The sequence below is a fragment of the Streptomyces sp. NPDC053432 genome, assembly GCF_055585365.1.
In genome coordinates this window covers 1-56434 of sequence record NZ_JBVJKF010000036.1, presented here as the reverse complement: position 1 = coordinate 56434, position 56434 = coordinate 1, and the positions used below count along the sequence as shown (strand labels likewise).

Annotated in this window: 51 protein-coding genes; 16 read left to right on the top strand and 35 right to left on the bottom strand. The window is 72.3% G+C overall.

The features are described 5' to 3' along the window. Window positions 1-314: 314 nt before the first annotated feature. Together ACZ6Y1_RS35980 and ACZ6Y1_RS35975 are read right to left on the bottom strand one after the other, a co-directional pair. Complete coding sequence (locus ACZ6Y1_RS35980) at window positions 315-1589, bottom strand: maleylpyruvate isomerase N-terminal domain-containing protein (RefSeq protein WP_469640088.1); 1275 nt, start codon at window positions 1587-1589, stop codon at window positions 315-317. Next, the gene (locus ACZ6Y1_RS35975) at window positions 1586-2167 is read right to left on the bottom strand and encodes a sigma-70 family RNA polymerase sigma factor (protein WP_469640086.1); all 582 of its coding nucleotides are present in this window, start codon (window positions 2165-2167) and stop codon (window positions 1586-1588) included. Before ACZ6Y1_RS35975 ends, ACZ6Y1_RS35980 begins: the two co-directional genes overlap by 4 nt. Before the next feature lie 362 nt (window positions 2168-2529). Between ACZ6Y1_RS35975 and ACZ6Y1_RS35970 the strand changes: the two genes are divergently transcribed. Continuing rightward, complete coding sequence (locus ACZ6Y1_RS35970) at window positions 2530-3048, top strand: EF-hand domain-containing protein (protein ID WP_469640084.1); 519 nt, start codon at window positions 2530-2532, stop codon at window positions 3046-3048. A 179-nt stretch (window positions 3049-3227) separates the two neighbouring features. Here the strand turns inward: ACZ6Y1_RS35970 and purU are convergent, their stop codons facing one another. Continuing rightward, entirely contained in the window at window positions 3228-4112 is an 885-nt protein-coding gene (purU, locus tag ACZ6Y1_RS35965) for a formyltetrahydrofolate deformylase (protein ID WP_469640082.1), read from the bottom strand. Window positions 4113-4165: 53 nt separating this feature from the next. Next, a complete protein-coding gene (locus ACZ6Y1_RS35960) occupies window positions 4166-4612 on the bottom strand; it encodes an SCO4402 family protein (protein WP_469640095.1) in 447 nt (148 codons plus the stop codon). A 196-nt stretch (window positions 4613-4808) separates the two neighbouring features. Between ACZ6Y1_RS35960 and ACZ6Y1_RS35955 the strand changes: the two genes are divergently transcribed. Beyond that, a complete protein-coding gene (locus ACZ6Y1_RS35955) occupies window positions 4809-6116 on the top strand; it encodes an ABC transporter substrate-binding protein (protein ID WP_469640080.1) in 1308 nt (435 codons plus the stop codon). A gap of 12 nt (window positions 6117-6128) precedes the next feature. On the opposite strand, the gene ACZ6Y1_RS35950 is transcribed toward ACZ6Y1_RS35955, so the two are convergent. The 3 genes from ACZ6Y1_RS35950 to ACZ6Y1_RS35940 form a co-directional block, all read right to left on the bottom strand. Next, window positions 6129-7544, bottom strand: a complete 1416-nt coding sequence (locus tag ACZ6Y1_RS35950) for a hypothetical protein (protein ID WP_469640078.1) — start codon at window positions 7542-7544, stop codon at window positions 6129-6131. A gap of 111 nt (window positions 7545-7655) precedes the next feature. Then, entirely contained in the window at window positions 7656-8192 is a 537-nt protein-coding gene (locus ACZ6Y1_RS35945) for an NUDIX hydrolase family protein (protein WP_469640075.1), read from the bottom strand. A gap of 507 nt (window positions 8193-8699) precedes the next feature. Beyond that, window positions 8700-10085: a transcriptional regulator gene (locus tag ACZ6Y1_RS35940; RefSeq protein ID WP_469640073.1), complete on the bottom strand. Its 1386-nt coding sequence runs from the start codon at window positions 10083-10085 to the stop codon at window positions 8700-8702. Between the two features lie 214 nt (window positions 10086-10299). On the opposite strand from ACZ6Y1_RS35940, the gene ACZ6Y1_RS35935 reads away from it, so the two are divergent. The 3 genes from ACZ6Y1_RS35935 to ACZ6Y1_RS35925 all read left to right on the top strand — a co-directional run bounded on the left by ACZ6Y1_RS35935 (window position 10300) and on the right by ACZ6Y1_RS35925 (window position 13709). Then, on the top strand, window positions 10300-10983 hold the full coding sequence (locus tag ACZ6Y1_RS35935) for a bifunctional DNA primase/polymerase (RefSeq protein WP_469640071.1): 684 nt from the start codon (window positions 10300-10302) through the stop codon (window positions 10981-10983). A 174-nt stretch (window positions 10984-11157) separates the two neighbouring features. Further along, the gene (locus ACZ6Y1_RS35930; RefSeq protein WP_469640068.1) at window positions 11158-12060 is read left to right on the top strand and encodes an ABC transporter ATP-binding protein; all 903 of its coding nucleotides are present in this window, start codon (window positions 11158-11160) and stop codon (window positions 12058-12060) included. Further along, a complete protein-coding gene (locus tag ACZ6Y1_RS35925; RefSeq protein WP_469640066.1) occupies window positions 12057-13709 on the top strand; it encodes a transporter in 1653 nt (550 codons plus the stop codon). The genes ACZ6Y1_RS35930 and ACZ6Y1_RS35925 overlap by 4 nt, the downstream gene beginning before the upstream one ends. 83 nt (window positions 13710-13792) lie before the next feature. Here ACZ6Y1_RS35925 and ACZ6Y1_RS35920 read toward each other — a convergent pair whose 3' ends face one another. Then, complete coding sequence (locus tag ACZ6Y1_RS35920) at window positions 13793-14668, bottom strand: alpha/beta fold hydrolase (RefSeq protein WP_469640064.1); 876 nt, start codon at window positions 14666-14668, stop codon at window positions 13793-13795. A gap of 329 nt (window positions 14669-14997) precedes the next feature. Next, window positions 14998-15690, bottom strand: coding sequence for a metal-dependent transcriptional regulator (locus tag ACZ6Y1_RS35915; protein ID WP_384582497.1), 693 nt, complete (start codon window positions 15688-15690; stop codon window positions 14998-15000). A gap of 221 nt (window positions 15691-15911) precedes the next feature. Between ACZ6Y1_RS35915 and ACZ6Y1_RS35910 the strand changes: the two genes are divergently transcribed. Next, window positions 15912-16667 (top strand): SIS domain-containing protein, encoded by a 756-nt coding sequence (locus tag ACZ6Y1_RS35910; RefSeq protein WP_469640062.1) that lies wholly within the window; start codon window positions 15912-15914, stop codon window positions 16665-16667. 121 nt (window positions 16668-16788) lie between these two features. Continuing rightward, a complete protein-coding gene (locus ACZ6Y1_RS35905) occupies window positions 16789-17304 on the top strand; it encodes an RICIN domain-containing protein (protein ID WP_469640060.1) in 516 nt (171 codons plus the stop codon). 20 nt (window positions 17305-17324) lie between these two features. Here the strand turns inward: ACZ6Y1_RS35905 and ACZ6Y1_RS35900 are convergent, their stop codons facing one another. Further along, a complete protein-coding gene (locus ACZ6Y1_RS35900; RefSeq protein ID WP_469640058.1) occupies window positions 17325-18629 on the bottom strand; it encodes a PAS domain-containing protein in 1305 nt (434 codons plus the stop codon). A gap of 310 nt (window positions 18630-18939) precedes the next feature. Here ACZ6Y1_RS35900 and iscB point away from each other — a divergent pair, with 310 nt between their 5' ends. After that, window positions 18940-20616: an RNA-guided endonuclease IscB gene (gene iscB / locus ACZ6Y1_RS35895; protein WP_469640056.1), complete on the top strand. Its 1677-nt coding sequence runs from the start codon at window positions 18940-18942 to the stop codon at window positions 20614-20616. 422 nt (window positions 20617-21038) lie between these two features. Here iscB and pdxH read toward each other — a convergent pair whose 3' ends face one another. Continuing rightward, the gene (gene pdxH / locus ACZ6Y1_RS35890) at window positions 21039-21662 is read right to left on the bottom strand and encodes a pyridoxamine 5'-phosphate oxidase (RefSeq protein ID WP_469640093.1); all 624 of its coding nucleotides are present in this window, start codon (window positions 21660-21662) and stop codon (window positions 21039-21041) included. 237 nt (window positions 21663-21899) lie between these two features. Between pdxH and ACZ6Y1_RS35885 the strand changes: the two genes are divergently transcribed. Next, window positions 21900-23006 (top strand): citrate synthase 2, encoded by a 1107-nt coding sequence (locus ACZ6Y1_RS35885; RefSeq protein ID WP_376660498.1) that lies wholly within the window; start codon window positions 21900-21902, stop codon window positions 23004-23006. 75 nt (window positions 23007-23081) lie between these two features. Here ACZ6Y1_RS35885 and ACZ6Y1_RS35880 read toward each other — a convergent pair whose 3' ends face one another. From ACZ6Y1_RS35880 to ACZ6Y1_RS35850, 7 genes are all read right to left on the bottom strand, one after another. Further along, window positions 23082-23690: a TetR/AcrR family transcriptional regulator gene (locus tag ACZ6Y1_RS35880; protein ID WP_469640053.1), complete on the bottom strand. Its 609-nt coding sequence runs from the start codon at window positions 23688-23690 to the stop codon at window positions 23082-23084. Next, entirely contained in the window at window positions 23678-24415 is a 738-nt protein-coding gene (locus ACZ6Y1_RS35875; RefSeq protein WP_469640051.1) for an enoyl-CoA hydratase family protein, read from the bottom strand. Before ACZ6Y1_RS35875 ends, ACZ6Y1_RS35880 begins: the two co-directional genes overlap by 13 nt. Before the next feature lie 515 nt (window positions 24416-24930). Then, window positions 24931-26091 carry an acyl-CoA dehydrogenase family protein gene (locus tag ACZ6Y1_RS35870; protein ID WP_469640049.1) on the bottom strand — a complete coding sequence of 387 codons (1161 nt, stop codon included), beginning with the start codon at window positions 26089-26091 and terminating at the stop codon, window positions 24931-24933. Next, window positions 26088-28061: an acetyl/propionyl/methylcrotonyl-CoA carboxylase subunit alpha gene (locus ACZ6Y1_RS35865; protein WP_469640047.1), complete on the bottom strand. Its 1974-nt coding sequence runs from the start codon at window positions 28059-28061 to the stop codon at window positions 26088-26090. Before ACZ6Y1_RS35865 ends, ACZ6Y1_RS35870 begins: the two co-directional genes overlap by 4 nt. A gap of 8 nt (window positions 28062-28069) precedes the next feature. After that, window positions 28070-29668: an acyl-CoA carboxylase subunit beta gene (locus ACZ6Y1_RS35860; RefSeq protein ID WP_469640045.1), complete on the bottom strand. Its 1599-nt coding sequence runs from the start codon at window positions 29666-29668 to the stop codon at window positions 28070-28072. After that, window positions 29665-31593 (bottom strand): acyclic terpene utilization AtuA family protein, encoded by a 1929-nt coding sequence (locus tag ACZ6Y1_RS35855; protein ID WP_469640043.1) that lies wholly within the window; start codon window positions 31591-31593, stop codon window positions 29665-29667. Before ACZ6Y1_RS35855 ends, ACZ6Y1_RS35860 begins: the two co-directional genes overlap by 4 nt. Beyond that, window positions 31590-32402, bottom strand: coding sequence for a TIGR03084 family metal-binding protein (locus ACZ6Y1_RS35850; protein ID WP_469640040.1), 813 nt, complete (start codon window positions 32400-32402; stop codon window positions 31590-31592). Before ACZ6Y1_RS35850 ends, ACZ6Y1_RS35855 begins: the two co-directional genes overlap by 4 nt. 578 nt (window positions 32403-32980) lie before the next feature. Here ACZ6Y1_RS35850 and ACZ6Y1_RS35845 point away from each other — a divergent pair. Beyond that, window positions 32981-34510 (top strand): CocE/NonD family hydrolase, encoded by a 1530-nt coding sequence (locus ACZ6Y1_RS35845; protein WP_469640038.1) that lies wholly within the window; start codon window positions 32981-32983, stop codon window positions 34508-34510. Window positions 34511-35287: 777 nt separating this feature from the next. Here ACZ6Y1_RS35845 and hemB read toward each other — a convergent pair. Both hemB and ACZ6Y1_RS35835 read right to left on the bottom strand, forming a co-directional pair. After that, window positions 35288-36289 (bottom strand): porphobilinogen synthase, encoded by a 1002-nt coding sequence (gene hemB / locus ACZ6Y1_RS35840; protein WP_469640036.1) that lies wholly within the window; start codon window positions 36287-36289, stop codon window positions 35288-35290. Window positions 36290-36291: 2 nt separating this feature from the next. Beyond that, on the bottom strand, window positions 36292-36855 hold the full coding sequence (locus ACZ6Y1_RS35835) for an ATP-binding protein (protein WP_469640034.1): 564 nt from the start codon (window positions 36853-36855) through the stop codon (window positions 36292-36294). Between the two features lie 37 nt (window positions 36856-36892). On the opposite strand from ACZ6Y1_RS35835, the gene ACZ6Y1_RS35830 reads away from it, so the two are divergent. The 3 genes from ACZ6Y1_RS35830 to ACZ6Y1_RS35820 are packed head-to-tail and all read left to right on the top strand — an operon-like array spanning window position 36893 to window position 38437. Continuing rightward, window positions 36893-37678: a helix-turn-helix domain-containing protein gene (locus ACZ6Y1_RS35830; protein WP_469640032.1), complete on the top strand. Its 786-nt coding sequence runs from the start codon at window positions 36893-36895 to the stop codon at window positions 37676-37678. After that, window positions 37675-37917, top strand: a complete 243-nt coding sequence (locus ACZ6Y1_RS35825) for a DUF397 domain-containing protein (RefSeq protein WP_469640029.1) — start codon at window positions 37675-37677, stop codon at window positions 37915-37917. Before ACZ6Y1_RS35830 ends, ACZ6Y1_RS35825 begins: the two co-directional genes overlap by 4 nt. Before the next feature lies 1 nt (window position 37918). Beyond that, window positions 37919-38437, top strand: a complete 519-nt coding sequence (locus ACZ6Y1_RS35820; RefSeq protein ID WP_469640027.1) for an SMI1/KNR4 family protein — start codon at window positions 37919-37921, stop codon at window positions 38435-38437. Here the strand turns inward: ACZ6Y1_RS35820 and ACZ6Y1_RS35815 are convergent. The 7 genes from ACZ6Y1_RS35815 to ACZ6Y1_RS35785 form a co-directional block, all read right to left on the bottom strand. Continuing rightward, the gene (locus ACZ6Y1_RS35815) at window positions 38422-39342 is read right to left on the bottom strand and encodes an alpha/beta fold hydrolase (RefSeq protein ID WP_469640025.1); all 921 of its coding nucleotides are present in this window, start codon (window positions 39340-39342) and stop codon (window positions 38422-38424) included. The genes ACZ6Y1_RS35820 and ACZ6Y1_RS35815 overlap by 16 nt on opposite strands. 35 nt (window positions 39343-39377) lie before the next feature. After that, window positions 39378-39725, bottom strand: coding sequence for a hypothetical protein (locus tag ACZ6Y1_RS35810; RefSeq protein WP_469640022.1), 348 nt, complete (start codon window positions 39723-39725; stop codon window positions 39378-39380). Between the two features lie 117 nt (window positions 39726-39842). Continuing rightward, window positions 39843-41510 carry a bifunctional uroporphyrinogen-III C-methyltransferase/uroporphyrinogen-III synthase gene (locus ACZ6Y1_RS35805; protein WP_469640020.1) on the bottom strand — a complete coding sequence of 556 codons (1668 nt, stop codon included), beginning with the start codon at window positions 41508-41510 and terminating at the stop codon, window positions 39843-39845. After that, the gene (hemC, locus tag ACZ6Y1_RS35800) at window positions 41507-42472 is read right to left on the bottom strand and encodes a hydroxymethylbilane synthase (protein ID WP_469640018.1); all 966 of its coding nucleotides are present in this window, start codon (window positions 42470-42472) and stop codon (window positions 41507-41509) included. The genes ACZ6Y1_RS35805 and hemC overlap by 4 nt, the downstream gene beginning before the upstream one ends. Further along, complete coding sequence (locus ACZ6Y1_RS35795) at window positions 42469-44283, bottom strand: glutamyl-tRNA reductase (protein ID WP_469640015.1); 1815 nt, start codon at window positions 44281-44283, stop codon at window positions 42469-42471. The genes hemC and ACZ6Y1_RS35795 overlap by 4 nt, the downstream gene beginning before the upstream one ends. Then, window positions 44280-45089 (bottom strand): redox-sensing transcriptional repressor Rex, encoded by an 810-nt coding sequence (locus tag ACZ6Y1_RS35790; RefSeq protein WP_469640013.1) that lies wholly within the window; start codon window positions 45087-45089, stop codon window positions 44280-44282. Before ACZ6Y1_RS35790 ends, ACZ6Y1_RS35795 begins: the two co-directional genes overlap by 4 nt. A 272-nt stretch (window positions 45090-45361) precedes the next feature. After that, window positions 45362-45640 (bottom strand): glutaredoxin family protein, encoded by a 279-nt coding sequence (locus tag ACZ6Y1_RS35785; RefSeq protein ID WP_469640011.1) that lies wholly within the window; start codon window positions 45638-45640, stop codon window positions 45362-45364. A 92-nt stretch (window positions 45641-45732) separates the two neighbouring features. Here ACZ6Y1_RS35785 and ACZ6Y1_RS35780 point away from each other — a divergent pair, with 92 nt between their 5' ends. From ACZ6Y1_RS35780 to ACZ6Y1_RS35770, 3 genes are all read left to right on the top strand, one after another. Next, on the top strand, window positions 45733-46704 hold the full coding sequence (locus tag ACZ6Y1_RS35780) for an HAD family hydrolase (RefSeq protein ID WP_469640008.1): 972 nt from the start codon (window positions 45733-45735) through the stop codon (window positions 46702-46704). Between the two features lie 416 nt (window positions 46705-47120). Next, entirely contained in the window at window positions 47121-47942 is an 822-nt protein-coding gene (locus tag ACZ6Y1_RS35775) for an ECF subfamily RNA polymerase sigma factor, BldN family (RefSeq protein WP_469640007.1), read from the top strand. Between the two features lie 228 nt (window positions 47943-48170). Further along, window positions 48171-49370: a DUF5667 domain-containing protein gene (locus ACZ6Y1_RS35770; RefSeq protein WP_469640006.1), complete on the top strand. Its 1200-nt coding sequence runs from the start codon at window positions 48171-48173 to the stop codon at window positions 49368-49370. A 51-nt stretch (window positions 49371-49421) separates the two neighbouring features. Here the strand turns inward: ACZ6Y1_RS35770 and ACZ6Y1_RS35765 are convergent, their stop codons facing one another. The 8 genes from ACZ6Y1_RS35765 to ACZ6Y1_RS35730 all read right to left on the bottom strand — a co-directional run bounded on the left by ACZ6Y1_RS35765 (window position 49422) and on the right by ACZ6Y1_RS35730 (window position 56126). Continuing rightward, window positions 49422-50414, bottom strand: coding sequence for a lysophospholipid acyltransferase family protein (locus ACZ6Y1_RS35765; protein WP_469640003.1), 993 nt, complete (start codon window positions 50412-50414; stop codon window positions 49422-49424). Then, window positions 50414-51475, bottom strand: a complete 1062-nt coding sequence (locus tag ACZ6Y1_RS35760; RefSeq protein ID WP_469640001.1) for an NAD-dependent epimerase/dehydratase family protein — start codon at window positions 51473-51475, stop codon at window positions 50414-50416. The genes ACZ6Y1_RS35765 and ACZ6Y1_RS35760 overlap by 1 nt, the downstream gene beginning before the upstream one ends. A gap of 101 nt (window positions 51476-51576) precedes the next feature. Further along, on the bottom strand, window positions 51577-51675 hold the full coding sequence (locus ACZ6Y1_RS35755) for a 30S ribosomal protein bS22 (RefSeq protein WP_003948845.1): 99 nt from the start codon (window positions 51673-51675) through the stop codon (window positions 51577-51579). 145 nt (window positions 51676-51820) lie between these two features. Continuing rightward, window positions 51821-52030: a helix-turn-helix domain-containing protein gene (locus ACZ6Y1_RS35750; protein WP_008738568.1), complete on the bottom strand. Its 210-nt coding sequence runs from the start codon at window positions 52028-52030 to the stop codon at window positions 51821-51823. Between the two features lie 114 nt (window positions 52031-52144). Further along, window positions 52145-52975 (bottom strand): phosphatase, encoded by an 831-nt coding sequence (locus ACZ6Y1_RS35745; protein ID WP_469639999.1) that lies wholly within the window; start codon window positions 52973-52975, stop codon window positions 52145-52147. A gap of 98 nt (window positions 52976-53073) precedes the next feature. Next, a complete protein-coding gene (locus tag ACZ6Y1_RS35740) occupies window positions 53074-54222 on the bottom strand; it encodes an acetoin utilization protein AcuC (RefSeq protein WP_469640090.1) in 1149 nt (382 codons plus the stop codon). After that, window positions 54194-55429 (bottom strand): MFS transporter, encoded by a 1236-nt coding sequence (locus ACZ6Y1_RS35735; RefSeq protein ID WP_469639996.1) that lies wholly within the window; start codon window positions 55427-55429, stop codon window positions 54194-54196. The genes ACZ6Y1_RS35740 and ACZ6Y1_RS35735 overlap by 29 nt, the downstream gene beginning before the upstream one ends. A 43-nt stretch (window positions 55430-55472) precedes the next feature. After that, window positions 55473-56126, bottom strand: coding sequence for an HAD family hydrolase (locus ACZ6Y1_RS35730; RefSeq protein WP_469639994.1), 654 nt, complete (start codon window positions 56124-56126; stop codon window positions 55473-55475). Window positions 56127-56434 lie beyond the last annotated feature (308 nt).

Here is a 56434-nt window from a genome sequence, read left to right as displayed (position 1 = left end):
GCCCGACGCGGAAGGACTATGGGACTGACGGGAAACCCCCAACCCTTCCTCGCTCCCGACCGGCCGGGGCACCGCCAAACCCGCGCCCCCACCCCGACCCGCCTCTCCCTGCCCGGGATGCGCACTGCCGCCTACCGCCCGGCCCGAACCTCCGAAGCCTCCATCCCCCGACGGCGCCCGCCACACCCCACCCGCACACGAGGGGGCGGGTGGGCAGCCGCCGAGTCGGGGTGGGGGTCGAGGGGGGTGGGGCCCCGAGCACGGTTGACGGCGTACCGGCCCCCGCCCGCCCACCCGCCCGTGCCCGCGTACCCCTACAACCGGCTCAGCGAAGCCGCCGCGAAGAGGACGTCCCTGATGGCCTCGCGGTCGCCGTGCTGGCCTACCGCCGCCTCCTCCGGGGAGATGTGGCCGGCGGCCAGCTGGCAGAACTCCATGCCGTCCAGGGCGATCTCCGCCACCGTGCGCTCCGGCGACGGTTTCGCGGCCGGGGAGTCGAGCGCGATGTCCCAGCCGCCTCCGCCCGCGCCCTCGATCTCCAGGTGGAGCGTGCGGCCCGGCGCGCCCGCCGCGACCAGGCTGCGGGCCGGAGCGGCCAGGCCCGCGCGGCGGCGCTGGGCCAGGGCGGACGGGAGCAGGCGGGCCGCCAGGTCGATCATGCGGTGCATGTGGGGGCCGGACGGCGGCTCGTACGGGTAGTCCACCGCCTCCGCGATGTCCCACGCGTGCACCCAGCACTCGAAGGCGCGCTCCAGGAACGCGTCCCCGAGCGGGAGGGCGAAGGGCCCGTAGTCCACGGACAGTTCCGCCACGCCCGTCCCGGCGAAGGACACCGTGCGGACCAGGGTGTGCCCCTGGTCGCGCCACGGCTCGCGGACATGCCGCGTCGACGGGTACGACGAGGCGCTCCAGAAGTGCTCGGTGCGGGCGGCCGGGTCGCCCTTCGGCGCGTCGGGGCCGAGCGGGTCGTCCAGGCCGAGGGCGCCCGCGACCAGGCCGTCGTCCGTCAGCAGGTGTCCGATGACCCCGGCCACCGTGGTCCGGCGCGTGCGCCGGCGCTCCTCCTCGAACCACTTCAGGCGCACCGGGGTGTGCCACTCCGAGTCCCCGAAGTCCTTGAGCAGGGCGTCGAGCCGCGCGGTCTCGGTGTCGTAAGGGCTCGCCCACACCGGCACCGGGATGCGGGCCGGCCGCTTGCCCAGGCAGTCCTCCAGCACCCGCGAGCGCAGCAGCGGTTTGAGGTCGAGGCTCTCCTCCGGGTGCAGCAGCCCGACGGCGTCGCGCAGGCGCAGCGCCTCGTCCGCGCAGGCCGCGCACTCGGTGAGGTGGTCCTCGACGGCCTGGATCTCCTCGGAGGAGCAGGCTGCCAGCGCCCACGCTCCGAGCAGGGACTTCAGTACGGCGTGCGAGGGCGGCGGCTGCGGCAGCGGGTCGGGGGCGTGCCGCGGGTCGAGGTCGTCGGCGGCTCCGCGCGGACCCGGTATGCGCGAACCCCCGCCGGGCTCCCGGAATCCGGAGTCCCCGGAGCGGCCGTCGCCACTGCCGTGGCCGTCGTATCCGTCGTCGGGCGATTCGGCGGGGCCGTTCATCGGGATGTTCCGTATTCGCTGGGGCCGTATCCGGGCGGCCGGGCCGTGTCCTCCTGCGGGAGCGTGTTGGCGGTCGACAGGAGCTGGAGGCCGAGCCGCAGCCGACGGCGCGCCTCGTCCTCGCTGATCTGGAGGTCTGCGGCGGCCTGCCGGTAGTCGCGCCGCTTGAAGTAGGCGAGTTCGAGGGCGGCGCGCAGCGGTGCGGGCATGGAGGTCACGATGTAGTCCGCGCGGGCGGCGGCGTTGGCACTGCGCACCTTCTGCTCCAGCTCCTCGCGCGATCCGCGCCCCAGCTCGGCCTGGCGCAGCCGGGCCACGGCCTGGCCCTGGGTGATCCGGGCGACCCAGGAACGCATGGAGCCCTGCTTGGGGTCGTACGCGTCCGGGTTCTCCCAGATGTAGCCGAACACCTCGCGCGTGATCCGGTCCGCCGCCTTCTCGTCGCCCAGCACCCGGTGGGCGAGGCTGTGCACGAGTGAGGCGAACCGGTCGTAGAGCTCACCGAGCGCGGCCGCCTCGCCGCGCGCGAGCCGCTGCTGCATGCGGCGGTCCCAGCGCGGTGGTACGTCCTTCGCCATAAGTGCCCCCAGCCGTGGGCCGTGTGTCGACCCATCGAATGTAATGGGCACGGAGCGTCCCGCGCCCGTTTTGGGAGAACCTCACCTCGGAAGGATTCCCTCCGTGATAGGGCCGTGGCCGGTTGTGAGCGCGCGAGCACGCGGCGCGAAGCGGTTGTGAACCCGTGGGGGCGGTGGTGCGAACGGTGTTGCGGGCGGCGGCACATGGCACAGATGTACGCGCCCCGCCGCGCTCCCCGTGCGCGGGTTCGATGCGGCCACCTCCTTGACCGCTTCGCTTAACGCGCAGGCCACATAGGCCTTACGCTCCTGTCCTGTCTTGATCTGTACCCCACCGCACATGTGAAGGCGGAACGCCGAATATGGACAGCGCAGAATACGAGCGCAAGATCGCCGCCCGATTCGCCACCTTCGACCAGGATGGGTCCGGCTATATCGACCGGGAGGACTTCAGCGCTGCCGCGAAGGCCGTCCTGGCCGAATTCGGCACCACCGCCCGGTCGGACAAGGGCCAGGCCGTCTTCGCGGGCGCCGAGGCGTTCTGGCAGGGAATGGCCGGGATCGCCGACGTGGACGGGGACCAGCGGGTCTCCCGGGAGGAGTTCATCACCGGTGCGGCGAAGCGGCTGCGGGACAATCCGCAGCGGTTCGCGGAGATCGCGCGGCCGTTCCTGCGGGCCGTGATCGCGGTGGCGGACGAGGACGGCGCCGGTGCCACGCCGGCTGCGGCGGCCCGGGTCCTGCGCGTGCTGGGCACCGCGCCCGACCTGGCCCTGCAGGTGGCCACGGCCCTGGACCCCGACGGCGACGGGCGCCTCGCGGAGGACGACGTGCTGGCGGCGTTCGCGGGGTACTGCGGCGTGGAGGCCCCCGACGCGTGACGCCTCGCCGGCGGGGCAAGGGCGGCGGGGCGGCGGGACCGAAGACGCCGCTGCGCGGCATCCTGGGCTCCGCCCGGACCCGCTCCTCAAGCGCCGGAGGGGCTGGAAGATCCAGCCCCGGCGTTTGAGGAGCGGGGGTCCGGGGGGCGGCGCCCCCGGCGACGGCGCCGCAGGGGGCGCTACGCGAAGACGACCGTGCGGGAGCCGTTCAGGAGGACCCGGTGCTCGCTGTGCCACTTCACCGCACGCGCCAGCGCCTGGCATTCCACGTCGCGCCCCACCGCCACCAGCTGGTCCGGCGTCACCTCGTGGCCGACCCGCTCGACCTCCTGCTCGATGATCGGCCCCTCGTCGAGGTCCGCCGTCACGTAGTGGGCGGTCGCGCCGATCAGCTTCACGCCCCGCGCGTGCGCCTGGTGGTACGGCTTCGCGCCCTTGAAGCTCGGCAGGAACGAGTGGTGGATGTTGATGATCCGCCCGCTCAGCTCCTTGCAGAGGTTGTCCGACAGCACCTGCATGTACCGCGCCAGCACCACCAGCTGCACGTTCTCGGCCCGCACCAGCTCCAGCAGCTCCGCCTCCGCCGCCGCCTTCGTGTCCTTCGTGACCGGGATGTGCACGAACGGGATGTCGTACGAGCCCACCAGCTCGGCGAAGTCGGTGTGGTTGGAGACGACCGCCGCGATCTCGACCGGCAGCGCCCCGATCCGCGCACGGAACAGCAGGTCGTTGAGGCAGTGGCCGAACTTGGACACCATCAGGATGATCCGCATGCGCTCGTCGGCGCGGTGGATCTGCCAGTCCATCCGGAACGAGTCGCCGATCGCTGCGAAGCTGGCGCGCAGCTTCTCGACCGTCACCTCGGGCTCGGCCTCGAAGTGCACCCGCATGAAGAAGAGCCCGGTCTCCCGGTCTCCGAACTGCTGGCTGTCCACGATGTTGCAGCCGGTCATGAAGAGGTAGCTCGACACGGCGTGCACGATGCCCTGCTTGTCGGGGCAGGACACGGTCAGAACGTACTGGGGCAGGGGCTGGGCCGGGGCCTCGTTGTGCGGGTCGCTCATGACCGCACAGCCTTTCACACCGCGCTGTCACACTGCGCAGTCACACCGTTCGGTCACACCGCGCGCGTGAGGATCCTCAGGACTTCGAGCGACGTCGGCCGCATGTCCGGCTCGTCGCCGTCCGCCGTGGCCAGTCGTACGTGGGCCTCGCGCGCCGCGCGCACCGCCTCGGGCCAGGCGTGGTGCTCCAGGTAGGCGGAGACCGGGGCGTCGGGGCCGACCTGGTGCATGATCCGGAGCACGCGCAGCACGGCGAGGTCGACCAGGGCCGCCTCCTGGGAGTCCCGGAAGATCGTGCCGACGTACTTCTCGGCGGACCAGCTGTCGAGCCAGGTGTCCTCGACGAGGCGGTACACGGCGTCGGTGACGTCCCCGTACCCCTCGGCGCCGACCAGCCACGTGTCCTCGTGGAAGGCCGGATCGGAGAGCATGTGCAGCGCCGAGCGCACGTTGCTGCGCCAGCGCCACCACGGCATGTCGTTGAGGGGCATGCCGCCCATGGTGGAGGAGCGGCTGCCCCGGCGGGAAGAGTTCTTCGGACCTTGGGCGAATGTCACGCTTTCGATCGTACGTTCCCGTTGGGCACGATCTTGAAGCGCCCGTGGGGGATCACGCCCCTGTAATTCACCTCGGCGTCACCCGATGTTGCGTCCATCTCACTCGTGAGTTACCGCCGGGGCGGAATGGTGCATGGACATGACCATCTCGCGACGCGCTGTATCCCTCTCCCGCACGTTCGTGGCCACGGCAATGGGGGCGTGGCTCGTTGCCGGATGCGGCGCTCTCCCCGGGGGCTCGGGGGGCTCCGGGGACACCCTCACCGTCATGACCTTCGCACCAGAAGGCACCAATGCGACGAACATGCCCGGAATGACCGGCATGGCCAAGGCGTACGAACGATGGGTGAATTCCAAGGGCGGCATCAACGGCCGCAAGCTCCGCGTCCTGACCTGCAACGAGAAGAACACCGCGAACGGCGCCGCCGACTGCGCCCGCAAGGCCATCGCGGAGAAGGCCATCGCCGTCGTCGGCTCCTACAGCCAGCACGGACGCGCCTTCATGGCCCCGCTGGAGGTGGAGGGCATCCCCTTCATCGGCGGGTACGGAGTCTCCTCCGAGGAGTTCCAGTCCACCCTTTCCTACCCCGTCAACGGCGGCCAGCCCGTCCTCATCGCCGGGGCCGGCCACCAGCTCGGCCGCGCCTGCGAGAAGGTCGCCCTCGTCCGGCCCGACACCCTCGTGGGCGACACCCTGCCGGTGCTGCTCAACGCCGGTCTGCGCGCCAACCAGATGCCCGACGCCTCCGACATCCGCGCCGCCGAGGACTCCGCCGACTTCACGACGCAGGCGCGCGAGGCCCTCACCAGCACCGGCGGGGGCGGCGGGGCCAAGGACGGGGTCAGGGACAAGGACAAGAACAACGGCTGTGTGACGGCGGTCCTCGGCGAGCGCACCGAAACGTTCTTCGACGCCTTCCGGCGTACCGAACCCCAGCGCAGGAAGCCGCAGATCGCCTCGGTCCTGGGCAGTGTCAGCCAGTCCCTGGTCGACCGCACCGGCGGCAAGGACAGCCCCTTCGAGGGCGCGTACGTCACCAGCTGGTACCCGGTGGCCGCCGATCCGCTCTGGCAGCCGATGAAGAAGGTCATCGCCGACTTCGCCTTCGGCGACGACACCGTCGACGCCGACGACAGCGGTACGCAGACGACCTGGATCGCCTACACGGTCCTGGACCAGGTCATCAGGGGCTTCAAGGAGAACGAGTCCATCAACGCCCGCAAGGTGGCCCGCGCGCTGAACCAGGCACAGGCCGTCAAGACCGGCGGACTCACCCCCGACCTGAGCTGGCGCTACCAGGACATGCGCGCCGTCGCCGGCTTCCCCCGCATCGTCAACGGCCGGGTCACCTTCCAGGTCGTCCAGTCCGGCCGTCTCGTGGCGCAGCCGGGGGAGCAGTCCCTGGACATGACCCCGACCCTGGAACAGGCCCCCCGGGCCGCGTAGCCGCCGACCGGCTCACAGCTGGGTCTTGTCCCGCTTGGTGAGTCCGTACTTGGCCGCGATGTTGTTCCACAGGGTCGCGGCCTGCTCCTTGGCCTTCGTCGCCTCGCCGCTCGACTTGTTGCCGTCGGAGGCGTGGGACGAGTTCTTGGCCTTGCCGTCCTTGCACTTGTCGTCGTCGACGTCGTCCGCCCAGGCGGCGTAGCTGTTGTCGGCGTCGGCGGAGGACTGCCAGGCCTTGGTGAGGGCGGCGGTGAGGCGGGCGTTGTCCGGGAGCTTGTCCACCTTCAGCTCCTGGAGCCGGGTGATCAGCTCCTCCCGCTGGCGGGCCGCGTCCCGCAGGTCGGAGGCGGCCTGGTCCAGGTTCTTGCAGCCCTTGATGTCGTCCACGGCCTTGATCACCGCGGCGCGGCTGTCGTTGCTGTCCGCGAGGAGCTTGTCGAGCTGCACGGCCTGCGGTCGGCCCGGATCGACGGCGGCATCGCCGGCCGCCGCCGTGCCGCCGGAGGCGGTGGGCGCCGGAGCGACCGCGCCGGGGTCGTTGTTCTGCGGCTTGCCGTCCCCGAGCAGCGAGCCGACACCGAGACCGACCACGACCAGGCCGATGACCACGGCCGCGATGATCGCGGGCGAGATCCTGCGCGCCGCCTCCTCCGGCGGAGGCGCCGGGGCGTACTGCTGCTGGGGCTGGGGCTGGGGCTGGTACGGGAACTGCTGCTGTGCGTGCGGCGGTACGGGGCCCTGCCCGCGCGGCGGCTGGGGCCGCTGCGGCGGCCGGCGCAGCACCGGCTCCTGGACGGGCGGCAGCTGCTGGGTGTGCCCGGCCTCCTCACCGCGGAACAGCCCGTCGAACCCGTCGGCGGGACCCGCCGGGACGGGCGGGATGTACTGCGTCGCCGCCTCGTCGTGCGCGGGCACGGGCGGTGCCGGTGCCGCCGGGCCGCCGGGGACGGGGGCGATGTACTGCGTGGCGGCCTCATGGTGCGCGGACGTCGGCGGTGCCGCCGGGCCGCCGGAGACGGGCGGCATGTACTGCGTCGCCGCCTCGTGGTGCGCGGGCACGGGCGGTGCCGGTGCCGTCGGGGCGCCCGGGACGGGAGCCATGTACTGCGTGGCCGCCTCGTGATGCGCGGGGGCAGCGGGTCCCGGCGGCGCCGCGGGGGCAGCGGGCGCCGCGGGGACGGGCGGTATGTACTGGGTGACGGCCTGCGGCAGCGGCGGATAGCCGTAGCCGTGCGGCTCGCCCGGCCCCTCGTACCCGGGACCCACCACGTGCCCGGGCGTCCCGGCCTGCGGTTCGGGGTACGCCTGCGGGTAGCCGTACGCGGGCCCGCCCGGCTCCTGCGGCGGGTACGCCGGATACCCGGACGCCGGGTCCGGACCCCACGGGGCTCCCGGCTGGGGGGCACCCCCCTGTCCGTTCTGCGTCACGGGGACTCCTTCTCCGACTCGCCCGGAACCGATCAACCGGCCGCCCACGCTACCCGGTCACCCGGCACCCCCGGCAGTCCGTCCGGGCAACTCCTCCCCGGCGGCCGGGCCTCAGTACACGTGCCCCACGTGCGCGAGCGCCTGCTTGAGCAGCACCCCGTGCCCGCCCGGCATCTCGCCCTGCAGGGCCGCGGAGCCGGCCTCCTGCGGGCTGACCCAGACGAGGTCGAGCGCGTCCTGCCGGGGGCGGCAGTCCCCGGTCACCGGCACGATGTAGGCCAGGGACACCGCGTGCTGGCGCGGGTCGTGGTACTGGGTGATGCCCGCCGTGGGGAAGTACTCGGCGACCGTGAAGGGCTGGAGCGAGGCCGGGACGCGCGGCAGGGCCACCGGTCCGAGGTCCTTCTCCAGGTTGCGCAGCAGCGCGTCGCGCACCCGCTCGTGGTGCAGGACCCGGCCGGACACCAGGGTCCGGCTGACCGTCCCGTCCGGCCCGATGCGCAGCAGCAGCCCGATATCGGTGACTTCGCCGCTGGCGTCCACGCGCACGGGAACGGCCTCGACGTACAGGATCGGCATCCGTGCCCTGGCTGTCTCCAGCTCGTCCGCGGACAGCCAGCCGGACGCGGTTTCGGTCATGTCAGACATTGCTTGATCATAATTTCCCGAGCCCCTTCACACCCCCAACTCCACCGACCCAATCCATCCCACCTCCACCAAGCGCACTTCCAGCCCCACCAGACACACTCCCCCGTCCACACCCCCAGCCCCTCCGCCCCACCTCCAGCCCTGCCCGGCACACTCCCAGCCCCGCCCGGCACACCTCCAGCCCCACCGGCAACACCTCCAGCCCCACCGGCCACACCACCAGCCCCGCCCGGCACATCTCTAGCCCCACCGGCCACACCTCCAGCCCCACCGGCCACACCACCAGCCCCGCCGGCGTTTGAGGCGCGGGGGCCCGGGGGCAGAGCCCCCGCAACGGCGCCGCACCCGGCACCCGACCGGCACCGACCCCGCCGGAGGCCCGCGGCCCGCGGCCCCGACTTCACCGACCAGCCCGGCCCGGCCGGCCCCGCCCACCCGGCCCGCCGCCAGGCGACCGGCCAGGCGACCGGCCCGCCACCAGGCGACCCGCCGCTAGGCGACCCGCCGCTAGACCCGTACCGCCGCATCCAGCCGCGCAGTGAACTCCCGCACCGCCGCCTCGTCCCGGTACGGCTCCACCCGCATCCGGAAGTCCTCCAGATACTCCGCACCCCGGCTCGACCGGAGCCCCGCCAGCAGTTCCGCCGCCTGCGCAGCGCTCTGGCAGGCCTGTTCCACCTCCCGCTGCTGCACCCGCGCCGCCGCCAGCAGCAGCATCCCGATCGCACGCCGCCGCGCCTTGCCCGCCGGCAGCCCCCGCAGCGCCTCCTCGGCCCGCCTGGCCGCCGCGTCCCCCTGCCCCAGGTCCCGGTGGCAGTGCGCCAGCTCGTCCGCGAGGTACGCCTGGTCGAAGTGGCCGATCCACACCGGGTCGTCGCCGGACTCCGGCTCGGCCCGCTCCAGCGCGGTCACCGCCCGCGAGGACAGCACGGCCGTCGCCCGGGAGTCCCCCATCAGCGCGTGCCCGCGCGCCTCGGCGGCGTAGAACATGGCCTGCACCCGCGGGGTGACCTGCCCGCGCGTCCCCTCCTGCGCGGCGCGCGCGAGCTGCGCGATCTCCCGCGGGTTGCCGAGTTCCGCGGCGAGGTGGCTCATCGAGGCGGCCAGCACGTAGCCCCCGTACGCCCGGTCCCCGGCGGCCTGGGCGAGCCTCAGCGCCTGGATGTAGTAGCGCTGGGCGAGCCCGGCCTGCCCGGTGTCGACCGCCATGTAGCCGGCGAGTTCCGTCAGCCGGGCCACCGCCGCGAACAGCGCGCGGCCCACCGGCTCCCGGTACGAGCCGCCGATCAGCCCGGACACCACGGAGTTCAGATAGTGCACCACCACCGGCCGCACGTGCCCGCTGCCGAAGCGGTGGTCGAGGTCCTTGAGGGCCTCGGTGGTCGCCCGTACGGCTTCGACGTCGGACATCCCGACGCGCGAGCCGCCGCTGCGGGCCACCTGCGAATCGGCGCCGGTGATCAGCCAGTCGCGGCTCGGCTCGACCAGCGCCGAGGCGGCCACGGACGACCCGGCCAGGAAGTCGCGGCGGCCGACGTCGCTGCGCCACAGCTCGCAGACCTGCTCGATCGCGCCGATGACGGTCGGGGAGAACTGCAGGCCGACGCCAGAGGCGAGGTTCTTGCCGTTGGCCATGCCGATCTCGTCGATGGTGACGGTGCGGCCGAGTTTGCGCCCGAGGGCCTCGGCGATGATCCCCGGCGCCCGGCCGCGCGGCTGCTGTCCGCGCAGCCAGCGGGCCACGGAGGTCTTGTCGTAGCGGAGGTCGAGGCCGTGTTCGGCCCCGCACATGTTGACGCGCCGGGCGAGCCCGGCATTGGAGCACCCGGCTTCCTGGATGAGCGCCTGAAGCCGTTCATTCGGCTGGCGCGCTACGAGAGGCCTGGCTGCCATGAAAACCCCCAGTGGCCGCGGGTGATCGTTGGAATGATCACTTCCCGCCTGATGTGCGGAGAATCATCCGCTCTGCGTCGTGTCGCTACCCAACTCCGGCGCCCCGGGCTCCTACGCGCCCCCACGTGTGCACCGGTGCGCCCCGTATGCAGGATCGATGCTCCGCCCACCGGCCGGTTTACGCCCGTAACCCCGGGTGACCCGGGCAGTTGTGATGGGCGTGGAAGAGACCATCGGAGTCACGGAGACCGCACCCATCCCCAAGCAGCGGGGCGAACTGCTGCTGGACCATGCCGTGCGGTACGCGGAAGAACGGCACTGGGACGTCTTCGCCGGCACCTGGCTGGAGCCTTCGGAGGGCCGGGAGTTGTGCTCGTGCGGGGCGGTGGACTGCGTGGCGCCCGGAGCGCACCCCGCGGTGAAGGACTGGGCCTCGCACGCCACCGGCAGCGCGGTGCAGGTCCGGCGGATCTGGGCGCGCCAGCCGGAGGCCTCGATCCTGATGCCGACGGGCCGCACCTTCGACGCGCTGGACGTGCCGGACTCGGCCGGGTTCCTGGCGCTGGCACGGCTGGAGCGGATGCAGCGCACCATCGGGCCGGTCACTCTGACGCCCCACCACCGGATGCTGTTCTTCGTCCTGCCGGGGGCCGGCGCGAAGGTCGCCGACCTGGTGCGCAAGTCGGGCTGGTCGCCTTCCGGGCTGGACCTGGTCACGCGCGGCGAGGGCGAGTACGTGGCCGCGCCGCCGACCCGCGTCGGCGGCCGGGGCTCGGTGCAGTGGGCGCGGCGGCCCACTCCGGCGAACCGGTGGCTGCCGGACACCGAGGAGCTGATCGACGTGCTGGCGTACGCCTGCGGCAGCGAGGCGGCGGAGCGCAGGCGCCGCCAGGGCTGACGGCCGGCCGCTGTGGCCGCCCGGCGGCGCCCGCACCTGCGTTTTCGCCCTGGGAACTCATGACATAAGTAACTGCTCGGCCCCCTCCCCCTCCTCCTATGGTGAGGAACGAACGACGAGTACGACCCGTACGACGAGTACGGCCAAACGGGGACGCGGAGAGAGGCGGGCGCAATGCCGGACCAGGCAGATGCGACGGGCAGGACGTACGGGACGGACGGTGCGCGATCCGCGCCGTCCGCCGTGCGGGTGGAAGGTCTGTGGAAGCGGTTCGGGGACCAGGTGGCCGTGTCCGGCATCGACCTGGAGCTGCCGGCGGGCAAGTTCATCGGTCTCGTCGGCCCCAACGGCGCCGGCAAGACGACGACGCTGTCGATGGTGACGGGCCTGCTGCGCCCGGACATGGGGCGGGTCTTCGTGGCCGGCCACGACGTGTGGGCGGACCCGGTCGAGGTGAAGTCGCGGATCGGCGTCCTGCCGGAGGGGCTGCGTCTCTTCGAGCGGCTGTCGGGGCGTGAACTGCTCGGGTACATGGGCCGTTTGCGGGGGCTGCCGGGCGAGGAGACCGACAAGCGGGCGACGCAGCTGCTGGAGGTCCTCGACCTCGCGGGCTCGCAGCACAAGCTGGTCGTGGACTACTCGACGGGCATGCGGAAGAAGATCGGCCTGGCGGCCGCGCTGCTGCACAACCCCGAAGTGCTGTTCCTGGACGAGCCGTTCGAGGGTGTGGATCCGGTGTCCGCACAGACCATCCGAGGGGTGCTGGAACGTTACACCTCGTCCGGCGCCACGGTCGTCTTCTCCTCCCACGTGATGGAGCTCGTCGAGTCGCTGTGCGACTGGGTGGCCGTGATGGCCGCCGGCCGGATCCGCGCCGCGGGCCCGCTGGCCGACGTACGGGGCTCCGCGCCCTCGCTGCAGGCCGCGTTCCTCGAACTGGTCGGCGCGCACGGGCGTGACGCGGCCGGGGATTCGCTGGACTGGCTGGGCGGCGGGGCGGGCTCCGGCTCGACCGCGGGCACCGGCTCCACCGCGGGCACCGGCTCCGCTTCCGGCTCGGGGACGGCCGCGCGATGACCGCCGCCGTCACGCCCGTCACATCCGCCGCTCCCGGCACTTCTGCCTCCCCAATGGCCTCGGTAGCGCTGACTCCGGTCTTCGTCCGGATCAAGCTGTCGCTGCTGCGCAACGGGCTGAAGGGCAACTCGAAGCGCAAGGCCGCCTGGATCAGCTCCCTGGTCTTCACCCTGGTCATCGGCTTCTTCGTCACGCTCGGCCTGGCCCTGCTGCGCGGCAACGCCCACGCGGGCACGGTCGTCGTCCTGCTGGCCGCGATCCTGGCGCTCGGCTGGGCCTTCATGCCGCTGTTCTTCCCGACCGGCGACGAGACCCTGGACCCGAGCCGGCTGGTCATGCTGCCGCTGCACCCGCGGCCGCTCGTACGGGCCCTCCTGGCCTCCTCACTGATCGGCATCGGGCCGCTGTTCACGCTGTGCCTGGCCGTCGGCTCGGTCGTGGCGGTCGCACGGGGCGGCGCGGGCATCGCCGCCGCCGTCCTCGCCGTCCCCCTCCTGATCCTCGGCTGCGTGGCCCTGGCGCGCGCGGTGGCCACGGCCAACGTGCGACTGCTGACCAGCCGCAAGGGCCGCGACCTGGCGCTGCTGAGCGGTCTGCTGATCGCGCTGGGCGGGCAGCTGGTCAACTTCGCCAGCCAGCGCCTGTTCCAGTCGGGCGGGCTCGCCCAGCTGGAGCCGGCGGAGGCGGTCGTGCGGTGGCTGCCCCCGGCGACGGCCGTCGGCATGGTCGACTCCGCGAGCGAGGGCTCCTACGGCGTCGCCGCCGCCCAGCTGGCCCTGACCCTGGCGGCACTGGCCGGGCTGCTGTGGTTCTGGGAGCGCAGCCTGACCAAGCTGATGGTCACCCCGGACGGCTCGACCATCGCCGCGGCCAAGCCCGACAAGGACCGCGGCACGGGCGGCGGGTTCTGGTCGCTCCTGCCGGGCGGACGCACGGGCGCGGCCATGCAGCGCACCCTGCGTTACGTCGTGCGCGACCCGAAGACGAAGTCGGCGTGGGTGACGGCACTGGCGATCGGCGTGATCGTCCCGGTCTTCAACGCCCTGCAGGGCACCGGCTCCGTCTACCTCGCCTGCTTCGGCGCGGGGATGCTGGGCGTGCAGATGTACAACCAGTTCGGGCAGGACACCTCCGCCTTCTGGATGGTCGCCCAGACCATCGCCACCCCGCGCGACGCGTACGTGGAACTGCGCGCCCGCGCCGGTGCGCTGGCGCTGGTCACCGTCCCGTACACGGTGCTGGTCACGGCGCTCACGGCCGGGCTGGTCGGCAACTGGGGCGGCTTCCCGGCCGCGCTGGGCCTGGCCCTCGGCCTGCTGGGCTCGATGCTCTGCACGGGCGCCCTGGCCTCGGCGCGGTTCCCGTACTCGATCCCCTCGGACGGCGCCTTCAAGAACGTCGCCCCGGGCCAGGCGGGACTCGCCTGGAGCGGCATCTTCGGCGGACTGATCGCCTCGGCGCTGATCAGCTCCCCGGTGATCGCCCTGACGGTCTGGGCCGTGGTGACGGACCAGCAGTCCCTCGGCTGGCTCCTGCTCCCCGCGGGCGTCGCCTGGGGCGCCCTGGCCGCCTGGGCGGGCCTGCGGATCGCGGCCCCGATGGTGGCGCGGAAGCTGCCGGAGATCCTTCAGGCCGTCAGCAAGGGCTGAGGAAGGACACGAAGGGCCGGTCCCCACACCACCTCTCGGGGTGCTCGGGACCGGCCCTTCCGTGCGCCGTCAGGGGGCGTCCGTCATGAGGCGTCTGCCTTGATTCCCTCCAGGAAGGGCTCCAGGGCCGCACGCCAGGCGGCCGGCTGGTCGTAGTGGAGGTAGTGGCCCGCGTCGGGGATTTCGGCGTACTGGCCGGCGGGGAGGACGCGGACCATTTCCTGGGCCTCCGCGCGGCCGAGCTCGCCGTCGAGGCCGCGGACGACCAGGGTCGGGCAGCGGACCTGGGCGAGCTCCTCCCAGTGCGCGTCGTGGACCCAGGTTTCACGGGCCGTCAGCATCTGGCGGCGGGAGAACAGGGGGCGCCAGCCGTCCGCGGCCTGGTACATCACCTCGGCGAAGAAGGCTCCGCGGCCGGGGTCGGGGCGTTCCACCCGGGGGTCGTCCTCGCCGAACCAGCGGCGGGCCGCGTCCTGCGTGGGGAAGGGGAGGGGCCAGCGGGTGAACCACTCCTCCCATTCCCGCTGGGAGGCTTCGCCGAGGGCCGAGGCGCGCATGTCGCAGATGACCAGGGCTTCGACCAGGTCCGGGCGGCGGGCGGCGAGCTGCCAGGCGGTGAGGGCGCCCATGGAGTGGCCGATCAGGGTGACGGGTGCGAGGCCGAGCTGCTCGACGGCGGCCTCGGCGTCGGCCACGAAGGCCTCCCGCCCCAGGGACGTGTGCGGCGCGGGGCCGCTGCGCGGGCGCTCGCTCTGGCCGTGTCCCCGCTGGTCCAGAGCCACCACGCGGCGGCGCTCGGCGAGCCAGCGGGCGGTGGAGGCCCAGTGGAAGGCGCGGCCCATCAGGCCGTGCAGTAACAGCACGCCCGGTCGGGGGTCCGCCTCCGGGCCCGGTTCGCGGAACTCCCAGGCGGCCAGGCGCACACCATCTGCCCCTGTCACATCGATGCGCTGTACCACCGAAGATGCACCCCCTTCGCTCCCGGCCAGACTATCGAACCCGCATTCGAAAACGGACTTCCCGCCGACAACACCGCTCTTTCGAGTGACCTTGCTCAAGGATTGGCCGCCGCTGCCGATGGAGATCCTTTCAACAGGGAGGCGGGCCGATCGGGGAAGACGGTCCGAAGGGGAAGACCTTGAGAGCTCGGGGCTCCAGGTCACCAGGGGAGGATCGGTCCCGGCGCCGCAAGGCGCCGGGACCGTCCACACACCAGAGCACGCTCAGCACAGCACACCATGCCGGAGCCGCCGGCGTCAGCGCTTCGGCGTCAGCGCACCGCCTCGCGTCAGCGCTTGGCCACGAACACGTGCGAGGCGACGTCCGCCTCCAGCTCCGCGGCCTCGCCGCCGCTGCCGACGAGCACCCCGCCCGGGGACTCCGTCACGCTGACCACCGAGCCGGGCTGCACGCCCGCCCGCCGCAGCGTGTACATCAGCTGGGCGTCCGTCTGGATCGGCTCCCCGATCCGGCGCACGACCACGGTCTTGCCCTCGGTGCCCGGGTCGAGCTCCGACAGGCTCACCATGCCGTCCTCCAGGAACGGGTCGGCCTCGGCCTTCTCCCCCAGCTCCTCCAGCCCCGGGATCGGGTTCCCGTACGGCGACTCGGTCGGGTGACGCAGCAGCTCCAGCACCCGCCGCTCCACCGCCTCGCTCATCACGTGCTCCCAGCGGCAGGCCTCGGCGTGCACCTGCTCCCACTCCAGGCCGATGACGTCGACGAGCAGGCACTCGGCGAGCCGGTGCTTGCGCATCACGCGCGTCGCCAGCCGCCGGCCCTCGTCGGTCAGCTCCAGGTGCCGGTCGCTGGCCACGGCCACCAGGCCGTCGCGCTCCATCCGCGCCACCGTCTGGCTGACCGTCGGGCCGCTCTGGTCGAGCCGCTCGGCGATCCGGGCGCGCATGGGGACCACACCTTCCTCTTCCAGCTCAAGGATGGTGCGGAGATACATCTCCGTGGTGTCGATCAGTCCGGACATTCGTGCCCCTCGGATTGCGTGCGCTGGCCCTGTCCCCAATTCTGACGCATCGGGCCGACAACCGTCCCGTGTCGAGCGTCAAGCCCCGTCCCGGACATGTCCCCGACACATCGAGCTCCGGGATTGACGTTCGTATTGACACGCCCTTGGTCCAGACCGCACGGTGAGCGGCGAACACGCACGCACCCCCAACCCCCACCCTTCGGAAGGGCCATCGGCGTATGAGCGAGAGCAAGCTGGCCGGTCAGTTCTTCGACGCCGCCATCGGCCTGCTGGAGCGGGTGCGCGACGAGGAGGGATCGCGCATCGCCGAGGCCGGCGCCCTCGTCGCCGACGCCGTCGCCTCCGGGAACCGGCTCTTCGCGTTCGGCGCCGGGCACTCCTCCCTGCCCGCCCAGGACGTGGTCTACCGGGCCGGCGGCCTGGCCCTGATGAACTTCCTCGCCGTCCCGGGCACGGCGGGCGTCGACGTCATGCCCGCCACCCTCGGCAGCGCCCTGGAGCGGGTCGACGGCCTGGCCGGGGCCGTCCTGGACAGCAGCCCCGCCTCCGAGGGCGACGTCCTCGTGATCATCTCCCTCTCCGGCCGCAACGCCCTGCCGGTCGAGATGGCCATGAACGCCCGCGCCCTCGGCCTCAAGGTCATCGGCGTGACCTCGGTGGCCTACGCGACCGGGACCAAGTCGCGGCACGTCTCCGGCACCTTCCTGAAGGACCACTGCGACGTGGTCCTGGACAGCAAGATCGCGGTCGGCGACGCCGAGCTGACCCTCGACGGCATCGAGGCCCCCTTCGCCCCCGCCTCCACGGTCGTCACCAGCGCGATCATGCAGGCGGTCATGGCCGCGGCGGCCGGCGAACTCGTCGCCCGCGGCATCGAGCCGCCGCTGCTGCGCTCGGGCAACGTGGACGGCGGCCACGAGTGGAACGGCCGCGTCATGCAGGAATACGGGGACCGGATCTTCTTCCGACACTGAGGACCCGTGATCGGCAAGTCGCTTTGCACCTCCGGTTGTTGATCTTTAGGATCCATCGGCGGACGGGCGCGACCCGCGCCCGCGACACCGTCGGACTTATCCGACATCTGGGGGATTTCACGTGATCGCTTTCATGCGCAAGTCGGCACGCAGGATAAGCACCATCGGGGCAGCCATCGCCCTCGCGGGCACCGCCGTCGTCGCCGGCCCCGCCTCGCCTGCGGCGGCCGACGAGTACGTGCACTTCATCTGGAACCTCAACAGCAAGAAGTGCCTGGTGACCCAGGGCTTCGGGGACGGCGCGGCCGCCTTCCAGTACCAATGCAACACGACGTACGGGGACCAGAAGTGGTGGCTCGACTGGTCGCACGACGGCGGCCGGGGGGCGATGATCAAGAACGCCTACAGCGGGAAGTGCCTCACGGCCCAGGGCTTCGGCGACTCGGGAGCGTTCCAGTACACCTGCTACCCGTACGCGGACCAGCTCTGGGAGGTGCAGGGCACGCGGGAGGACGGCTACCAGCTCAAGAACGTCAACAGCGGGAAGTGCCTGGTCGTCCAGGGCCTCACCAACGGCAACGGGGCGTTCCAGACCGCCTGTGACCGGCGCTTCGCCGACCAGCTCTGGGAGTTCTGACCGCACCCACGGCCCCCGGATCATGACCGGTCGGCCAGGTCGAGGTCGGCGGCCACCCGGGCCGCCACCTCCTCCGCGTACGAGGCGTCCGCGCGCTCGAACGCCGGCCGTGAGGGCCCGCGCAGGAAGGTCAGCACCCCCAGGGTCCGCCCCCGGCTGCGCAGCACCGTGCACAGACCGTGCGCCGCGCCCTCCGGCCACTGGCGGGCCCGCGCCCACTCCGGGTCCGCCTCGCCGCGGGGGGAGCCCGCGCGCACCGAACCGATCCGGTCCAGCGCCTGCAACGCCGGGTGACCGGCCGCGTACCGTACGGGAATCGATCCGGGTCCCGGCAGCTCGGGCGGCGAGGCCGCCGACCGTACGAGCCTGCGCCGCTCCAGGCCGGCCGAGGGGTCCAGTACGTCCAGCAGCGCGTGCTCGGCGAAGCCCGCCAGGGCGAAGTCCAGGCGTACGGCCGCCGCCTCCGCCGGGTCCTCGCACTCGGCGGCGGCCCGCCCCGCCCGGTGCAGCTGGTGGGCGCGGAAGCGCAGCTGCGCGGTGTCCAGCTGCGCCTGCCGCTCCTCGGTGACGTCCTGGAACACCCAGCCGACCCCCAGCGGCACCGGCTGCTCGGCGAGTGGCGAGGCCAGCCGCAGGAACCCGCACCTCCAGCACCGCCGCCGCACCCCCTCGGGCGTGCGCACCGAGACCCACAGCTCGACGGGCGCGGGCGGCGCCCCCTCGGCGAGGACGTGCTGGAGGGCGCCCTCCAGCTCCTCCACGCCCTGCGTCAGCAGCTCCCCCAGCGGCCTGCCGAGCAGTACGGTGCGGCCGGTGCCGAAGGCGCGCGCGGCGTGGGCGTTGACCACGGCGGGCCGCAGGTCGACGTCGACCAGGACGACGCCCCAGGAGGCGTCCTCCATCAGGGCCTCGCTGAGCGCGATGGACCGCTCCAGGTCGATCTGCGCGTGCACCTCGCTGAACGCGCAGTACACCCCGGCGGGTTTGCCGTCCGCGCCCGGCACCCCGGCGGACTGGGTCCGTACGAGGACCCGCCCGCCGTCCTTGGTCAGCAGCGCGAACTCGTGGACCTGCCGCCCGGGAGCGTCCTGGGCGGCCATGAGTCTGTCCTGTACGTCCTGGGCGTCGGCGGGCCGTACCGCCCAACCCTCGAACCCCTTGCGGCCCACGGCCTCGGCCGCCGACCAGCCCAGGATCCGCTCGGCCTCGCGGTTCCAGTGGGTGATCACGCCGTCGGAGTCGAACGCGCACAAGGCGGCGTCCATCCCGTCCAGCAGCGCTGCGAGCAGATCGTCGGCGGTCTCGTTACGTCCGGAAGCACTCACCTGGCACCCCCTGCAGGTTCGCGTGTGCGGCACGTCAGATCATTGAACGCGAACGTGACGCAGCACACACTGCTTTCCGCGGATTGGGTACGCGAAACCCGGTGGGATTTCTGCGGGACGGGCCGAGGAACACGGTGTGGCCCGCAACCAGGGACGACCACACGTTCGAGTGACTCTCGCCGGTCCGTCCGCACTGCACGATCCGCAGTGCCTAGCATCCTGGGAACCACGAGAAGGGAGGTCACTCGCTCCCTCACACCGAGTGACCAGCCCCAGTCATCACGATCCCCGGATCAAGTGAGGTGCCTCGATGACTACGTTCTCTGCAGGTGAGCAGACCCACCAGGCTGTGCTTCCTCAGCAGCCTGCTCTGGAATCCGCGAGCGCAGACACCCTTGGGAGCAGGGACGAAACGGCTCACGGACTCCCGGCCACCGCGCCGGGCACCGGTCTGGAACATGGGCGAGGGGAGACCGGCGAAGTCGGCACCGAGATGCGTCGGCGACACGCCCGATCGGCTGCTTCGGCGGCGGGGACGGCAGCGACTACGAGCGGTGACGCTCCCCGCCCGGCAGACAGCCGGGTGTTCGTGCTGGCGAAGGGGGGCGAACCGCTCATGCCGTGCCACCCTGCCCGTGCCCGCGAGTTACTCGCGAGTGGGCGTGCCGTCGTCGCTCGGCGCGCTCCTTTCACCATCCGGCTCAAACACCGGACCCGCGCCGACTCGGCCGTCGTGGGCGTACAGCTACGCCTCGACCCCGGCTCCAAGGCGACAGGCATCGCCATCACGGATGAACACCAGCAATTCGACCCGCAGCGGCGAACCGTCGCGGCCCGCCGCGGGCTGATCACGATCGAGCTCCGGCACCGGGGGCAACAGATCCACAGCGGCATGATGCGACGTGCTGGGTACCGCGGCCGAAGGCGCTCGGCGAACCTTCGGTACCGGGCACCCCGGCACGACAACCGGCCCCGCCCGGACGGCTGGCTTCCCCCGTCCTTACGCCATCGCATCGACTCCACCCTGTCCCTCGTCGTACGACTTTGTCGATACGCACCAGTGGTTGAGATCCACGTGGAACAGGCCGCATTCGACACGACCGCATTCGCGGGAGTCGTGCCGTCCGCCGCACATGAGGGCACGGAGCCGACACATGCCGGATTCGAGATCCGCGAGTTCCTGTTGGCCAAATGGAACCGATCCTGCGCCTACTGCGATGCCACAGGGGTGCCTCTCAACATCGAACACGTCCGCCCACGAAGCCGTGGAGGGACGGACCGGGTATCGAACCTCGTTCTCGCCTGTGTTCCCTGCAATCAGGCGAAGGGGACGGCACACATCGAAGAGTTCCTCTCCGACCGGCCCGCCCGGCTGGAACGCGTGAGCACCCAGCTGAGGAGACCGCTCCATGACGTCGCTGCCATGAACGCCACCAGACTCCAGCTCGTGGAGGATCTCGCAGCCCAGGGTGTTCCCGTCCACGCGTGGTCGGGCGGACGCACCCGCTGGAACCGGTTCGCGATGGGGTTACCGAAGAGCCACACCCTCGACGCCCTGGCCACCGGGTTGATCCGTCACGAACGCGGCGATGCCGTCGTCCGCGTCCCCGCCCAGATCCTCGTGGTGACATCAACGGGCCGCGGTTCCTACGCCAGGACCACCCCGGACCGCTTCGGCTTCCCCCGCCTGCAACGGCCGCGCGGCAAGGTCCACCACGGGTACTCAACCGGGGACTTGGTGGCGGCGGTCGTTCCCAGGGGGAAGTGGGCCGGGAGCTGGGTAGGACGCATCGCGGTCCGAACCAGTGGCCAGCATCGCATCACCACGCTGACCAGCCGTTTTGATGTCTCACACCGGAATTTGCGACTGCTCCAGAAAGCCGATGGCTACACCTACGGATTCGCCGACGAAATTCGATTGAGCGAACGGCACGAGCCTGCCTACAGTGGTCGCACACTGAAAGGAGGTGATCCCGGAAATGTATGAACTCCGGACGCGTGAGGTGGCTGCGGGCTGAGCGCCCGTCGTCGCACGCACCCAGTGCGGTGCCCGGCGGGATCGCCGAGCGCCAATCCACAGCAGTCACCCGACCCGCGGGCTCGCCGGTACGTCCGGCCGGCTTCTCCCACTGCAGGGGAGAGACCCGAGCCCGCGGGTCGCCTGCTTTTCCGCTCCGCTCGGGGTGACGGGACCCGCGCCGCGCCCGGCCGCGCGGCCTGCCGGAGCACCCGCGGGGCCGGCAGCACCGCCGGGCCCCACGGCCCCGGCCCCGGCCCGTAACGCCCCCAAGGCCACGGCCCCCGCCCGGCGCGGCGCCACGGCCGCGGCCCCGGCCCGGGGTGGGCACACCGCCGCGGTCGGCCGCGAGGCCGCCAGGCCCGCCCCCGTGTCCGGTCAGCGCCGTACGGCTACGGACAGAGCCGCTCCACGCGCCACTTCTCCGCGTCCAGGACGTACCGCAGCCGGTCGTGCAGGCGGTTCTCGTGGCCCTGCCAGAACTCCACCTCGTCCGGGACCACCCGGATGCCGCCCCACTGGGGCGGGACCGGGACCTGCTCGCCCTCCGGGTAGCGGGCGGCGAGCTCCGCGTAGCGGCGGTCCAGTTCCGCGCGGGAGCCGATCACGCTGGACTGCTCGCTCGCCCAGGCGCCCAGCTGCGAGCCGTGCGGGCGAGAGCGGAAGTACGCCGCCGTCTCGTCGCGGCCGATGCGGGACGCCGTGCCGGTGACGGCGACCTGGCGGGCGATGGGGTGCCAGGGGAAGAGCAGCGCCACGCGCGGGTTCTCGGCGATCTCCCGGCCCTTGCGGGAGTCGTAATTGGTGAAGAAGACGAAGCCCCGGTCGTCGAACTGCTTCAGCAGCACCGTGCGGGAACTGGGGCGGCCGTCGGCCGTCGCCGTCGAGACGATCATCGCGTTCGCTTCGAAGACGTGCGCGTCGGCGGCCTGCTGGAACCACCGGGCGAACTGCCGCATCGGGTCCCCGGCGAGGCTCTCCTCCTCGACGATCTCCGAGCGGTACTGCTTGCGCATGGTGGCGGGATCAAGGTCCTGGTCGGTCACGCGGCCATCCTGCCGCAGTGGGACCGTCACCGGTGTGCCGTATGTCACGCTTCCGCACCGCATCCGGAGCCGACAAAATCTTGGGGCCGGTCCGACGGTCCCACACGGATGACCATCGGCCGTGCCGGGCATCAACGGGGATGACCGCGCCGGACCGCGAATCACGCCGGGAGCCGCGCGTGTTCGCACTATCTGAGGAGCCGCCTGATGTCCGACTTCGTACCCGGTCTCGAGGGAGTCATCGCGTTCGAAACGGAGATCGCCGAACCCGACAAGGAGGGTGGTGCGCTCCGTTACCGCGGTGTCGACATCGAGGACCTCGTCGGCCACGTCTCCTTCGGGAACGTCTGGGGCCTGCTGGTCGACGGCGCGTTCAACCCCGGGCTGCCCGCCGCCGAGCCCTTCCCCATCCCGGTCCACTCCGGTGACATCCGGGTCGACGTGCAGTCCGCGCTCGCCATGCTCGCCCCCGTGTGGGGTCTGAAACCGCTGCTGGACATCGACGAGCAGACCGCCCGCGACGACCTCGCGCGCGCCGCCGTCATGGCGCTGTCGTACGTCGCCCAGTCCGCGCGCGGCCAGGGCCTGCCGATGGTGCCGCAGAAGGAGATCGACAAGGCCGAGTCCGTGGTCGAGCGGTTCATGATCCGCTGGCGGGGCGAGCCCGACCCGAAGCACGTCAAGGCCGTCGACGCGTACTGGACCTCCGCCGCCGAGCACGGCATGAACGCCTCCACGTTCACCGCCCGGGTGATCGCCTCGACCGGTGCCGACGTCGCGGCCGCGCTGTCGGGTGCCGTCGGCGCCATGTCCGGGCCGCTGCACGGCGGTGCGCCGTCCCGCGTCCTCGGCATGATCGAGGAGATCGAGCGCACCGGCGACGCCGTGGCGTACGTGAAGAAGGCCCTGGACAAGGGCGAGCGCCTGATGGGCTTCGGGCACCGCGTCTACCGCGCCGAGGACCCGCGCGCCCGCGTGCTGCGCCGTACGGCCAAGGAGCTGGACGCCCCGCGCTACGAGATCGCCGCCGCGCTGGAGAAGGCCGCGCTGGAGGAGCTGCACGCGCGCCGCCCCGACCGGGTGCTCGCCACGAACGTCGAGTTCTGGGCCGCGATCATGCTGGACTTCGCGGAGGTCCCGGCGCACATGTTCACCTCGATGTTCACGTGCGCCCGTACCGCCGGCTGGTCGGCGCACATCCTGGAGCAGAAGCGCACCGGCCGCCTGGTCCGCCCGTCGGCCCGCTACACGGGCCCGAGCCGGCGCGACCCGCGGGAGATCTCGGGCTACGCGGACATGGCCGAGACGGCCTGACGGCCTGGCCGCCCGCCCCGCCGCCGCCGTCAGGGCGCCGTACCCCCGCAGCGGGGTGCGGCGCCCCGCTGCTTCTCAGGGCGTCAGAGCGGCCTCGATGATGCGGGACCACTGGGCCACCACCCGGCCCCGGCGGGCCGTGTCGTCGGTGAGGACGTTGGCCAGGCCGAGGCCGCGCGCCATGTCGAGGAGGCCCTGCACGGTTTCCCGTACGCCGGGGACGGACTCGTCGGCGCCGAGCAGCCCGACCGCGATGCGGTGGGTCTCGCGGCCCACCCGGGCCTCCAGTTCGGTGACGCGGGGGCGCAGTTGCTCCTCGTTGGAGGCGGCGACCCAGAGCTGGAGGGCGGCCCGGAAGAGGGTGCCGGTGTACAGGTCCACGATGGCTTCCACGGCCGCGGGACGGGCGACGGGGCCGGTCTGGAAGAGGTCGCGCAGGGCGGTGGAGCGTTCCTCGGCGACGTACTCGACGGCGGCGGTGAACAGGTCCTCGCGGGTCGGGAAGTGGTGCTGGGCGGCGCCCCGCGAGACGCCGGCGCGCTCGGCGACGACGGCGACGGTGGAGCCGGCCCAGCCGTGTTCGGCGAGGCAGGAGACGGCCGCCTCCAGGAGGTGGCGGCGGGTGACGCGGCTGCGCGCCTGCTTGGGTCCCTGCCGGATCTGGATCTCGCTCACAGGGCCCATGACGGGTTCCGGCGTTCGAAGCGGGCGGTGATGCCTTCGCGGGCCTCCTCGGAGGCGAAGAGCCCTGCGGACAGCTCGGTCAGGCGGGCGCCGTCCCGGGCGACGGCCTCGCGCACGGCGGCGGCGGTCAGCGACTTGGTGGCGGCCAGTCCCTGCGGGGAGGCCTTGCGCAGCCCGTCGAGGACGGGTGCGAGCGCGTCGTCGACATCCCCCTCGGAGTGAAGGGTCAGCAGCCCGATCCTGGCCGCCTCGGCGGCGTCGAAGGCCTCGGCGGTGAGGAAGTAGCGGGCGGCGGCGCGAGGGTCGAGGCGCGGCAGCAGCGGGATGGAGATCACCGCGGGGGCGAGGCCGAGGTGGGTCTCGGTGAAGGCGTACGAGGACTGCGGTCCGGCGGCGGCGATGTCGCAGACCCCGAGCAGCCCGAGCCCGCCGGCGCGGACGTGGCCGGTGACGCGGGCGACGACGGGCTTGGGGAGTTCGGCGATCTCGCGGAGCAGGGCGAGGAAGTCCGCGGGGTCGCAGGGCGACTTGAGGTCGGCGCCGGCGCAGAAGGTGGTCCCGGTGTGCGTCAGCACGACGGCCCGGACCGCCGGGTCCGCCCCGGCGTCGGCGAGCGCGGCACGGAGGGCGGCGACGAGGTCGGCGGAGAGCGCGTTGCGGTTGGCCGGGGAGTCGAGGGTGAGCGTGGCGACGCCGGTCGCTCGCGCGGCGTGAACGGGTGTCATGTCTCCTCCGGAGTGATATCGAGCGATGGGGACGCTACCGGACCCCCTGCGGGGAGCTCGGCGGGGTCGGGGCGGGGTCGGCCCCTACCGGCCCCCTGCGGGGAGCTCGGCCGGGCCGGGGCACACCCAGCCCCGCCGGCGTTTGAGGCCCGGCGCCCGGGGCGGGGCTCCGATTCCCCAAGCCCCGCCGGGGCGCACCCAGCCCCGCCGGCGTTTGAGGCGCGGGGTGCGGGGCGGAGCCCCGATCCTTCAGCCCCGCGGGGGCACACCCAGCCCCGCCGGCGTTTGAGGCGCGGGGCCCGGGGCGGAGCCCCGATCCTTTCAGCCCCGCCGGCGTTTGAGGCGCGGGGCCCGGGGCGGAGCCCCGATCCTTTCAGCCCCGCCGGCGTTTGAGGCGCGGGGTGCGGGGCGGAGCCCCGATCCCCCGTACCCCGACGGCGACCGAGGCGCGGGTCCTGGGGCGGGGCCCCGATCCCCCGAGCCCCGCCGGGGGACGGCTCCGCAGCGGGACGCGCCTAGTACGACTTGGGCAGGCCAAGGGTCTGGTGCGAGACGAAGTTCAGGATCATCTCGCGACTGACCGGCGCGATCCGGGCCACACGGGCCGCCGTGACGAGCGAGGCCAGCCCGTACTCACGCGTGAGCCCGTTCCCCCCCAGCGTGTGCACCGCCTGGTCCACCGCCCGCACACACGCCTCCCCCGCCGCGTACTTCGCCATGTTCGCCGCCTCCCCCGCCCCCATGTCGTCCCCCGCGTCGTACAGCGCAGCGGCCCTCTGCATCATCAGCCGCGCCAGCTCCAGCTCGATGTGCGCCGCCGCCAGCGGGTGGGACACGGCCTGGTGGGCGCCGATGGGTTCCTTCCACACCTGGCGGGTCTTCGCGTAGTCCACGGCCTTGGCCAGCGCGTACCGGCCCATGCCGATCGCGAAGGCGGCCGTCATGATCCGCTCGGGGTTGAGCCCCGCGAAGAGCTGCAGCAGCCCGGCGTCCTCGTCCCCGACCAGCGCCGAGGACGGCAGCCGCACCTCGTCCAGCACAAGCTCGAACTGCTTCTCCGCCGCCTGGAGTTCCATGTCGATCACGGTCCGGCCGAAGCCCTCCGCGTCGCGCTCCACGATGAACAGGCACGGCTTGAGCCGCCCGGTCCGGGCGTCCTCGGTGCGGCCGACGATGAGGGTGGCGTCGGCGATGTCCACGCCGGAGATGAACACCTTGCGCCCGCTGAGGATCCAGTCGTCGCCGTCCCGGCGGGCCGTGGTGGTGATGCGGTGGGAGTTGGAGCCGGCGTCCGGTTCGGTGATGCCGAAGGCCATGGTGCGGCTGCCGTCGGCGAGGCCCGGGAGCCAGGCCCGCTTCTGCTCCTCGGTGCCGAAACGGGAGATGACCGTGCCGCAGATGGCGGGCGAGACGACCATCATCAGCAGCGGGCAGCCGGCCGCCCCGAGTTCCTCCAGCACGATGGACAGCTCGGCGATGCCGCCGCCCCCGCCGCCGTACTCCTCGGGGAGGTTCACGCCGAGGTAGCCGAGCTTGGCGGCATCGGCCCACAGCTCGTCTGGGTGGCCGCCGTCGCGGGCGACGCGGGCGAGGTACTCGCGCCCGTACTTCCGCCCCAGCGCGGCGACCGCCGTGCGCAGGGCCTGGTGCTCCTCGGACTCGATGGTGTGGCTCATGAGTGCGGTTCCTCCTGGACTACGGCGAGCAGGGCGCCGAACTCGACCTGTTGGCCGGTGACGGCGTGGAGCGCGGTGAGCGTGCCGGAGGCGGGGGCGAGGATGCGGTGCTCCATCTTCATGGCCTCCAGCCAGAGCAGGGGCTGCCCGGCGGTGACGGCCCGGCCGGGGGCGAGGCCCTCGGCGACGCGGACGACGGTGCCGGGCATGGGAGCGAGCAGCGAGCCCGGTTCGGTGCGGTCCTGCGGATCGGCGAACCGGGGGACGGGGACGAAGGTGTGGGCTCCGGTGAGGGCCGAATCGACGTAGATCTCCGCCCTGTTCGAATTTTGTTTCACGTGGAACAGGCGTCGGACCCCGTCGACTTCGAGCGTGACGAGCTCCGGCGTGGCGGACAGGACCCGCACCCCGGGGTGGTCCACCGGCTGGTAGGCGACCTCGTACTCGGTGCCCCCCGCGGTGTAGCGCCGGATCTGCGGCTGCGAGCGGACGTTGCGCCAGCCGCCCAGCCGCGCGGCGAGCGAGGCCCCCGGGGCGGGCGCGGCTTCGGCGAGGGCCGCCGCGAGGGCCGCCAGGGTGCCGTCGGGGGCGTCCTCGGTGAGGGCGGCGAGGTGGCGGTCGTAGAAGCCGGTGTCGAGCTTCCCGGCCGTGAACTCCGGTTGCCGCAGGGACCGTACGAGGAGCTCCCGGTTGGTGGTGAGCCCGTGGATCCGGGCCCGGGACAGGGCGTGGGCGAGGACGCGGACGGCCTCGGCGCGGGTCGGGGCGTGGGCGACGACCTTGGCGAGCATGGGGTCGTAGTGGATGCCGACCGTGTCCCCGTCGGCGAATCCGGTGTCCACGCGGACCTGACCGGGCACCGCGAGGGTGTGCAGGACACCGGTCTGCGGCCGCCAGTCCTGGGCCGGGTCCTCGGCGTAGAGGCGGGCCTCCACCGCGTGGCCGTCGGCCGCCGGGGGCGTCAGCGGCAGGGCCGCCCCTTCGGCGACGCGCAGCTGCAGGGCCACGAGGTCGATGCCGAACACGGCTTCGGTGACGGGGTGTTCCACCTGGAGGCGGGTGTTCATCTCCAGGAAGTACGGGCGGCCGTCGGCGGTGACCAGGAACTCGACCGTGCCGGCCCCGCGGTAGGACACGGCCCGGGCGGCGGCCACGGCGGCCCGGTGGAGGCTCTCGCGCAGCGCTTCGGGCAGGCCGGGCGCGGGGGCCTCCTCGATGACCTTCTGGTGGCGCCGCTGGAGGGAGCAGTCGCGGGTGCCGAGCGGCCAGACCGTGCCGTGTGCGTCGGCGAGGACCTGCACCTCGACGTGGCGGCCGCGCTCCACGTACGGCTCGGCGAACACCTCGCCGTCCCCGAAGGCGGACCGGGCCTCGGCGGACGCCGCGTCCAGCTCGGTCTTGAGCTGGTCGAGGTCCCGGACCACGCGCATCCCGCGCCCGCCGCCGCCCGCCGCGGCCTTGAGCAGGAGCGGCAGGTCGGCGTGGGTGGCGGTGGCCGGGTCGACGGGGTCGAGGAGCGGAACCCCGGCGGCGCGCATCAGCTCCTTGGCCCGCGTCTTGGAGGCCATGGCCTCGATGGCCTCGGGCGGCGGGCCGATCCAGACCAGCCCCGCGGCCTCGACGTCGCGGGCGAAGCCGGCGTTCTCGGATAGGAACCCGTAGCCGGGGTGGACGGCATCGGCGCCGGCGGCCAGCGCGGCCTTGATGATCAGGTCGCCGCGCAGGTAGGTGTCGGCGGGCGCCGCGCCCGGCAGGCGTACGGCGCTGTCCGCGCTGCGCACGTGCAGGGCGTCGGCGTCGGGGTCGGAGTGGACGGCGACGGTGTCCAGGCCGAGGGCGCGGGCCGTACGGAAGATCCGCACGGCGATCTCCCCCCGGTTGGCGACCAGGACGGAGGCGATGGCAGGGGTGGCGGTGGTGGCTGGGGTGGCGGTGGTGGCACTGGTGGCGGTGGAATCGACGGTGGTCATCTGCGGGCTCACATCCGGAAGACGCCGAAGCCGCCGCGGGCGCCCTCGACAGGGGCGTTGTGCACGGCGGACAGGCACAGGCCGAGGACGGTACGGGTGTCGCGCGGGTCGATGACGCCGTCGTCGTACAGCCGCCCGGACAGGAACATCGGGAGGGACTCGGATTCGATCTGCGCCTCCACGAAGGCGCGCATCCCCGCGTCCGCCTCCTCGTCGTACGGCAGGCCCTTGGCGGCCGCGGACTGCCGGGACACGATGGACAGCACCCCGGCGAGCTGCTGGGGCCCCATGACGGCGGACTTGGCACTCGGCCAGGCGAAGAGGAAACGGGGCTCGTAGGCCCGCCCGCACATGCCGTAGTGCCCGGCGCCGTACGAAGCGCCCACGAGCACGGACAGGTGCGGCACACGGGAGTTGGACACCGCGTTGATCATCATCGAGCCGTGTTTGATGATGCCGCCCTGCTCGTACTCCTTGCCGACCATGTAGCCGGTGGTGTTGTGGAGGAAGAGCAGGGGGATGTCGCGCTGGTTGGCCAGCTGGATGAACTGGGCGGCCTTCTGGGACTCGGCGCTGAACAGCACCCCCTGCGCGTTGGCGAGGATGCCGACCGGATAGCCGTGCAGGGTGGCCCAGCCGGTGACCAGGCTGGGCCCGTACAAGGGCTTGAACTCGTCGAAGTCGGACCCGTCGACGATCCGCGCGATGACCTCCCGCGGGTCGAAGGGCGTCTTGAGATCCGCCGGCACGATCCCGAGGAGCTCCTCCGGGTCGTACAGCGGCTCGGCCGCCGCCCCCGGCTCGGGGTGCGCCCTGCGGTGGTTCAGCCGGGCGACGACCCGGCGGGCCTGGCGGATCGCGTCCTGCTCGTCGAGGGCGTAATAGTCGGCGAGGCCGGAGGTACGGGCGTGCATGTCGGCGCCGCCGAGCGACTCGTCGTCGCTCTCCTCGCCGGTGGCCATCTTCACCAGCGGCGGCCCGCCGAGGAACACCTTCGAGCGATCCTTGATCATGACGGTGTGGTCGGACATGCCGGGGATGTACGCGCCTCCGGCGGTCGAATTCCCGAACACCACGGCGACGGTGGGGATTCCGGCGGCCGAGAGCCGGGTCAGATCGCGGAAGATCGCGCCGCCCGGAATGAAGATCTCCTTCTGGGAGGGGAGATCGGCGCCGCCCGACTCGACGAGGCTGACGACGGGCAGCCAGTTCTGCAGGGCGATCTCGTTGGCCCGCAGCGCCTTCTTCAGCGTCCAGGGGTTGCTGGCCCCGCCGCGGACGGTCGGGTCGTTTGCGGTGACCAGGCATTCGACGCCCTCCACCGTGCCGATACCGGTCACCATGGAGGCGCCGACGGGGTAGTCGCTGCCCCACGCGGCGAGCGGGGACAGCTCCAGGAACGGCGTGTCCGGGTCGAGGAGCAGCTCGATCCGCTCGCGCGCCAGCAGCTTGCCGCGGTCCTTGTGGCGGGCGGTGTACTTCTCGCCGCCGCCGGCGAGGGCCTTGGCGTGCTCGGCGTCGAGCGTGGCGAGCCGTTCCAGTGCGGCGGTACGGGCCTGCGCGTGCTCGGGGGCGCGGGGGTCGACGGTGGTGCCGAGACGGGTCATGAGCCGTTCCCCTCCGGGGCGGGTGCGTGCAGCAGGTGGGTCGGAATGTCCATGTGCCGGGCCCGGAGCCATTCGCCGAGGGCCTTGGCCTGGGGGTCGAAACGGTGCCCTGAGGCGACGCCGTCGCCGAGGATCCGCTCGATGGTGAAGTTCAGTGCCCGTAGCCGCGGCAGGGCGTGCCGGGTGATGGGGAGGCCCCGCGTCTCGGGGAGCAGTCGGCGGAGCGTCTCGACGGTGAGGGCGCGCTCGATCCACTCCCAGGCGGCGTCGCTCTCCACCCACACCCCGACATTGGCGTCCCCGCCCTTGTCCCCACTCCGAGCCCCGGCCACCACCCCCAGGGGTGCGCGGGTGGTATCAACCACAGCCCCGCCGGCGTTTGAGGCACGGGGATCCGGGGGCGCAGCCCCCACGGGGTCCGGGGGCGCAGCCCCCACGGGGTCCGGGGGCGCAGCCCCCACGGGGTCCGGGGGCGCAGCCCCCACGGGGTCCGGGGGCGCAGCCCCCGCGGGGTCCGGGGCGGAGCCCCGGGTCGGGGGGCTGGGGGCGGAGCCCACAGTTTCGGGAAGGGGCGGGGTGGGGGAAAGGCTCCGCGCAGCGGACACCGGCACCGGCACCGGCAGGCGGGTGCCGTCCGCCAGCACGGCCACGTGCGCGACGGCCCCCGCAGGGACCAGTGCCGAGCCGAACACCCCGTACGGCTGCGCCGCCCCCGGCGGAGCCGTGACGTGGAACCCCGGATAACTGCCGAGCGCCAGCTCGACCGCGGCCGCCGTCACCCCCCTCCCCACCCGCTCCGCCGAAGGATCCCGCACCACCAGCCTCAGCACCGCACTCGCCGTCTCCTCCGTCCCCGCGTTCTCGTGGTCCGTACGGGACAGGGTCCAGGCCACCTCGGCCACCCCCTCCAACGCCTCGGACAGCTGCGCCCGCACCAGCGCCGCCTTCGCCTCGATGTCCAGGCCGGTCAGTACGAAGACCACCTCGTTGCGCCAGCCCCCGATCCGGGTCACGCCCACCTTCAGCGAGTCCGGCGGCGCCTCCCCCCGCACCCCGGAGATCCGCACCCGGTCCTCGCCGTCCCCGCTCAGCCGGACCGTGTCCAGGCGGGCCGTGACGTCCGGGCCGAGGTACCGCACGCCCTGGGTCTCGTACAGGAGCTGCGCCGTGACCGTCCCGGCCGAAACGGCCCCGCCGGTGCCCGGGTGCTTGGTGATCACCGAGGAGCCGTCCTCGGCGATCTCCGCCAGCGGGAACCCCGGCCACCGCACGTCGTGCCTCGTGAAGAAGGAGTAGTTGCCGCCGGTGGCCTGCGTCCCGCACTCCAGGACGTGGCCCGCGACCACCGCGCCCGCCAGCCGGTCGTAGTCGTCCGGGGCCCAGTCGAACCACCATGCCGCCGGCCCGCTGACCAGCGCCGCGTCCGTGACCCGGCCGGTGACGACCACGTCCGCGCCGGCCCGCAGGCAGGCCGTGATCCCGCCGCCGCCCAGGTAGGCGTTCGCGGTCAACGCGCCCTCGGGCCCCTCCCCGTACGGCATCAGGTCGTCGCCCTCCACATGGGCCACGCTCACCGGCACCCCCACCTTGGCCGCCAGCCCCCGCACCGCCTCCGCGAGTCCGGACGGATTGAGCCCGCCCGCGTTCGCGACGATCCGTACGCCCCGCTCGTGCGCGAGGCCGAGCCCCTCCTCCAGCTGGCGCAGGAAGGTCTTGGCGTAGCCGAGGTCCGGGTTCTTCAGCCGGTCCCGGCCGAGGATCAGCATGGTCAGCTCGGCCAGGTAGTCCCCGGTCAGCACGTCCAGCGGGCCGCCGGTCAGCATCTCCCGCATTGCGTCGAAGCGGTCGCCGTAGAAGCCGGAGGCGTTCGCGATCCGCAGCGGCCGGCGCAGCCGGCGCACCGCGGGCCCCTGCCGCTCCGTCATCGGGTGCTCCCCGGCTCGCGCCCGGCCCCCGCCGGCCCCGCGAAGGCCTGCGCGATGTCCAGCCAGCGGTCCGCGTCGGGCCCGGTGGCCGTCAGGGCGAGGTCGGCGCGGTGGGCCCGCTGGGTCACCAGCAGGCAGAAGTCGAGCGCCGGGCCGGTGATCCGCTGCGCGGCGTCCGCGGGCCCGTACGACCACGCCCCGGAGCCGTCGGGGGCCGCCAGCTCGACCCGGAACTCCTCGGCGGGCGCGGGCAGTCCCCGTACGGCGTGGGCGTAGTCGCGGGCCCGTACGCCGATCCGCGCCACGTGCCGCAGCCGCGCGGTCGGTGTGCGGCGCACGCCGAGCGCGTCCGCGACGTCCTGGCCGTGCGCCCAGATCTCCATCAGCCGCGCGCTCGCCATCGAGGCGGCCTTCATCGGCGGCCCGTACCAGGGGAACCGGGTGTCGGGCGAGGCCGCCGCCAGCGCCTCGTCGAGGGCGGTACGGGTGGCCCGCCAGCGGGCCAGCAGCTCGGCGGGCGGCAGTTTCGCGCCCTCCTCCGCGCCCTCGTCGACGAAGGAGTCGGGAGCCTTCACCGCCTCCTCGACCATCTGCCCGAAGGCGGCGGCGTCGGTGAGGGCGAGCAGCGCGGCCCGGTCGGTCCAGTGCAGGTGGGCGATCTGGTGGGCGATGCTCCAGCCGGCGGCGGGCGTGGGCCGGGCCCATTCCCGCTCACTCAACTCCCCTACCAAGGCGTCGAGTTCACGGCTCTCCTCGCGCAGATCGGCGTAGACGGCGGCGATGTCGTCGCCAGCGGACGGATCGGGCACGGTGCGCTCCCCTCTCGGCGTGAGGGAAGAGTGGCAGCCCCGAACAAAACAATCAAGCACGCTTGCATGTTTTTCCGGCGAGCCGACGCGTTCCCGCCAGGTGCCCCAACCGCCGCCGGACAGAGGCACGTTGCCCACCGGGTGCGGAGACCGGAAGCCGGGGGACGATTCAGGCCGGAACCCGGAAACTAGCGATACGTCACCGGATGTCCCGTCGATACTGGGCGTTCCGCTCCGGGCCCGGGCGCGCACACGTTCATGTACTCGCCTACTCGCCGGCATTCGCTGCCGCCCGACGAAGAGGACGTACCGCCGTGACCCCAGCCGCCCAATCGCCTGGCTCTTCTGGCTCTTCTGGCTCTTCTGGCTCTTCTAGCTCTCCCGGGTCTCCCGGGTCTCCCGGGTCTCCCGGCTCACGTGGCGCCTCCGCCTTACCCGGCTCTACCGGCTCTCCCGGCTCACGTGGCGCCTCCGCCTTACCCGGCTCTACCGGCTCTTCCGACGCCCCCGGCTCCCTCTACCCCGAACTCGACGCCGCCGCCCTCGGCGCCTTCGTCGCCGCCCTGGAGAGCGGCGACGTGACCGGCCTTCCCCCCGCCCGCGCCGCCGAGGTCGCCGAGGCCCGCTCCGTCGCCGTCTTCACCCGCACCAAGGTGACCGGCGCCGACGGCGACCTGCTCGACGCCGGCATCTGGCGGCACACCGGCAGCCTGCCGCGCCCCCTGATCGTGATGCCGTCCCCGTGGACGAGCTACGGCTGGATCCTCTACGCCGTCCAGGCCACCCTCTTCGCGGCCCGCGGCTACAACGTCCTCGCCTACACCACCCGCGGCTTCGCCGCCTCCGAGGGCCGCGTCGAGGTGGCGGGCCCCCTCGACGTCGCCGACGGCAGCCGCGCCCTGGACCACCTGATCGAGCGCACCACCGGGCCCGTGGGGAAGATCGGCTTCCTCGGGGACTCGTACGGCTCCGGCATCAGCCAGCTCGTCGCCGCCCACGACACCCGCGTCAGCGCCGTCGTCGCGCTCAGCACCTGGGGCGATCTCGGCGAGGCGTTCTACGAGAACTCCACCCGCCACATCTCCGCCGTACGGGCCCTGCTCGGCGCCGCCGCGAAGGCCCGGCTGAGCCCGCAGACGCAGAGCGTCTTCGACAACGTCCTGGCCAATCGCGACATCGAGGGCACCCTGCGCTGGGCCGAGCAGCGCTCGCCCCTCACCCACATCAAGGAGCTCAACCGCCGCCAGGTGCCCGTCCTCTTCGCGCACGCCTGGCACGAGACGCTCTTCCCGACCAACCAGACGCTCAAGATGTTCAACGAACTCACCGGCCCCAAACGCCTCGTCCTGTCCATCGGCGACCACTCCGGGCCCGAGATGACGGGCATGGCCGGCCTGCCCAACCGGATCTGGACGGACGCCCACCGCTGGTTCGACCACCACCTCAGGGACATCGACAACGGCATCGCCGACGAGGGCCAGGTGGTCAGCGAGGTCATGTGGAACCAGACCCTCGAACCCCGGCCCACCTGGCACTCCCTCACCGAGCGGGTCCACCGGCTGCACCTGGCGGGCAGCGGGGAACTCGCCGAGGAACCGGAGGCCGGCTGGACGGCGACCGTGCTGTGCGGGGTCGACACCCCCGCCACCGTCGCCGACAAGGTCGTCGAGTCCGGATACGCGGAGATCGCCGGCCGCCCGAAGGTCTACGCGACCGGGACCATCGACCGTTCCGTCGCGGCCGTCTGGGCCTCGGAACCCGTCCGCGAGACCACCCGGCTGCGCGGCACCCCGCGCCTGCGCGTGACGTACCGGGCCCCGAACCCGGGCTCCACCTTCATCGCGTACCTGCTCGACACCGCCCCGGACGGCACGGCGCACATCGTCACCCACGCCCCGTACACCGACCTCGGCTCGGCGCCCGACAGCCTGGTCAGCGCGGACATCGACCTCCAGGCCACGGCGTACGACGTACCGCGCGGGCACCGCCTGCTGCTGGTGATCGACGCCCGCGACCCCTTCTACGGGGACGCGAACCTGCCGCGGGCGACCCTCGCCTTCACCTCGCCCGAGGCGACCCCGTCGTACCTGGACCTGCCGCTCGGCTAGGCGCGCGGGGCGCCGCGTACGCAGTCCGGCCGGACCCCCGTTACCGGCCGGACGTGCGTACGGATTCAGGGACGCCCGCGGACCTCGGTTGGTTTCACGATCGACTCGGCAAATCCGCGGCACAGTTGGGCGGCCGGTCCGCGCTTGGATCGGACCCGCGCCCGGAGCGGACCCGCCGCGCAACGGCGGTGCCCCGGCTGGTCGGGAGCGAGGAAGGGTTGGGGGTTTCCCGTCAGTCCCACTGTCCTTCCGCGTCGGGCCGGCCCGTCAAGGGCGCTCCTCCTTCGTCGTCGCGTCGCTGCGCGATCGCCTGCGGCGACCCTTGACAGGCCGTCCCGCCACGGAAAGACAAGGACTGCCGGGAAACCCCCAAAAGAACGGGCCGGGCGGAACGACCGATAGGCGGGGCAGCCCGAGACGTTCGACCCGGTTGGGCGGGGCGCGCCGGGCCCGGGCCGCCTTTTCCGGTCTCCGGGCCGGGCAGAGCGGCCCAGGCTCCTCCCCACCTCGGCCACAAAGGCCCGGCGGGGGGAAGGGCGCACCAAATCGCTACGCGCTCCTCATTCCTCAGCGTCCGGCGGCCCGTCCGGGGCTGGTCTCGCCACAGATCGCTACGCGCTCCTCGACGACGGCGGCTGCGAGCCGTCTGGGGCCGAGACGGCGAACGGGCGGCGGCCGTTCCGGGCGCGGGCGCCGTACCTGCCGATCGCCAGGTACGGCCCGCCATCGCACAGGCCCTGGCCGCGCGGCGTCAGCGCTCGGCGTCAGCGCTCGGCGTCAGCGCTCGGCGCGGAGCCACTGGGCGACCTCGGTCGCCCAGTACGTGAGGATCGTGTCCGCGCCGGCCCGCTTGATGCCGAGGAGGGTCTCCATGATGGCCCGGTCGCGCTCGATCCAGCCCTTCTCCGCCGCCGCCTCGATCATCGCGAACTCGCCGCTGATCTGGTACGCCGCCACCGGCACGTCCACGGACTCCGCGACCCGGTAGAGGACGTCGAGGTAGGGACCGGCCGGCTTGACCATCACCATGTCGGCGCCCTCCTCCAGGTCGAGGGCCAGCTCCCGCAGGGACTCGCGGGCGTTCGCAGGGTCCTGCTGGTAGGTCTTGCGGTCGCCCTGGAGGGACGAGGCGACGGCCTCGCGGAAGGGGCCGTAGAAGGCGGAGGAGTACTTCGCCGTGTACGCGAGGATCGAGACGTCCTCGTGCCCGGTCTCGTCGAGCGCGTCGCGGATCACGCCGACCTGCCCGTCCATCATTCCGCTCGGGCCCACGACGTGGACGCCCGCGTCGGCCTGGACCTGCGCCATCTCGGCGTACCGCTCCAGCGTCGCGTCGTTGTCGACGCGGCCGTTCTCGTCCAGGACGCCGCAGTGGCCGTGGTCGGTGTACTCGTCGAGGCACAGGTCGGACATGATCACCAGGTCGTCCCCGACCTCGGCCTTCACGTCGCGGATGGCGACCTGGAGGATGCCGTCCGGCTCCGTGCCGGCCGTGCCGAGCGCGTCCTTGTTCTCATCCGCCGGGACACCGAAGAGCATGATCCCCGCGACGCCCGCCTCGACCGCCTCCACGGCCGCCTTCCGCAGCGTGTCCCGCGTGTGCTGGACGACACCGGGCATGGCCGAGATCGGCAGCGGCTCGGAGATCCCCTCCCGTACGAAGGCCGGGAGGATCAGGTCGGAGGGGTGCAGCCGGTACTCCGCGACCATGCGCCGCATGGCAGGGGTCGTACGCAGCCGACGGGGCCGCGAGCCGGGGAAGGTTCCGTACGCGCTCATCTTCAGTCGCCTCTTCGAGCTTCGACAGCAGTCGGGACAAGCCTAGGCCCCGGTTCGGTGGCGAACTCGCACCACACCACCTTGCCCGGTACCCGCACCCCGACCCCCCACCGGTCCGCGACCGCCGCGACCAGGAGCAACCCGCGGCCGTGCTCGGCCCCCGTGTCCCGGTCCTCGATCCGGGGCCGCCCGCCGCCGCTGTCGTGCACCTCGATGCGTACGGTGCCCTCGAAGCGCAGCATCCGCAGCCGGTAGCCCCGGCCGGGCGGGACGCCGTGCAGCAGGGCGTTGGTCGCGAGTTCGCTCACGCAGAGCGACACGTCGTCGTGGCGGGATGTGACATCCCACGCGTGCAGTGTCATGCGTGCGAACTTCCTGGCAGAGGCGACGCTTTGGCGGCTGCGGGGGTAGAAACGCTCGCGCAGCAGGGCGGGTTGGATTTCCACGTTCACGGGTCGATCGTCGCGGTGTGTGACTAGCGTGCAGGAGACGAGCAACCCGTACTCCTTTATGAGTACGGGTTGGTACCGGTATCTCACGCGTGCAGACGGGGAGTTCACAGTCATGCCACCACGCAAGAGGCCACGGCCCAACGAAACCGCGATGAAGATGGTCGGCGCACTGGTAGCCGCCGCCCGGATCTCCAAGGGAATGACCCAGCGCGCCTTCGCCGAAGCGCTGCACATGGATGTCGAGACCATCGCCTCGATCGAGCAGGGCAGGCGCGTGCTGATGCCGAACGTCGCGGAGAAGATGGACCTCAGGCTCGGGCTGCCCGACCTTCTGACGGTCGTGGCGAACAAGATGCCAGAGGTCGACATGGTCCCGGCCTGGGCGGAGGAGTACATGGAGCGCGAGGCGGAAGCCTTGGCTCTGTCCTGGTACGACACACTGATCATCCCCGGCCTGCTCCAGACTGAGGCCTACGCGCGCGCAGTCTTCGGCTGCCACGTTCCCTACATCGGCCAAGAGAAGATCGAGATCCAGACTGCGCTGCGGATGAAGCGCCAGGAAATACTGAGCCGCCCGACTCCTCCGACGCTCAGCTTCGTCGTATGGGAACCCGTCCTACGGGACCGGCTGGGGGGCGACGACGTATGGGAAGAGCAGCTACGGCACCTGCGTGACTGCGCCGACTCGCCCGGGATCTCCCTTCAGGTCCTACCGATGGGCATGACGACTCACGCAGGGCTCTCCGGCCCCTTCACCCTGCTGGAAACTCCGGACTTTCAACGGCTTGCCTACTCCGAAACCCAGCGCGGCAGCTTGCTCGTACGCGACCCGAATGAGGTCAGCATCCTCTCCCAGAAATATGCAATGCTGCGGTCACAGGCCCTCAACTTCGCTGAGACGAAGAGCCTGTTGGACCGGCTGCTAGGAGAGTCATGAGCACCGCACTGAAGTGGTTCAAGTCCAGCTACAGCAGCGACCAGGGCGGCCAGTGCCTGGAAGCCGCATTCACCTGGCGGAAGTCCTCGTACAGCAACGGCGTAGAAGACGCCTGCGTCGAGATGGCCAACTGCCCCGCCGACCAGGTTCACGTCCGGGACTCCAAGGTCACCGGCGGTCCGCAGCTCGCCCTCACCCCCGCCGCCTGGACCGGTCTCACCGCCTGGGTCAGGGCCTAGGGTGGCGACCCTTCCCGAGATAACCGCCCTGCTCGGCGAGCCCCGGTTCAACTGGGCCGACCCGGCGCCCTGGATCGACCTGGAAGAGGAGCTCGGGACCGCATTCCCCGCCGACTTCCGCGAGATCGTCGATGCCTACGGGTCGGTCGTGGTCAACAACCAGCTGTACCTGAACCACCCCGCCACGCACCTCCTCCACAGCCTGGGGAAGAACATCCGGCTGGACCTGGAGCTCTGGCGCGACGAGGACATGGTCGAGTACCTGCCGAGCCCGGTCGGGGCGAACCCTGGAGAGTTGATCCCCGTCGCCTCGGCCACGACCGGCGAGGCGGTCTTCCTCCGCGTACCCGACGAGCCGGACGGGCCCTGGCGGACCCTGGTCCAGGAGTTCGACAGCCCCGCCTGGACCCTGTACGAGATGACGTTCGGCGAATGGCTGCTGGCCTACCTCAAGGGCCGGGACGTGACCCTGTGCTCCCGGAACTGGGCTCCCGACGGCCCGTACTACGAGTTCCTCTGAGCCTGGTCCACGACCTCGCGGATCGCGTCCGAGACCAGACGGGGCTGCTCGACCGCGATCCCGTGGCCGCTGTCGGTGCGGGTGACGTGCCGCGCGTGGAGTTCGTCCGCCAGCCGCCGCTGGGCCGCGAGCCAGGCGGGCCAGGTCGATCCGGTCGTGCCGACCTTCAGGTCCCACGGGTGGTCGGAGGTGAGGACCAACGCCGGAACCCCGGCCCTCAGCGGCGGGGCGGCGCGGAATTCGGCGACGCTCGCCGTGTAGTCGGGTACCTCCCGCCCCTTCTCCTTCGTCATCGCCCTGACCGCGCGCGTCCAGTCCGACCACTGCTCGGGGGTCAGCGTGTCGCGCAGGTGCGGGGAGGCGCCGTCGACCGTGACCAGGCCGGCGACCTGCGCGGGGTGGGTGCGGGCGTACAGGCCCGTGATCATGGCTCCCCACGAGGCGCCGACCAGCACGTACGGGCCCTTCTCGCCGGCGGCCGCGAGCACCGCCCCGAGGTCGTCCGCGCCGTTCCGCGCCGATGTCGGCTGCGGCACCGGGGTCGAGGTGGTGGGGCTGTCGTCGGCCCGGGTCGTGCCCGGCCGGTCGTAGGCGCACACCCGTGTGAACCCGGCGACCCTCGGCAGCACCGCCGACGCGCTCGGTTCCAGGGTTCCCGCCGGGGCGCCGGGGGCGGCCACGTGCGTCCACTCGTCCGCCGCGCCTCCCGTGCCGGACATCAGCACCACGGTGGGGGAGCCGTCCCCTCGGCATTCCAGGTGGACGACTCGCCCTCCCGGAAGGGTGACCGTACGCCCCGCGTCGCCGGTGTCGTCCGCCATCGCCGCCGGAGCGGCGCACGCGACGGCCGTGACGACCGCCAGGGCCGTCCTCCACCGGGCCGGGGAGCGCCGCGTGCTGCGCATGGAACCAGTATCCGCCGGACCTCCGTCACCGGCCCCTACGGCAGGTCCAGCAGCGCCCAGAACACCACCGTGCTCAGCACCACCACCGTCGGCGCGGCGATCGCGATGCCGACGCGCCGGGCGGCGTTGGCCTTGCGCCACGGCAGGGCCCAGCACCACAGGAGGAGTGCCAGCACGACGACGAACCCCGCCATGAGCACCAGCCAGGCGATCTGGAAGCTCGCGTCGAAGTCGCGGGCCACCTGCCCGTTGCAGGAGTCGCACGCCATCGGCGACAGGCCGGCGAAGAACAGCGAGACCAGGCCCAGCGGCAGTGTCAGCAGCGTGGAGACCAGCGGGGCGATGAAGGCCCGGCCGTCCCGGTCGAGGTCGTGATCGGTCATGAGGACACCCAACCCCGCCGGCCCAGCCCCCGGGATCCGCGCAGCTACTCAGATCCCGCCTGGGTACGGGGAAGGGGCCCGGGTGCGTGATCCGCACCCGGGCCCCTGCCTCGACCCTCAGGTCGTACGACGCCTCCGCGCGCCCGGGCGCCGCTCGCTCGGCCGGAAGACCGTCTCGCCGGCCTCCTTGGCCGCCTCGCGGCGTGCCGCGCCGTACTCGGCGAGGGCCTCCGCGAGCTTGCTCACGCTCGGCTCCGGGGAGAGGACGTCCACCCGCAGGCCGTGCTCCTCCGCCGTCTTGGCGGTGGCCGGGCCGATACAGGCGATCACGGTGACGTTGTGCGGCTTGCCGGCGATGCCGACGAGGTTGCGCACGGTCGAGGACGACGTGAAGAGAACGGCGTCGAAGCCGCCGCCCTTGATCGCCTCGCGCGTGTCCGCCGGCGGCGGCGACGCGCGCACGGTCCGGTAGGCCGTGACGTCGTCGACCTCCCAGCCCAGCTCGATCAGACCGGCCACGAGCGTCTCCGTGGCGATGTCGGCGCGGGGCAGGAAGACACGGTCGATGGGGTCGAACACCGGGTCGTAGGGCGGCCAGTCCTCCAGCAGCCCGGCCGCCGACTGCTCACCGCTCGGCACCAGGTCCGGCTTCACACCGAACTCCACCAGCGCGGCCGCGGTCTGCTCGCCCACCGCGGCGACCTTGATGCCCGCGAAGGCACGCGCGTCGAGCCCGTACTCCTCGAACTTCTCCCGGACGGCCTTGACGGCGTTGACCGAGGTGAAGGCGATCCACTCGTAGCGGCCCGTCACCAGGCCCTTGACCGCCCGCTCCATCTGCTGCGGGGTGCGCGGCGGCTCCACGGCGATGGTCGGCACCTCGTGCGGCACCGCGCCGTACGAACGCAACTGGTCGGAGAGCGAGGCGGCCTGCTCCTTGGTGCGCGGTACGAGGACCCGCCAGCCGAACAGCGGCTTCGACTCGAACCAGGCCAGCTCCTCGCGCCGCGCGGCGGCGCCGTGCTCACCGACCACGGCTATGACGGGCCGTGCGCCCTCGGGCGAGGGGAGCACCTTGCCCTGCTTGAACACCTGGGCGATCGTGCCGAGCGTCGCGCGCCAGGTGCGCTGGCGCGTGGTCGTACCGGCGACGGTCACCGTCAGCGGGGTGTCGGGCTTGCGCCCGGCGCTCACCAGCTCCGCGGCCGCGGCCGAGACCGTCTCCAGGGTCGCGGAGACGACGAGGATGCCGTCGCTCGCGCCGACCTCGCTCCAGCAGCGCGCGGAGGCGTTGCGGGCGTCGACGAACCGGACGTCCGCGCCCTGCTTGTCGCTGAGCGGCACACCCGCGTACGCGGGGACGCCGACCGCGGTCGCGACGCCCGGGACCACCTCGAAGGGGATGCCCTCGGTGGCGCAGACGAGCATCTCCTCGGCCGCGCTCCCGTCGAGTCCGGGGTCGCCGGTGACGGCACGGACGACCCGCCTGCCGGAGCGCGCGGCCTCCATGACAAGATTGGCGGCATCGCGGATCACCGGGAGTCCGGCGGCTGCTGACGCCTCGTCAGCGACCGTCAGCTGCGGTGTGTCGACACCCGCTCGCGCATGCGTCCGTACGACGTCGAGCACCTCTGGTTCCGCGATCAGTACGTCGGCTGCCGCGAGCGCCTCCACGGCGCGCAGCGTCAGCAGACCCGGGTCGCCCGGGCCGGCACCGAGGAAGGTGACGTGCCCGTGTGCGGCGAAGGCCGGATAGGCGGAGGTGTTCGGACTTGTGGGGCTCACGCTCGCTCCCCCATCAGACCGGCCGCGCCCTTGGCCAGCATCTCGTCCGCGAGTTCGCGGCCGAGCGCCATGGCCTCGTCGTACGACTGGGGCACGGGACCGGTGGTGGACAGCTGCACCAGCGTCGAGCCGTCGAGGGTGCCGACGACGCCGCGCAGGCGCATTTCATTGACATTCCGGCCGTCGGCCAGCAGATCGGCGTACGCGCCCACGGGCGCGCTGCAGCCGGCCTCCAGGGCGGCGAGCAGGGAACGCTCGGCGGTCACGGCGGCCCGGGTGTGGGGGTCGTCGAGCTTGCCGAGCGCGGCGATGAGGTCCGTGGAGGACGCGGGGCACTCCACGGCCAGGGCTCCCTGGCCGGGGGCGGGCAGGACGCTGTCGACGGACAGCAGGTCGGTCGCTTCGTCACCGCGCCCGATCCGGTTCAGCCCGGCGGCGGCCAGCACGACGGCGTCGAGCTCGCCGGCCTGCACGAACCCGATGCGGGTGTCGACGTTGCCGCGGATCGGCACCGTCTCGATCCGCTTGCCCAGGGACAGCGCCAGGTGGTTGAGCTGCGCCGTGCGGCGCGGCGAACCGGTACCGATCCGGGCCCCGTCGGGCAGCTGCTCGAAGGTCAGGCCGTCCCGGGCGACGAGCGCGTCCCGCGGGTCCTCGCGCTGCGGCATGGCCGCGATCACGAGGTCGTCGGGCTGGGCGGTCGGCAGGTCCTTCAGCGAGTGCACGGCGAAGTCGACCTCGCCGCGCAGCAGCGCGTCGCGCAGGGCGGTGACGAACACGCCGGTCCCGCCGATCTGGGCGAGGTGCTCGCGCGACACGTCACCGTACGTCGTGATCTCCACGAGCTCCACGGGACGGCCGGTGATCGCCCGTACCGCGTCGGCGACGTGGCCCGACTGCGACATGGCCAGCTTGCTCCGCCGCGTACCGAGCCGCAGCGGCTGGTCGGGACTTGTGTTCATGATGCCCGTCCTGGGTCGTCGTCGTTCTTCGGATCGGCCGCGTCCGCCCGGCTGACGGATGCCACCGTCTGAGGGTCGAGGTCGAAGAGTTCGCGCAGTGCGTCGGCGTACCCGGCGCCGCCGGGTTCGCTCGCGAGCTGCTTGACGCGCACGGTCGGCGCGTGCAGGAGCTTGTCGACGACGCGGCGCACGGTCTGGGTGACCTCGGCCCGCTGCCGCTCGTCGAGATCGGGGAGCCGCCCGTCGAGCCGTGCCACTTCCATGGCCACGACCTCGGCCGCCATGGCGCGCAGGGCGACGACGGTGGGCGTGATGTGCGCGGCCCGCTGCGCCGCCCCGAAAGCGGCGACCTCCTCGGCGACGATGCCGCGGACGGCGTCGACGTCGGCGGCCATGGGCGCGTCGGCGGACGCCTCGGCCAGGCTCTCGATGTCGACGAGGCGCACGCCGGGGATCCGGTGCACGGCGGCGTCGACGTCCCGCGGCATGGCGAGGTCCAGCAGCGCGAGCCGTACGGGAGCAGCCCCGTCGGCCTGGCTCCGGGCGCTCCTGCGGGGCTGCCGCTGAGCGGCGGCCTCACCCTGATCGGCCCAGGTCCCGTGCAGTTCGAGGGAACTGGCGTCAACCCCGGTGAGCGCGGCCCGCCCGTCGGGCCCCACCGGGCACTCGTCGGCCTCCGGCACCGCGGCGATGCTGCGCACGGCCCCGGCGTCCGGGATCCGGCCTCCGGCCTCGGCGGCAGCCACGAGCCTGGCGACGACATCCGCCAGATCCGCCGCCTGTACCGAACCGGCGGCGGGGGCCGAATCCAGCCCCGCCAGCGTTTGAGGCGCGGGGTCCGGGGCGGAGCCCCGATCGGTGACCGGTACCGAACCGGTCGCGTCAGCCGAAGCCACCCCGGCCGGCGCGAGCCCATCGGCGGAGCCCCGATCGGTGACCCGCACCGGACCGGCGGCACCAACCACATCCAGCCCCGCACGGGACACGGCGGCGAGGACGTCATCGGCGGTCAGCACCAGCCCGGTGGCACCGGTGCAGGACACCACCACGTCGACCCGCGCCAGCTCGTCGGCGACGGCCGCCATCTCAATGGCGGAAGCCTTCACCCCGGTGCCCGAGGCAACCAGAATCTCCGCCAGCCGCTCCGCCCGCTCCGCGGTCCGGTTCGCCACCACGACCTCGGCGACACCCACCCGCGCCAGCGTCGCCGCCGCCAGCGAGGACATCGACCCGGCGCCGATCACCAGCGCCCGCTTGCCCGCGGCCCACTCCCCCACGGGGACGTGCACGGCGAGCTGCTCCAGGCCGAAGGTGACCAGCGACTGCCCGGCCCGGTCGATCCCGGTCTCCGAGTGCGCCCGCTTGCCGACCCGCAGCGCCTGCTGGAACAGGTCGTTGATCAGCCGCCCGGCGGTGTGCTGCTCCTGGCCCAGCGCCAGCGCGTCCTTGATCTGGCCGAGGATCTGGCCCTCGCCGACCACCATCGAGTCCAGCCCGCACGCCACCGAGAACAGGTGGTGGACGGCCCGGTCTTCGTAGTGGACGTAGAGGTAAGGAGTGAGCTCCTCCAGCGCGACACCGCTGTGCTGCGCCAGCAGCGTGGACAGCTCGGCGACACCGGCGTGGAACTTGTCCACGTCGGCGTACAGCTCGATCCGGTTGCACGTGGCGAGCACCGTCGCCTCCGCCGCCGGCTCCGCCGCCAGCGTGTCGTGCAGCAGCTTGACCTTGGCGTCGGCGGACAGGGAGGCGCGTTCCAGCACGCTCACGGGCGCGCTGCGGTGACTCAGCCCCACGACGAGCAGGCTCATGCCGGCATCACCGCCGGGACGTCACCCTCGGGGTTGCCCTTGCGTGCCTCGGCGGCGGCCCGGCCGGCCGGCGGCATCACGGCCGCGGCGGGGGCGGCGCCGCCCACGGAGGAGCCGCCGGTGGTCGCGGTGGCCGCCGCTTCCTCTCCGGCCTTGCGCTGCTCGTGGAACGCCAGGATCTGGAGCTCGATGGACAGGTCCACCTTGCGCACGTCCACACCGTCCGGCACCTGCAGGACGGTGGGCGCGAAGTTCAGGATGGAGGTCACACCGGCGGCGATGAGCCGCTCGCTGACCTGCTGGGCGGCACCGGCCGGCGTCGCGATGACACCGATCGAGACCCCGTTCTCCTCGATGATCTTCTCGAGGTCGTCGGTGTGCTGGACGGGCATCCCGGCGACGGGCTTTCCGGCCATCGCGGGGTCGGCGTCGATCAGCGCGGCCACGCGGAAGCCGCGCGACGCGAAACCGCCGTAGTTGGCGAGCGCGGCGCCGAGGTTGCCGATGCCGACGATGACTACCGGCCAGTCCTGGGTCAGGCCCAGTTCGCGGGAGATCTGGTAGACGAGGTATTCGACGTCGTAGCCGACACCGCGGGTGCCGTAGGAACCGAGGTAGGAGAAGTCCTTGCGCAGCTTGGCGGAGTTGACTCCGGCGGCGGCCGCGAGCTCTTCGGAGGACACCGTGGGCACCGATCGCTCGGAGAGCGCGGTGAGGGCACGCAAGTACAGCGGAAGCCGGGCGACAGTGGCCTCGGGAATACCTCGGCTGCGGGTCGCCGGTCGGTGAGTTCGGCCAGTTGCCACGATGCTCCTGCGGGATGAGCGGGGCTGCAGGCGGTCACTTGTCCCAGGACCGCCCCGTCGACAGCAGGCTATGCCTTTGTGAACGCGTGCACAAAGATTGTGTCCATTTTGTCCGACCAAAGTGACCGGGGTCACGCAACCGCGGGGCGTACAAGTGGCGTCAACGGCATGCCGAACCCGTTCAAATCCAAAAGGGGGCAAAGCCGTACACGCTCCTCACACAGACGCCCCCAGACCCCGCAAATCGCCCATGATGGTAACCGGGAAGGGGGTCAGCCCTCCAACGCCCGCCGCAGTCGGTCCGGGTTCACCCGCCAGAAGGTGTGCTGCTCGCCGTCCACCAGCACCACCGGAATCTGCTCCCAGTGCAGCCGGTAGAGCTCCTCGTCCTGGGAGATGTCCTTCTTCTCCCACCGCGCGCCCGTCTCGGCGCACACCTCCGCCACCACCGCCTCGGCGTCGTCGCACAGGTGGCACCCCGGCTTCCCGATGAGCGTCACCATCCGCTCCTCCGGACGCTTCTTCTCTTTACGTCGCAACAAAGGGCTCATGCCCCCATTCTCGGGCGCCGCGAACCGAACTGTTAACGCCTCCGTTTCCCATCGGTTCGGGAACCCCCGAACACAGTGGCTATGCTCGCCACATGGCCGCTCTCGGATGGCTCACACCCCGTAGACGCTCCGCGACAGCGCGGAGCGTGCTGGCAGGCGAGGCCTCGGCCGAGGCCGCCCGCAAGTCCGCACTCGGCGAATCCCCGCACCTCACGGAATCCGACGTCGATCTCGACACCGATCTCGACGTTCTCGAGGAAGAAGAGGAAGAGACCGAGTTCCCCGTCGCCGGCGACGCACTCGCCGCCGCCTTCTTCGACCTCGACAACACCGTCATGCAGGGCGCCGCGATCTTCCACTTCGGCCGCGGCCTCTACAAGCGCGAGTTCTTCCGCCGCCGCGAACTCGCCCGCTTCGCCTGGCAGCAGGCCTGGTTCCGGCTGGCCGGCGTCGAGGACCCCGAGCACATGCAGGACGCCCGCGACAGCGCCCTGTCCATCGTCAAGGGACACAAGGTCTCCGAGCTGATGTCCATCGGCGAGGAGATCTACGACGAGTACATGGCCGAGCGGATCTGGCCGGGCACCCGCGCCCTCGCCCAGGCCCACCTCGACGCCGGCCAGAAGGTCTGGCTGGTCACCGCCGCCCCCGTGGAGACGGCCACGATCATCGCCCGCCGCCTGGGCCTGACCGGCGCCCTGGGCACCGTCGCCGAGTCCGTCGACGGCGTCTACACCGGGCGCCTGGTCGGCGAACCGCTGCACGGCCCCGCCAAGGCGGAGGCGGTCCGCGCGCTGGCCGCCGCCGAGGGGCTCGATCTCGCCCGCTGCGCCGCGTACAGCGATTCGCACAACGACATCCCGATGCTGTCGCTGGTCGGGCATCCCTACGCGATCAATCCCGACACAAAACTGCGCAAGCATGCCCGGACCAACGACTGGCGGCTGCGCGACTATCGGACCGGCCGCAAGGCCGTGAAGGTCGGCGTCCCGGCCGCCGCCGGAGTCGGCGCGATCGCCGGTGGCGCGGCCGCCGCGATCGCCCTGAACCGCCGCCGCAAGTAGCCGCCGCACCCCTCGCGCCGCCGCCCCGGCGGCCCGACACCCACTGCGACCAGCACCGGAGCCGTCCCGCCCGCCGCGGGGCGGCTCCGCCCGCGTTTCGGGCCCGGCGGCCCGGGGCATTTCCCCAGCTCCACCCCCGGCCCCGGCGGGGCGCCCCGGGCCGCCCGACTCGGTCGCGGACCCCCTGGAAGCGCCCATTCCGCGCACCCAAGTGATCAAGAATCGATCACCAAGTGCGCCTGAATATGCCCTCGACACGCAACGGAAGTGTCGGAATCGATGATTTGAGCAACTGGGTGTAGTCCTGCCTGTACGAAGCGTTATTCTCCTCAGACGCATGCCACCGCCCATCTGTCGCCACGACGGGTGAACGGTCCCGCACTGCACGTGATGGAAGCTCTGCCTCTGGGAGTCCCGTGTACCCACCTGTCGGGGTTGACGCCTCGGGCCTGGCTACGCTGCGCGCAACGGTCCTCGACCACCTGCGTGGCTTCGTCCCCACCGCGTACGCCGTCCCCGCCTTCGCCGCCGCGGTCCCTGCCGGCTTCGGCCCGGCCGGACCTTGCTACGCCCTGACCGACGGCGGAGCGACGGTGGGCAGACGAGGCCGCGCGGCCGGAGGGGCGAGCGGCTCCGCCGGCACGAGCACCCAGGCCACCCCCACACCGCGCCGCCCCACCGCGGACAGCGACCAGGCCCGCATGATGGACCTGGTCGAGCGCGCCCAGGCGGGCGAGGCCGAGGCCTTCGGCCGCCTGTACGACCAGTACAGCGACACGGTGTACCGCTACATCTACTACCGCGTCGGCGGCAAGGCGACCGCGGAGGATCTCACCAGCGAGACCTTCCTGCGCGCACTGCGCCGCATCTCCACCTTCACCTGGCAGGGCCGCGACTTCGGTGCGTGGCTCGTGACGATCGCGCGCAACCTGGTGGCGGACCACTTCAAGTCCAGCCGGTTCCGGCTGGAGGTCACCACCGGCGAGATGCTCGACGCGAACGAGGTCGAGCGCAGCCCCGAGGACTCCGTCCTGGAGTCCCTCTCCAACGCGGCCCTGCTGGAGGCCGTACGGAAACTCAATCCGCAGCAGCAGGAATGCGTGACACTGCGCTTCCTGCAGGGCCTCTCGGTCGCCGAGACGGCCCGGGTGATGGGGAAGAACGAGGGCGCCATCAAGACGCTCCAGTACCGGGCGGTCCGCACGCTGGCCCGCCTCCTCCCGGACGACGCCCGCTGACTCTCACACTCTTCCTGACAACACACTCGGTGACCCCTCGATGACGCTGTGGTCCGATCATCCTTCGTCCGTAACCCAAGTGCCGCGACGCTCGTTGTGCGGAATGCAGGCTCCCTGTGGACACGCCCTGCCCGAAGCCGCTCACCCGAAAGGGTGGATGTGCTCAAGGAAGGCAACCTTCCGGACACCTTGGGGAGTCGATCGTCATGACGAGAGGAGGTGCCGCCAGTGATCGCGAACGTCACTCCGCACCGGCGGGCGAACGCCTTCGCCCAGGCCCTTGAGGAGCGGACCCCGTCCGACCTTTCGGAACCGGACCCGGCGGCCGAGCAGTCCGAGGCACCTGCCGAACCTGCCGACCACGACCGGTTGTTGGCCCTGGCGAGCGTGCTCGGCGAACGAATGCCGCGCCCGGTGCTGGACCCCGAGGTCAAAGTGGTGCAGCGAGCCCAGCTCGTGGCCGCCATGGAGGCCATGGTGCTGGAGGAGAGGGCCGGAGGCGGTGCCGCCGACCCTCAGTTGCCCGAGCAGCGGACCGGCCGCGGCGCCCACCGGGCGACCCCGCTCCGGAAATTGCGGCCCCGCTCCCGCTGGTCCAAGGGCATCGCAGCGGGCGGCCTCACCGTGGGTGTGGCCGCGGGGGCCTTCAGCGGAGTGGCCGCTGCCAGTTCGGACGCCCTGCCCGGTGACCACCTCTACCCCGTGAAGCGGGGCATGGAGGACCTGAAGCTGGGGATGGCCGAGGACGATTCGGACCGGGGCGAGCTCTATCTCGACCAGGCCTCGAACCGCCTGTCGGAAGCCCGCAGGCTGATGGAGCGCGGGCGGGGCGGGAACACCCTGGACCACGAGGTGCTGGGCGCCATCCGCCGGGCCCTCGCGGGCATGAAGCACGACGCCGAAGAGGGCCACCGGCTCCTCCAGGCCGCCCACGACCGGGACGGCTCGCTCGGCCCGATCCAGGCGCTGTCGTCCTTCTCCCGCGCCCACCGCGACGCGTGGGGCAAGCTGCGGGAGAAGCTCCCGCCGCAGCTGGGCGACGTGGGCAGTGACGTCGAGTCGGTCTTCCAGGCCATAGACGAAGACGTGGCGCCGTTCCAGGGCCTGCTCCCCAAGCCCCCGGAGCAGACGCGCGGCACCGGCCCGTCCGGTGCCCCCGCCAAACCGGGCACCCCCGGCGGCAAGCAGCAGACCGCCCCCGCACCGGGCACGCCGTCGGGCAGCCCCGCGCCGTCCCCGTCGGGCAGCACCACGCCCCCGGCCGGCGGCCTCCTGGGCGGTACGGGCAACCTGCTCAACCCGTCGCAGGGCCAGTCCGCGCCACCCGCCTCGGGCGCCCCGTCCGAGACGCAGCCGGACATCACCCTCCCGCCCCTCCTCCCGGGCATCCTCCCGGGCCTGGGGCTCAACTCGGAGGACGCGGGATAACAGGAAGGCGGGGCTGCGATCGCAGCCCCGCCTTCACTCGATGGTCAATGGTCAGAAGAAGACCGACCGCCGCTGCACCAGCAGCTTGTACAGCGTGTGCTGGATCTGCTCCCGCACCTGATCCGTCAGGTTGAACATCAGCATCGGATCATCGGCGGCCTCCGCCGCGTACCCCGCCGTGGGAATCGGCTCCCCGAACTGGATCGTCCACTTCGTCGGCAACGGCACCGCCCCCAGCGGCCCCAGCCAGGGGAACGTCGGAGTGATCGGGAAGTACGGGATCCCCAGCAGCCGTGCCAGCGTCTTCGCGTTGCCGACCATCGGGTAGATCTCCTCCGCGCCCACGATCGAGCACGGCACGATCGGCGTGCCCGCCCGCAGCGCCGTCGACACGAACCCGCCGCGCCCGAACCGCTGGAGCTTGTACCGGTCCCCGAACGGCTTCCCTATCCCCTTGAAGCCCTCCGGCATGACCCCGACCAGTTCCCCGGCCTCCAGCAGCCGCTGCGCGTCCTCCGCGCACGCCAGGGTGTGCCCGGCCTTCCGCGCCAGCTCGTTCACCACCGGCAGCATGAACACCAGGTCCGCCGCCAGCAGTCGCAGGTGCCGCTGCGCCGGGTGGTGGTCGTGGACCGCCACCTGCATCATCAGCCCGTCCAGCGGCAGGGTCCCGGAGTGGTTCGCCACGATCAGCGCACCACCCTCCTTGGGGATGTTCTCGATGCCCTTGACCTCGACCCGGAAGTACTTGTCGTACAACGGCCGGAGCATGGACATCAGGACCTGGTCCGTCAGCTCCTTGTCGTAGCCGAACTCGTCGACCTCGTAGTCCCCGGTGATCCGGCGCCGCAGGAACGCCAGCCCCCCGGCGATCCGCTTGTCCCAGCCGTCCCCCGCCGGGCCCGCGGCGGCAACGGCCGCCGGCGCGGCCACGGGCGCCGTCCCGGGCTCGTGCGCGGGCTCGGGCACCGCCCGTACCCGCCGGCCCGGGGCCCGCCGGCGCGGACGGTCCTCGTCGAACGGAATGACCTTGGCGTCCGCCACTATCGCTTCGCTCCTTCAACCGCTTCGAGGTCTGCATCCAGCATGGCCGCCACCCGGTCCACGGCGCGGCCGACCCGCTCGGGCGGCAGCAGACCGGCGCCGCGGCTGCGCGCGAAGTCCGCGAAGGTCTCCGCGGTCGTGTACATCGGCTCGAAGCCGAGCACCTCCCGCATCTGCGCGGTCTCCACGACCCGGCCGTGCGTGAGGAGCCTGATCTGCTCCGGCGAGAAATCGGTCACCCCGACCGCCCGCAGCGCCTGCCCGACCCATGTCACCGCGGGCAGCAGCAGGGGCAGCGTCGGCCGCCCCAGCCTCCGCGAGCACTGCGACAGCAGCAGGACGCCGTCGCCCGCGATGTTGAAGGTCCCGCTGTTCAGCGTCCCGCGACGGGGCTCCTGCGCGGCCAGCCGCAGCACGTCGAGCACGTCGTCCTCGTGGACGAACTGCAGCCGCGGGTCGTAGCCCAGCACCGTCGGCATCACCGGCATCGAGAAGTACTCGGCGAGCGCCGAGTCCGCGAACGGCCCCAGGATGTTCGCGAACCGCAGCACGCACACCGCGACGTCCGGCCGCCTGCGCGCGAAGCCCCGTACGTATCCCTCGACCTCGGTGGCGTCCTTGGCGAAACCGCCCGCCGGCAGCGACTTGGGCTGCGTGGTCTCGGTGAAGACGGCCGGATCCCGGGAGGTGCCCCCGTACACGCTCGTACTGGACTTCACCACGAGCCGCCGCACCGTGGGGGACTTCTGGCAGGCCCCGAGGAGCTGCATCGTCCCGATGACGTTCGTCTCCTTGACGGCGCTGTGACCGCCGCCGGTGCCCCCGGCGCCACCGGTGACCGCGAGGTGCACCACCGTGTCCACGGCGTGCTCGGCCAGCACGCGGGCGATCGCCGACTGTCTGATGTCCGTACGCACGAACTCGGCCGATCCCAGCCGGTGCGGCGGTGCCACCGCGTCCACGGCGATCACCCGCTCGACCTCCGGGTCACGCTGGATGCGGCGCACGAAGCGGCCCCCCAGCTGCCGGGCAGCCCCGGTGACCAGTACGACCTTCCCCACGAGCTCAGCGCCTCCCTAGATCGGAACACCCGTACCCGGCTGCACCGCAGCCCCCCCACCAGAATGGTGGAGGGGCTGCGGAGAACACGTACAGCTGCCGTTTACTTCTTGTTACGGCGCTGGACGCGGGTGCGCTTGAGCAGCTTGCGGTGCTTCTTCTTAGCCATCCGCTTGCGCCGCTTCTTGATAACAGAGCCCACGACTACCCTCGCTCACTTCTTCTTCACTGGTGCGGGGCGTCTGGGCCCACACGACCTACGTCGGCCTAGCCTACCCGCCCGAGCTCTGAGCCCGTAATCCGAGTGCATCCCAGGAGTTACGAGGGCATCCGAAGGGCCGTCAGTATTAGGCCGACTCCACCCCCACATAGGACTCCCGGAGGTACTCGTGAACCGCGTTCTCGGGGACCCGGAAGGACCGGCCCACCCGGATCGCGGGCAGATGACCGTTGTGCACCAGCCGGTACACAGTCATCTTCGACACTCGCATCACCGAGGCGACCTCCGCCACGGTCAGGAACTGAACCTCACTGAGAGGCCTCTCGCCAGCAGCCATGACACACCTTGACCTTCCGCGCATGACGGGCACCGGCTTCCCCTCCGGTTACTCCTCGTCGTCGCACGCTCACTCCCCAGAGTAGGGGCGGGCGTGACGAGTGGGGAAGAGGAGCTACGGCCACTCCTGCCAAACCGGCAGACCCGCCCGATTGAGCACATAGCGAGTAAGCGGTCGGTAGTAGTCCGCACGCACCGCGTCATCAAGTGGAACGGCCACCGACACCTGCCCCTCGGCTTCCCCCACGAACAGCGCGGGATCATCCGTATCGGCCAGCCCGATCGCCTCCACACCCAGCTGACCTGCACCGCAGACCCAACCGTGATCACCCACCACCAGCTCCGGCAACGGCCCGCCGGCCTCCGCCAGGGCCCCCAGCGCGATCCGAACCGGCAGCGGCGAATGCGTGTGCGCGCCGGTCGCACTCCCCGGCGACCGCACGCCGGGTTCCCGCACCAGTGCGACCCCTCGTACGTAATCGAGACGGTACGTACGTACGCCGAACCGGGACGCGACGTCGACACTCGCCCCCTGCGCGGGGGTGAGGACAACACATCCCGCCGCCGACATCGCCTCGGCCAAACAGGCGTAGAACCCCAGGAGACGGTGCGGGTGACCCGTCCCGAACAACACGGGTGCCCCCCGCCCGGCCACCGCCCGCAGCCGCCCCGCGAAGGCGTCCAGCGCGGCCAGCGTGCGCTCCGGGTCGATCACGTCCGGGCCGCTGACGTGCGCCGGGTCCGCGGAGACCCCGCACTTGTCCGCCATCAGCCGCAGCAGATCGCCCTCGCTCCAGCCCCGCTCCGGATCCAGCCCCAGCAGCACCCGCGGATCACCCGCGGCGAACAGGCGGTAGCTGCGCAGGCTCTCCTCCCGGGAGGTGGCGACGGGCCCGGCCAACCGGGCGGCCAGCAGATGCGCACGCAGCGCGCCGGTGCTCAACACCCCTCGATGCTGCCCCGCGCCCACCTGCCGGGGCGTCAATTCCGTGCAAGTCCCCCACAGTTGGCGTAACGATGCATCACCTGTTCCCCGACGCGCCGTCAGGTCAGCATGCCGCGCAGCGGGAACACCGCCCTCCGCGTGGCGAGAACGGCCTGATCCGTACGGTCCGCCGGATCGTAACCGGCCTCCCACTCGCGCCACTCGGGCACCCGCCCGTCCGTCATCCGGGCCGGCGCCTGCTGCCGCGTCCGCGCGTACACCTCGTCCCGCCAGGACGCCGGCACGACCGCCTGCGGATCCACCGGCCGGTGCGCGGCGATCCCCACCAGGTGCGTCCACGACCGCGGTACGACGTCCACCACCGCGTAGCCGCCCCCGCCCAGGGCCAGCCACCGCCCGTCCGCGTACTCGTGCGCCAGCGCGTGGCACGCCTCCTGGACGGCCCGCTGGGCGTCCAGCGACACCGCGAGGTGCGCGAGCGGGTCCTCGAAGTGCGTGTCGGCCCCGTGCTGCGTCACCAGCACCTGCGGCCGGAAGTCCGCCAGCAGCTCCGGGACGACCGCGTGGAAGGCCCGCAGCCACCCCTCGTCACCGGTCCCGGCGGGCAGCGCGAGGTTCACCGCGCTCCCCTCCGCCCGGTCGCCCCCCGTCTCCTCCGGCCAGCCGGTCTGCGGGAACAGGGTCCGCGGGTGCTCGTGCACCGAAATGGTCAGCACGCGCGGGTCGTCCCAGAAGGCAGCCTGCACCCCGTCCCCGTGGTGTACGTCGACGTCCACGTACGCGACCCGCTCGGCCCCCAGCTCCAGCAGCCGCGCGATGGCCAGCGCCGCGTCGTTGTAGACGCAGAAACCGGCCGCGCCGCCCGGCATGGCGTGGTGCAGCCCGCCCGCGAAGTTCACGGCGTGCCCGGTCTCGCCCCGCCAGACCGCCTCCGCGCCGGCCACGGACTGCCCGGCGATCAGCGCGGACGCCTCGTGCATCCCGCGGAAGGCCGGATCGTCCACGGTCCCCAGGCCGTACGACCCGTCGGCGACCCCGGGGTCCGCGGACACCTCGCGCACCGCGGCGACGTAGTCCTCCCGGTGGACGAGCCGCAGCGTCGAGTCCCCGGCCGCGCGGGCGGCCCGTACCTCCATCGCACGGTCCAGCCCGAAGGCGCGCACCAGCCCCATGGTCAGCGCCAGGCGCACCGGATCCATCGGATGGCTCGGCCCGAAGTCATACTTCGTTACCGCCTCGTCCCACATCAACAGCCCGGTCATCGGCTCGCCGCTCATGCCCGACACGGTATCGGCCCTGCACCGGTCCGAACGAGCGGGCTTGGAACAGCGTGATCAGGACCAGCACCATCGGCACGAGCATCGCGCCCCGGTAGCTCCAGGCGTCCCCGATCCCGCCGACCAGCGGCGACCCGATCAGGAACCCGACGTAGTTGAAGATGTTGAGCCGGGCGATCGCCGTGTCGGAAGCCGCCCCGGGGAACAGCCGCCCCGCCGCGGCGAAGGTCTGCGGCACGATCACGCACAGCCCGATCCCCAGCAGCGTGAAACCGAGCATCCCCACCCACGCCCCCGGCGCGGCCGCCACGACGGCGAACCCGCCTGCGGCCACCACCGTCCCGCCCCGCACGACGGCCACCGCACCGAACCGGCGCACCCCCAGGTCCCCGACGGCCCGCCCGAGGAGCGTGGTCACCATGTAGACGTTGTAGGGGACGGTGGCCAGCTGCTCCGAACTGCCCAGCACGTCCTGGAGGTACTTGGCACTCCAGTTCGCGACCGTCGAGTCACCGATGTACGCGCACGCCATCACCAGGCACAGCGGCAGCAGCAGCTTGAACGCCGCGCCCCCGCCCTGCCCCTCGTCGGCCACCGCCCCGTCGCCGCTCTGATCGACGTAGAACCTGCTCCCCACCAGCACGAGCGGCACGAGCAGCACCACGGCCGGCAGATAGCTCACGAACAGCCCCAGGTGCCAGTGCGCCCCGGCCCAGGCGGCCGACGCCCCGACGATCCCGCCCAGGCTGTAGGCGGCGTGGAAGCCGAGCATGATGCTGCGCCCGTACTCCCGCTGGAGGCTCACCCCGAGCATGTTCATCGAGGCGTCCAGCGCGCCCACCGCCAGACCGAACGCGCCCAGCGCCACCGCCACGTGCCACATCTGGTCGCCGGCCCCGACGCCCAGCAGCGCCAGCAGTACGAGCGGCTGCGCCCACCGCAGCACCACGCTCGGCGCGACCCGCTTCACGAGGTGCTCGGTGGCAACGCTCGACGCGCCCGCCAGGATCGGCACGGCGGCCAGGAACGCGGGCAGCAGCCCGTCGGATATCCCGTACTGCTCCTGGATGGCCGGGATCCGCGTCACGAGCAGCGCGAAGGTGACACCCTGCGCGAAGAACCCGAACCCCAGCGCGCCGCGCCCACGCCGCAGCCGCCCGTCTGCCGTTGCCGTCATGGCGGCACAGCGTAGGCCCCGCGGCTACTCGTGGGTAGAGAGATCACACAGGGAGTTGGAGGAGCAGCGGGAGCTGCATCATGTCCCCGAAGTAGCCGGTCGCCCCCGGCAGCTGATCGGCGGGAAGCATGGCGGTGTACGCGTACACGTCCATCCCCGCCGCGAGCGCGGCCTGGATGCCCCGCGGGCTGTCCTCGATGACGACGCACCGCGAGGGCTCCACCCCCATCTGCCGGGCCGCGTGCAGGAACAGCTCGGGAGACGGCTTCCCCTCGCCCACGTCGTCCGAGCTGAAGATCCACTCTTCCTCGAACCATCCGTCGAGCCCGGCCGCCAGGTGCCCGGCCCGGATCCGCTCGTGGCTGCCGGACGACGCCAGGCAGTACCCGACCCCGCTGGCCGTCAGCGCACCCAGCACGTCCTCGATGCCGGCGACCGGCTTCAGCTCCCGCTCGAAGGCGGCCGCGGTCCGCGCCGTCAGCGTCCGGTCGAATTCCTCGGGCAGCCGGCCCCCGGTCCGCTCCTGGACGAGATCGTGGATCCGGTGCACGGCCGCGCCCATGTAGTCGCGGAGCGAGTCCTCGTACGTGGTCGGGTGCCCCAGCTCGGTCAGGTACTCGGCGAGAACGCTGTTGGCGAGCGGCTCGCTGTCCACCAGCACGCCGTCGTTGTCGAAGATGACGAGGTCGTAGCCCATACCCCAACCCTACGAGCCGTCAGCTCGGGTCCACGGCAGCCGCATGCTGGTGAACGGACGAACATCGGAAAATCCTCCGCTCGCCGCCCGCTCGGCCATGTACTCACGGGCACGCTCTGCCCGCTCACGCCGCTCCTCGGCGGTCAGGGTCGTTTCCGCGAACTCCTGCACCAGGGCTCGGATGGACGTTATCGGCGTATACAGCCGGCGCGGCGTAAACGCAGAAAAGCCCCGCACCGAACCCTGAAGGGCTGGTGCGGGGCTTTCCCACAATGATTGTTCGGCGGCGTCCTACTCTCCCACAGGGT

Excerpts from the sequence above, each read along its gene's own strand:
- ACZ6Y1_RS35980 (WP_469640088.1), bottom strand. The coding sequence starts at position 1,589 with ATGAACGGCCCCGCCGAATCGCCCGACGACGGATACGACGGCCACGGC.
- ACZ6Y1_RS35975 (WP_469640086.1), bottom strand. The coding sequence starts at position 2,167 with ATGGCGAAGGACGTACCACCGCGCTGGGACCGCCGCATGCAGCAGCGG.
- ACZ6Y1_RS35970 (WP_469640084.1), top strand. The coding sequence starts at position 2,530 with ATGGACAGCGCAGAATACGAGCGCAAGATCGCCGCCCGATTCGCCACC.
- purU (WP_469640082.1), bottom strand. The coding sequence starts at position 4,112 with ATGAGCGACCCGCACAACGAGGCCCCGGCCCAGCCCCTGCCCCAGTAC.
- ACZ6Y1_RS35960 (WP_469640095.1), bottom strand. The coding sequence starts at position 4,612 with ATGGGCGGCATGCCCCTCAACGACATGCCGTGGTGGCGCTGGCGCAGC.
- ACZ6Y1_RS35955 (WP_469640080.1), top strand. The coding sequence starts at position 4,809 with ATGACCATCTCGCGACGCGCTGTATCCCTCTCCCGCACGTTCGTGGCC.
- ACZ6Y1_RS35945 (WP_469640075.1), bottom strand. The coding sequence starts at position 8,192 with ATGTCTGACATGACCGAAACCGCGTCCGGCTGGCTGTCCGCGGACGAG.
- ACZ6Y1_RS35940 (WP_469640073.1), bottom strand. The coding sequence starts at position 10,085 with ATGGCAGCCAGGCCTCTCGTAGCGCGCCAGCCGAATGAACGGCTTCAG.
- ACZ6Y1_RS35935 (WP_469640071.1), top strand. The coding sequence starts at position 10,300 with ATGGGCGTGGAAGAGACCATCGGAGTCACGGAGACCGCACCCATCCCC.
- ACZ6Y1_RS35930 (WP_469640068.1), top strand. The coding sequence starts at position 11,158 with ATGCCGGACCAGGCAGATGCGACGGGCAGGACGTACGGGACGGACGGT.
- ACZ6Y1_RS35925 (WP_469640066.1), top strand. The coding sequence starts at position 12,057 with ATGACCGCCGCCGTCACGCCCGTCACATCCGCCGCTCCCGGCACTTCT.
- ACZ6Y1_RS35915 (WP_384582497.1), bottom strand. The coding sequence starts at position 15,690 with ATGTCCGGACTGATCGACACCACGGAGATGTATCTCCGCACCATCCTT.
- ACZ6Y1_RS35910 (WP_469640062.1), top strand. The coding sequence starts at position 15,912 with ATGAGCGAGAGCAAGCTGGCCGGTCAGTTCTTCGACGCCGCCATCGGC.
- iscB (WP_469640056.1), top strand. The coding sequence starts at position 18,940 with ATGACTACGTTCTCTGCAGGTGAGCAGACCCACCAGGCTGTGCTTCCT.
- pdxH (WP_469640093.1), bottom strand. The coding sequence starts at position 21,662 with ATGCGCAAGCAGTACCGCTCGGAGATCGTCGAGGAGGAGAGCCTCGCC.
- ACZ6Y1_RS35885 (WP_376660498.1), top strand. The coding sequence starts at position 21,900 with ATGTCCGACTTCGTACCCGGTCTCGAGGGAGTCATCGCGTTCGAAACG.
- ACZ6Y1_RS35880 (WP_469640053.1), bottom strand. The coding sequence starts at position 23,690 with ATGGGCCCTGTGAGCGAGATCCAGATCCGGCAGGGACCCAAGCAGGCG.
- ACZ6Y1_RS35875 (WP_469640051.1), bottom strand. The coding sequence starts at position 24,415 with ATGACACCCGTTCACGCCGCGCGAGCGACCGGCGTCGCCACGCTCACC.
- ACZ6Y1_RS35870 (WP_469640049.1), bottom strand. The coding sequence starts at position 26,091 with ATGAGCCACACCATCGAGTCCGAGGAGCACCAGGCCCTGCGCACGGCG.
- ACZ6Y1_RS35865 (WP_469640047.1), bottom strand. The coding sequence starts at position 28,061 with ATGACCACCGTCGATTCCACCGCCACCAGTGCCACCACCGCCACCCCA.
- ACZ6Y1_RS35860 (WP_469640045.1), bottom strand. The coding sequence starts at position 29,668 with ATGACCCGTCTCGGCACCACCGTCGACCCCCGCGCCCCCGAGCACGCG.
- ACZ6Y1_RS35855 (WP_469640043.1), bottom strand. The coding sequence starts at position 31,593 with ATGACGGAGCGGCAGGGGCCCGCGGTGCGCCGGCTGCGCCGGCCGCTG.
- hemB (WP_469640036.1), bottom strand. The coding sequence starts at position 36,289 with ATGAGCGCGTACGGAACCTTCCCCGGCTCGCGGCCCCGTCGGCTGCGT.
- ACZ6Y1_RS35835 (WP_469640034.1), bottom strand. The coding sequence starts at position 36,855 with ATGACTGTGAACTCCCCGTCTGCACGCGTGAGATACCGGTACCAACCC.
- ACZ6Y1_RS35830 (WP_469640032.1), top strand. The coding sequence starts at position 36,893 with ATGAAGATGGTCGGCGCACTGGTAGCCGCCGCCCGGATCTCCAAGGGA.
- ACZ6Y1_RS35825 (WP_469640029.1), top strand. The coding sequence starts at position 37,675 with ATGAGCACCGCACTGAAGTGGTTCAAGTCCAGCTACAGCAGCGACCAG.
- ACZ6Y1_RS35815 (WP_469640025.1), bottom strand. The coding sequence starts at position 39,342 with ATGCGCAGCACGCGGCGCTCCCCGGCCCGGTGGAGGACGGCCCTGGCG.
- ACZ6Y1_RS35810 (WP_469640022.1), bottom strand. The coding sequence starts at position 39,725 with ATGACCGATCACGACCTCGACCGGGACGGCCGGGCCTTCATCGCCCCG.
- hemC (WP_469640018.1), bottom strand. The coding sequence starts at position 42,472 with ATGAACACAAGTCCCGACCAGCCGCTGCGGCTCGGTACGCGGCGGAGC.
- ACZ6Y1_RS35795 (WP_469640015.1), bottom strand. The coding sequence starts at position 44,283 with ATGAGCCTGCTCGTCGTGGGGCTGAGTCACCGCAGCGCGCCCGTGAGC.
- ACZ6Y1_RS35785 (WP_469640011.1), bottom strand. The coding sequence starts at position 45,640 with ATGAGCCCTTTGTTGCGACGTAAAGAGAAGAAGCGTCCGGAGGAGCGG.
- ACZ6Y1_RS35780 (WP_469640008.1), top strand. The coding sequence starts at position 45,733 with ATGGCCGCTCTCGGATGGCTCACACCCCGTAGACGCTCCGCGACAGCG.
- ACZ6Y1_RS35750 (WP_008738568.1), bottom strand. The coding sequence starts at position 52,030 with ATGGCTGCTGGCGAGAGGCCTCTCAGTGAGGTTCAGTTCCTGACCGTG.
- ACZ6Y1_RS35740 (WP_469640090.1), bottom strand. The coding sequence starts at position 54,222 with ATGTGGGACGAGGCGGTAACGAAGTATGACTTCGGGCCGAGCCATCCG.
- ACZ6Y1_RS35735 (WP_469639996.1), bottom strand. The coding sequence starts at position 55,429 with ATGACGGCAACGGCAGACGGGCGGCTGCGGCGTGGGCGCGGCGCGCTG.
- ACZ6Y1_RS35730 (WP_469639994.1), bottom strand. The coding sequence starts at position 56,126 with ATGGGCTACGACCTCGTCATCTTCGACAACGACGGCGTGCTGGTGGAC.